This is a genomic window from Scytonema sp. UIC 10036, from assembly GCF_009725235.1.
Map to the genome: position 1 here is coordinate 57,672 of NZ_WJFC01000015.1, position 53,606 is coordinate 111,277.

The 53,606-nt window shown below is 41.0% G+C and carries 57 protein-coding genes and 4 pseudogenes (1 of these 61 only partly in view); 23 read left to right on the forward strand and 38 right to left on the reverse strand.

Annotated features, from left to right (window positions below):
- From F7734_RS09560 to F7734_RS09570, 3 genes are all read left to right on the forward strand, one after another.
- Positions 1–376: the final stretch of a vWA domain-containing protein gene (locus tag F7734_RS09560; protein ID WP_166481821.1), read on the forward strand. The gene continues 521 nt to the left of window position 1, outside the view; only the last 376 of its 897 coding nucleotides appear in the window; its start codon lies off the left edge, out of view; the stop codon is at positions 374–376.
- 15 nt (positions 377–391) lie between these two features.
- Positions 392–3,691, forward strand: coding sequence for a tubulin-like doman-containing protein (locus F7734_RS09565; protein WP_155744444.1), 3,300 nt, complete (start codon positions 392–394; stop codon positions 3,689–3,691).
- 106 nt (positions 3,692–3,797) lie between these two features.
- Positions 3,798–5,735 (forward strand): serine/threonine-protein kinase, encoded by a 1,938-nt coding sequence (locus F7734_RS09570; protein WP_166481822.1) that lies wholly within the window; start codon positions 3,798–3,800, stop codon positions 5,733–5,735.
- A gap of 17 nt (positions 5,736–5,752) precedes the next feature.
- Here the strand turns inward: F7734_RS09570 and F7734_RS61800 are convergent, their stop codons facing one another.
- From F7734_RS61800 to F7734_RS09590, 4 genes are read right to left on the reverse strand one after another with little or no spacing between them, the layout of a single operon-like run.
- The gene (locus F7734_RS61800; RefSeq protein ID WP_207714060.1) at positions 5,753–7,009 is read right to left on the reverse strand and encodes a hypothetical protein; all 1,257 of its coding nucleotides are present in this window, start codon (positions 7,007–7,009) and stop codon (positions 5,753–5,755) included.
- 35 nt (positions 7,010–7,044) lie between these two features.
- Entirely contained in the window at positions 7,045–7,908 is an 864-nt protein-coding gene (locus tag F7734_RS09580) for a serine protease (protein WP_155744446.1), read from the reverse strand.
- A 34-nt stretch (positions 7,909–7,942) separates the two neighbouring features.
- On the reverse strand, positions 7,943–8,938 hold the full coding sequence (locus tag F7734_RS09585; RefSeq protein ID WP_155744447.1) for a serine protease: 996 nt from the start codon (positions 8,936–8,938) through the stop codon (positions 7,943–7,945).
- Between the two features lie 25 nt (positions 8,939–8,963).
- Entirely contained in the window at positions 8,964–9,575 is a 612-nt protein-coding gene (locus tag F7734_RS09590; protein ID WP_155744448.1) for a COP23 domain-containing protein, read from the reverse strand.
- A gap of 895 nt (positions 9,576–10,470) precedes the next feature.
- Here F7734_RS09590 and F7734_RS60605 point away from each other — a divergent pair.
- The 4 genes and pseudogenes from F7734_RS60605 to F7734_RS09605 all read left to right on the forward strand — a co-directional run bounded on the left by F7734_RS60605 (position 10,471) and on the right by F7734_RS09605 (position 13,492).
- On the forward strand, positions 10,471–10,647 hold the full coding sequence (locus tag F7734_RS60605; protein ID WP_166481823.1) for a hypothetical protein: 177 nt from the start codon (positions 10,471–10,473) through the stop codon (positions 10,645–10,647).
- Positions 10,647–10,850, forward strand: a complete 204-nt coding sequence (locus F7734_RS09595) for a hypothetical protein (protein WP_155744449.1) — start codon at positions 10,647–10,649, stop codon at positions 10,848–10,850. The genes F7734_RS60605 and F7734_RS09595 overlap by 1 nt, the downstream gene beginning before the upstream one ends.
- A 1,479-nt stretch (positions 10,851–12,329) precedes the next feature.
- Positions 12,330–12,824 (forward strand): annotated as a pseudogene (locus tag F7734_RS63245) (transposase).
- Positions 12,825–13,312: 488 nt separating this feature from the next.
- Positions 13,313–13,492, forward strand: a complete 180-nt coding sequence (locus F7734_RS09605) for a type II toxin-antitoxin system HicB family antitoxin (protein ID WP_155744450.1) — start codon at positions 13,313–13,315, stop codon at positions 13,490–13,492.
- A gap of 139 nt (positions 13,493–13,631) precedes the next feature.
- Here F7734_RS09605 and groL read toward each other — a convergent pair whose 3' ends face one another.
- Together groL and groES are read right to left on the reverse strand one after the other, a co-directional pair.
- The gene (groL, locus tag F7734_RS09610; protein WP_155744451.1) at positions 13,632–15,272 is read right to left on the reverse strand and encodes a chaperonin GroEL; all 1,641 of its coding nucleotides are present in this window, start codon (positions 15,270–15,272) and stop codon (positions 13,632–13,634) included.
- 121 nt (positions 15,273–15,393) lie between these two features.
- Positions 15,394–15,705 (reverse strand): co-chaperone GroES, encoded by a 312-nt coding sequence (gene groES / locus F7734_RS09615; RefSeq protein WP_155744452.1) that lies wholly within the window; start codon positions 15,703–15,705, stop codon positions 15,394–15,396.
- 245 nt (positions 15,706–15,950) lie between these two features.
- Between groES and F7734_RS09620 the strand changes: the two genes are divergently transcribed.
- Both F7734_RS09620 and F7734_RS09625 read left to right on the forward strand, forming a co-directional pair.
- Positions 15,951–16,154: a hypothetical protein gene (locus tag F7734_RS09620; RefSeq protein ID WP_155744453.1), complete on the forward strand. Its 204-nt coding sequence runs from the start codon at positions 15,951–15,953 to the stop codon at positions 16,152–16,154.
- A gap of 530 nt (positions 16,155–16,684) precedes the next feature.
- On the forward strand, positions 16,685–17,332 hold the full coding sequence (locus tag F7734_RS09625) for a response regulator transcription factor (RefSeq protein WP_017740397.1): 648 nt from the start codon (positions 16,685–16,687) through the stop codon (positions 17,330–17,332).
- A gap of 86 nt (positions 17,333–17,418) precedes the next feature.
- Here F7734_RS09625 and F7734_RS09630 read toward each other — a convergent pair whose 3' ends face one another.
- The 15 genes and pseudogenes from F7734_RS09630 to F7734_RS09700 all read right to left on the reverse strand — a co-directional run bounded on the left by F7734_RS09630 (position 17,419) and on the right by F7734_RS09700 (position 32,826).
- Positions 17,419–17,733 carry an NIL domain-containing protein gene (locus F7734_RS09630; RefSeq protein WP_155744454.1) on the reverse strand — a complete coding sequence of 105 codons (315 nt, stop codon included), beginning with the start codon at positions 17,731–17,733 and terminating at the stop codon, positions 17,419–17,421.
- 488 nt (positions 17,734–18,221) lie between these two features.
- Entirely contained in the window at positions 18,222–19,598 is a 1,377-nt protein-coding gene (locus tag F7734_RS09635) for an ATP-binding protein (protein WP_155744455.1), read from the reverse strand.
- 224 nt (positions 19,599–19,822) lie between these two features.
- Positions 19,823–20,827 (reverse strand): chemotaxis response regulator protein-glutamate methylesterase, encoded by a 1,005-nt coding sequence (locus tag F7734_RS09640; protein WP_166481824.1) that lies wholly within the window; start codon positions 20,825–20,827, stop codon positions 19,823–19,825.
- 3 nt (positions 20,828–20,830) lie between these two features.
- The gene (locus F7734_RS63250) at positions 20,831–22,561 is read right to left on the reverse strand and encodes a hybrid sensor histidine kinase/response regulator (RefSeq protein WP_166481813.1); all 1,731 of its coding nucleotides are present in this window, start codon (positions 22,559–22,561) and stop codon (positions 20,831–20,833) included.
- A 7-nt stretch (positions 22,562–22,568) separates the two neighbouring features.
- Complete coding sequence (locus F7734_RS09650) at positions 22,569–23,108, reverse strand: Hpt domain-containing protein (RefSeq protein WP_155744457.1); 540 nt, start codon at positions 23,106–23,108, stop codon at positions 22,569–22,571.
- The gene (locus F7734_RS09655; RefSeq protein ID WP_155744458.1) at positions 23,105–23,851 is read right to left on the reverse strand and encodes a chemotaxis protein CheW; all 747 of its coding nucleotides are present in this window, start codon (positions 23,849–23,851) and stop codon (positions 23,105–23,107) included. Before F7734_RS09655 ends, F7734_RS09650 begins: the two co-directional genes overlap by 4 nt.
- A complete protein-coding gene (locus F7734_RS09660; RefSeq protein WP_155744459.1) occupies positions 23,844–24,197 on the reverse strand; it encodes a hypothetical protein in 354 nt (117 codons plus the stop codon). Before F7734_RS09660 ends, F7734_RS09655 begins: the two co-directional genes overlap by 8 nt.
- A gap of 107 nt (positions 24,198–24,304) precedes the next feature.
- A complete protein-coding gene (locus tag F7734_RS09665) occupies positions 24,305–25,951 on the reverse strand; it encodes a CHASE3 domain-containing protein (protein ID WP_155744460.1) in 1,647 nt (548 codons plus the stop codon).
- Positions 25,952–26,130: 179 nt separating this feature from the next.
- Positions 26,131–27,550, reverse strand: a pseudogene (locus F7734_RS09670) (methyl-accepting chemotaxis protein).
- 105 nt (positions 27,551–27,655) lie between these two features.
- Positions 27,656–29,281 carry a methyl-accepting chemotaxis protein gene (locus F7734_RS09675; protein ID WP_155744461.1) on the reverse strand — a complete coding sequence of 542 codons (1,626 nt, stop codon included), beginning with the start codon at positions 29,279–29,281 and terminating at the stop codon, positions 27,656–27,658.
- 342 nt (positions 29,282–29,623) lie between these two features.
- The gene (locus F7734_RS09680; RefSeq protein ID WP_155744462.1) at positions 29,624–30,871 is read right to left on the reverse strand and encodes a protein-glutamate O-methyltransferase CheR; all 1,248 of its coding nucleotides are present in this window, start codon (positions 30,869–30,871) and stop codon (positions 29,624–29,626) included.
- A gap of 60 nt (positions 30,872–30,931) precedes the next feature.
- Complete coding sequence (locus F7734_RS09685; protein ID WP_155744463.1) at positions 30,932–31,384, reverse strand: chemotaxis protein CheW; 453 nt, start codon at positions 31,382–31,384, stop codon at positions 30,932–30,934.
- 161 nt (positions 31,385–31,545) lie between these two features.
- Entirely contained in the window at positions 31,546–31,827 is a 282-nt protein-coding gene (locus F7734_RS09690) for a hypothetical protein (protein ID WP_155744464.1), read from the reverse strand.
- A gap of 84 nt (positions 31,828–31,911) precedes the next feature.
- Positions 31,912–32,184: a hypothetical protein gene (locus tag F7734_RS09695; RefSeq protein WP_155744496.1), complete on the reverse strand. Its 273-nt coding sequence runs from the start codon at positions 32,182–32,184 to the stop codon at positions 31,912–31,914.
- 297 nt (positions 32,185–32,481) lie between these two features.
- A complete protein-coding gene (locus F7734_RS09700; RefSeq protein ID WP_155744465.1) occupies positions 32,482–32,826 on the reverse strand; it encodes a hypothetical protein in 345 nt (114 codons plus the stop codon).
- A 448-nt stretch (positions 32,827–33,274) separates the two neighbouring features.
- Between F7734_RS09700 and F7734_RS09705 the strand changes: the two genes are divergently transcribed.
- Together F7734_RS09705 and F7734_RS09710 are read left to right on the forward strand one after the other, a co-directional pair.
- Positions 33,275–33,493: a hypothetical protein gene (locus tag F7734_RS09705; protein WP_155744466.1), complete on the forward strand. Its 219-nt coding sequence runs from the start codon at positions 33,275–33,277 to the stop codon at positions 33,491–33,493.
- A complete protein-coding gene (locus tag F7734_RS09710; protein ID WP_166481825.1) occupies positions 33,486–33,752 on the forward strand; it encodes a type II toxin-antitoxin system RelE/ParE family toxin in 267 nt (88 codons plus the stop codon). Before F7734_RS09705 ends, F7734_RS09710 begins: the two co-directional genes overlap by 8 nt.
- Positions 33,753–33,791: 39 nt before the next feature.
- Here the strand turns inward: F7734_RS09710 and F7734_RS09715 are convergent, their stop codons facing one another.
- The 3 genes from F7734_RS09715 to F7734_RS60610 all read right to left on the reverse strand — a co-directional run bounded on the left by F7734_RS09715 (position 33,792) and on the right by F7734_RS60610 (position 35,035).
- Entirely contained in the window at positions 33,792–34,061 is a 270-nt protein-coding gene (locus F7734_RS09715) for a hypothetical protein (RefSeq protein ID WP_155744467.1), read from the reverse strand.
- Positions 34,009–34,347: a hypothetical protein gene (locus F7734_RS09720; RefSeq protein WP_155744468.1), complete on the reverse strand. Its 339-nt coding sequence runs from the start codon at positions 34,345–34,347 to the stop codon at positions 34,009–34,011. The genes F7734_RS09715 and F7734_RS09720 overlap by 53 nt, the downstream gene beginning before the upstream one ends.
- A 427-nt stretch (positions 34,348–34,774) precedes the next feature.
- Complete coding sequence (locus F7734_RS60610) at positions 34,775–35,035, reverse strand: hypothetical protein (RefSeq protein ID WP_166481814.1); 261 nt, start codon at positions 35,033–35,035, stop codon at positions 34,775–34,777.
- 59 nt (positions 35,036–35,094) lie between these two features.
- Between F7734_RS60610 and F7734_RS66020 the strand changes: the two genes are divergently transcribed.
- Positions 35,095–35,934 (forward strand): DUF1016 N-terminal domain-containing protein, encoded by an 840-nt coding sequence (locus F7734_RS66020; protein ID WP_155744469.1) that lies wholly within the window; start codon positions 35,095–35,097, stop codon positions 35,932–35,934.
- Here F7734_RS66020 and F7734_RS66025 read toward each other — a convergent pair.
- Positions 35,935–36,000: pseudogene (locus F7734_RS66025) on the reverse strand (hypothetical protein); the annotation flags it as partial. It lies immediately after the preceding gene.
- A gap of 275 nt (positions 36,001–36,275) precedes the next feature.
- On the opposite strand from F7734_RS66025, the gene F7734_RS09735 reads away from it, so the two are divergent.
- A complete protein-coding gene (locus tag F7734_RS09735; protein ID WP_155744470.1) occupies positions 36,276–36,518 on the forward strand; it encodes a type II toxin-antitoxin system RelE/ParE family toxin in 243 nt (80 codons plus the stop codon).
- Positions 36,515–36,871 carry a transcriptional regulator gene (locus tag F7734_RS09740; RefSeq protein ID WP_155744471.1) on the forward strand — a complete coding sequence of 119 codons (357 nt, stop codon included), beginning with the start codon at positions 36,515–36,517 and terminating at the stop codon, positions 36,869–36,871. Before F7734_RS09735 ends, F7734_RS09740 begins: the two co-directional genes overlap by 4 nt.
- On the opposite strand, the gene F7734_RS09745 is transcribed toward F7734_RS09740, so the two are convergent.
- From F7734_RS09745 to F7734_RS65170, 4 genes and pseudogenes are all read right to left on the reverse strand, one after another.
- Positions 36,868–37,191, reverse strand: coding sequence for an ATP-binding protein (locus F7734_RS09745; RefSeq protein WP_166481827.1), 324 nt, complete (start codon positions 37,189–37,191; stop codon positions 36,868–36,870). The two genes, F7734_RS09740 and F7734_RS09745, sit on opposite strands and share 4 nt — an antisense overlap.
- Positions 37,184–37,555 (reverse strand): annotated as a pseudogene (locus F7734_RS09750) (XisH family protein). Before F7734_RS09750 ends, F7734_RS09745 begins: the two are co-directional and overlap by 8 nt.
- Positions 37,556–37,872: 317 nt before the next feature.
- A complete protein-coding gene (locus F7734_RS09755; RefSeq protein WP_243146777.1) occupies positions 37,873–38,379 on the reverse strand; it encodes a WD40 repeat domain-containing protein in 507 nt (168 codons plus the stop codon).
- Between the two features lie 17 nt (positions 38,380–38,396).
- Complete coding sequence (locus F7734_RS65170; protein ID WP_279239687.1) at positions 38,397–38,528, reverse strand: hypothetical protein; 132 nt, start codon at positions 38,526–38,528, stop codon at positions 38,397–38,399.
- Positions 38,529–38,765: 237 nt separating this feature from the next.
- On the opposite strand from F7734_RS65170, the gene F7734_RS09760 reads away from it, so the two are divergent.
- Entirely contained in the window at positions 38,766–39,548 is a 783-nt protein-coding gene (locus tag F7734_RS09760) for a Uma2 family endonuclease (RefSeq protein ID WP_155744472.1), read from the forward strand.
- Positions 39,549–39,888: 340 nt separating this feature from the next.
- On the opposite strand, the gene F7734_RS09765 is transcribed toward F7734_RS09760, so the two are convergent.
- The 5 genes from F7734_RS09765 to F7734_RS09785 all read right to left on the reverse strand — a co-directional run bounded on the left by F7734_RS09765 (position 39,889) and on the right by F7734_RS09785 (position 42,438).
- Positions 39,889–40,062 (reverse strand): hypothetical protein, encoded by a 174-nt coding sequence (locus F7734_RS09765; RefSeq protein ID WP_243146778.1) that lies wholly within the window; start codon positions 40,060–40,062, stop codon positions 39,889–39,891.
- Positions 40,059–40,313: a hypothetical protein gene (locus tag F7734_RS09770; protein WP_207714061.1), complete on the reverse strand. Its 255-nt coding sequence runs from the start codon at positions 40,311–40,313 to the stop codon at positions 40,059–40,061. The genes F7734_RS09765 and F7734_RS09770 overlap by 4 nt, the downstream gene beginning before the upstream one ends.
- Before the next feature lie 274 nt (positions 40,314–40,587).
- Entirely contained in the window at positions 40,588–41,019 is a 432-nt protein-coding gene (locus tag F7734_RS09775) for a PIN domain-containing protein (protein ID WP_155744473.1), read from the reverse strand.
- Between the two features lie 2 nt (positions 41,020–41,021).
- Positions 41,022–41,237 carry a hypothetical protein gene (locus tag F7734_RS09780; protein WP_155744474.1) on the reverse strand — a complete coding sequence of 72 codons (216 nt, stop codon included), beginning with the start codon at positions 41,235–41,237 and terminating at the stop codon, positions 41,022–41,024.
- A 295-nt stretch (positions 41,238–41,532) separates the two neighbouring features.
- A complete protein-coding gene (locus tag F7734_RS09785; protein WP_155744475.1) occupies positions 41,533–42,438 on the reverse strand; it encodes a LysR family transcriptional regulator in 906 nt (301 codons plus the stop codon).
- 60 nt (positions 42,439–42,498) lie between these two features.
- Between F7734_RS09785 and F7734_RS09790 the strand changes: the two genes are divergently transcribed.
- Together F7734_RS09790 and F7734_RS09795 are read left to right on the forward strand one after the other, a co-directional pair.
- Complete coding sequence (locus F7734_RS09790; RefSeq protein ID WP_155744476.1) at positions 42,499–43,887, forward strand: Na+/H+ antiporter NhaC family protein; 1,389 nt, start codon at positions 42,499–42,501, stop codon at positions 43,885–43,887.
- 147 nt (positions 43,888–44,034) lie between these two features.
- Positions 44,035–44,547 carry a GNAT family N-acetyltransferase gene (locus F7734_RS09795; protein WP_155744477.1) on the forward strand — a complete coding sequence of 171 codons (513 nt, stop codon included), beginning with the start codon at positions 44,035–44,037 and terminating at the stop codon, positions 44,545–44,547.
- Positions 44,548–44,793: 246 nt separating this feature from the next.
- Here F7734_RS09795 and asnS read toward each other — a convergent pair whose 3' ends face one another.
- Complete coding sequence (gene asnS, locus F7734_RS09800) at positions 44,794–46,185, reverse strand: asparagine--tRNA ligase (RefSeq protein ID WP_155744478.1); 1,392 nt, start codon at positions 46,183–46,185, stop codon at positions 44,794–44,796.
- A gap of 14 nt (positions 46,186–46,199) precedes the next feature.
- Positions 46,200–46,520: a hypothetical protein gene (locus F7734_RS09805; RefSeq protein ID WP_155744479.1), complete on the reverse strand. Its 321-nt coding sequence runs from the start codon at positions 46,518–46,520 to the stop codon at positions 46,200–46,202.
- Between the two features lie 275 nt (positions 46,521–46,795).
- On the opposite strand from F7734_RS09805, the gene F7734_RS09810 reads away from it, so the two are divergent.
- Entirely contained in the window at positions 46,796–47,077 is a 282-nt protein-coding gene (locus tag F7734_RS09810; RefSeq protein ID WP_155744480.1) for a DUF6439 family protein, read from the forward strand.
- A 143-nt stretch (positions 47,078–47,220) separates the two neighbouring features.
- Here the strand turns inward: F7734_RS09810 and F7734_RS09815 are convergent, their stop codons facing one another.
- Together F7734_RS09815 and rlmD are read right to left on the reverse strand one after the other, a co-directional pair.
- Positions 47,221–47,670 (reverse strand): anti-sigma regulatory factor, encoded by a 450-nt coding sequence (locus tag F7734_RS09815; protein ID WP_166481826.1) that lies wholly within the window; start codon positions 47,668–47,670, stop codon positions 47,221–47,223.
- Positions 47,671–48,095: 425 nt separating this feature from the next.
- Positions 48,096–49,457: a 23S rRNA (uracil(1939)-C(5))-methyltransferase RlmD gene (gene rlmD, locus F7734_RS09820; protein WP_155744482.1), complete on the reverse strand. Its 1,362-nt coding sequence runs from the start codon at positions 49,455–49,457 to the stop codon at positions 48,096–48,098.
- Between the two features lie 186 nt (positions 49,458–49,643).
- Between rlmD and apcD the strand changes: the two genes are divergently transcribed.
- The 5 genes from apcD to purL all read left to right on the forward strand — a co-directional run.
- Complete coding sequence (gene apcD / locus F7734_RS09825) at positions 49,644–50,129, forward strand: allophycocyanin subunit alpha-B (RefSeq protein ID WP_155744483.1); 486 nt, start codon at positions 49,644–49,646, stop codon at positions 50,127–50,129.
- 1,151 nt (positions 50,130–51,280) lie between these two features.
- On the forward strand, positions 51,281–51,502 hold the full coding sequence (locus F7734_RS09830) for a HepT-like ribonuclease domain-containing protein (RefSeq protein WP_243146780.1): 222 nt from the start codon (positions 51,281–51,283) through the stop codon (positions 51,500–51,502).
- Positions 51,503–51,657: 155 nt separating this feature from the next.
- Complete coding sequence (locus tag F7734_RS09835; protein WP_155744485.1) at positions 51,658–51,972, forward strand: hypothetical protein; 315 nt, start codon at positions 51,658–51,660, stop codon at positions 51,970–51,972.
- Complete coding sequence (locus tag F7734_RS09840) at positions 51,959–52,117, forward strand: hypothetical protein (RefSeq protein ID WP_155744486.1); 159 nt, start codon at positions 51,959–51,961, stop codon at positions 52,115–52,117. Before F7734_RS09835 ends, F7734_RS09840 begins: the two co-directional genes overlap by 14 nt.
- Before the next feature lie 40 nt (positions 52,118–52,157).
- A partial coding sequence (purL, locus tag F7734_RS09845; protein WP_155744487.1) for a phosphoribosylformylglycinamidine synthase subunit PurL occupies positions 52,158–53,606 on the forward strand: 1,449 nt, incomplete at its 3' end.

Genomic DNA, 53,606 nt, shown 5'->3' on the forward strand with positions numbered 1-53,606 from the left:
AGCAAGACAACGGCGAGTGAAAATAAATGCTGTCGTTATAGGAGCAGAAGCACCTGAAATTAGATTGGCAGCATTTAGCACTCGTGGCATTTATCTTTCTAGTGAAGCCAGTCATTTAGAATCGCTGTTTACTAATAGGTTTTTTCTCCAATTCAATAGTAACTGGAAATGGATTTTTTTCTGGTTAGGCAGTGCATGGATTGCTTTGATGTGGACATTAATTTTGCCATTAGAACGCTGGATTTTTAAGGGTTTGATGAAATTTGAAATGAGTCTTGCTGGTAAGTTGGCAATTGGCAATGCCTTATTTTGGACAGTAGCAACACTAGGAATCATTTGGCGTTTGTCCGGCTTACCGTTCTTGTCCTATTGTTAAAAAAAGGAAAATTACATGGTTGCACAGTTCGCACAAATAGAAGAAAAAAGCATGGTGCCCACTATCTTGGTAGGAGTTGGTGGTACAGGAGCAGAAGTGCTATCTCGAGTCCGCCGCCTAGTAGAAGAAACTTACGGCAGTTTAAAGAATTTTCCTATTCTTAGTTTTCTGATTGTTGATACAGATAAAGACTACAAAGTTACCAATCCTTTAGCTGCTGGTTCGCCCTTTAAAGATAACGAAAAATACTGGGCGAGTGTCAGCGGTGCTCAAGTGCGGGATATGGTAGCAAATATGAGCAATTACCCATGGATTGACTCTTGGTTTCCTAGAGAATTAGATCGCAATATTACTGCTTTGGAACAAGGTGCAGGACAAATTCGTGCTTGCGGTAGATTTGCCTTTTTTTGTAACTATCATGGTATCCAAAAGAAGTTTAGAGAAGCCTGTAGTCGCATCAAAGGCAGAGAAAATTTCATGCTAGATAAGCATGGTGTCAAGGTAAACACCAACGGTATCAACGTGTTTGTCACTGGTTCGCTTTCCGGGGGAACTGGTAGCGGTATGTTGGTGGACATCGGTTATGCTATTCGCCAGTGGTTAAGGGGTGAAGCTAGCCCGCAAATCACTGCAATTGTACCTATGCCCAATGCCTTTGCTGGAATTAATGTAGGCGATCGCATCTTAGCAAACGGCTACGCAGCGCTCATGGAATTGAGCTATTTTTCCGACTACAGAACGGAATATGTCGCTAACTACAGTGCTGGAACAACCGACGAAATTCGCAGCACTTTACCACCTTTTGATTTTACCTACTTAGTAGGAACTAAAAATGGTGAAAGCGATTTTAAACTAGATCAAGTCCGGGAAATGATTGCCCAAAATATCTTTCTAGATTTGACAAGTGATTTTGCACCACATAAACGCTCGATTAGAGATAATATTAAAGGCGCTTGGGCAGCTCAAGATCCAGGTGGTAGAGGTTATCCTAAAAACTTCATGAGTTTTGGCTTATCCACCATAGAAATTCCCATCTCTCAGATTCGGACTTCCCTGGCAAATCGATTGGCAACTCACTTAGTCAGTTGGTGGTTAAATGAAGCTGTGATGTTACCGCCACAAATGCGAGATTTTGTGACTGGCATTCTTAAAGGAATGCGCTTGACAGAAGTAGAATTAATAATTGACTTGTCGGCGGCGAATGACCGTTCCCATATTGCAGTTATTTCTGAATGGGTGAATAGTATTCGTAATGAAATTAGTACAGAAAACAAATTACAATGTACCCAGCAGGGATTGAATATAGTTGGCTCCGAGCGCGGGAAAATTTTACAATTTGTAGATAATTATCTTAAGCCTAAAGTTGATGAGTATCGAGCCAATCACCTACGAGAAATGGGGACTGATGAGCGAGTTCATGGCGACTTTTTTCAAAGAATGTATGACAACCGCAATCGCATTATTTTATCTGGGAGGAAAGCGTTAGAAAATGAATTATACCGGATTTTGACAGACCGCACTCAGGGACCAAAATTCGCTGATGCCTTTATTGTGATATCGCGTCAGATTTTTGACGATACAACAGAAAAATTCCGCAATCAAGTGGAAAAAATTTGGCAGCACAATGAAACCATCCGTCAAACACAGTATGAAAAAGCTTTGCAGGATATTACTCACTTCAAAGACCAATTTGGGATTTCTAAACAAGCTCAAATGGAGGAGTATTGCGAATCAGCTTTGACTGGTTTGGAGGGGAGTTTAGTCGCTACAATTCAACGAAAAGCAAGAACTTTGGGGTTAGAAGTTATAGCCCGTTTGCAAGAACATTTAAGCGAATTAGAGCGGCGGTTAGCTAGTTTGAATCAAAGACTCATTCAAACCCGCGATTATTTCAAAGATAAAGCTGATGCTCAAGCCAACAGTGCTGATGCTTTGGAAATTAATGGCATTAAATTATACGATCGCCAAGAGCTAAATGACTTGTATAAAGATTTAATTGAACAGCAAGCTGGTGCTAGCGAAGGTAGCAAAACTCGTTATGAAATTGGCATGGATGGAATTTGTAGCACCATGTCGGCAGATATTTTGCAACAAGCTAGTCCTTTGTGGAAAGAAGTTCGTGCTGCTGATGAAATAATGCTGTTATTTGATTTGCCCAACTTGCCCGATGTGTTGGAGGAAGATTTTAGAGGTATCATTGTAGAAATTACGCAGAAAGTTGTAGAAAAAGCTCCTGAGAGTAGTAAATTAAAACGCGAGTTGGCGGCGTGCGATCGACTTTTCAAAATTTTCAACGATGAAGGCGAAATTATCAACAACATTCGGATCGCATATCAAAAGTCTAAGCCACTCATTGTGCTATCTAATGCTGTTCTTAGAAGCAATACGGCTAACTTTACTCCCGCACTTAACACCAAAGTTGCTCTCTTAGGAGGACGCAACACTAGCAACCCCGCTGCTAGAAAATTCCTACCCTATTTACAAGAATTTGTAGGGAGTGATGATTCAATTACACCGTTAGGAGAACCAGAACGTCATCGCATAGTATTTGTTCAAGAAACAGGAGGGTTTTCTCTCCGGTGTATTGAGGGAATGTCAGAATTGCGGAAATCTTATCAAGACTGGAAAGGGGAAATAATTATTGCAAAACGAGCGCAATTGCGGGGAGAAAGCCGCGATTTACCGATACCCGTACACACTGAAAAAGAAACGTCATTTTGGGATGTGTTTCCCGAAGATCCTAATGTGTTTAAGTTGATTGTACAGGCTAGGGCGCTAGATGTTTTGCGTCTAGAAGAAAATCGCGCCATCAGAGAAAAAGCAATTCGTTACACCCGTCGTACTGCTATCGGTTTAGAAAACGTTGATATTGCTTCGAGTTGGGAAGAAGCTTCTCAAGTACTAGAAGTTTTAGCCTGTCGCGGCGATCGCGAAGAAATCCAGCGCCAAGTGACAGAAAAAATCAGTGCTGCTGAAACAGAAAAAGGTAAGGAGTTGTTATTTAACAAACTGACAACCTATCTGGAACACCGCGCTATTGAATTAGAAAAACAAGGAGGTAAAGATAGCCTCAATTACAAGCGTGAAGCAGCGATCGTTCTGGACATTATTAACACTTATAAACTCAAAACAGAGATTGAAGAAACTCCTCAACCAATAGTAGCCGCTCCCTCTGTTCCGTTAGTACCTCCACCTGTGAAAACAGTTAATACTTCGCCGCAAAATCACGTTTTCTGCATTAACTGCGGTACCAAAAATCCCACTCACTCCAAGTTTTGTTTTAACTGCGGCACACAACTTGTGCAACTTGGCTAAATTTGTCACATATGATAAAATACTCAAAAAATTCCCTCATTCCCTCCCTACTCCCCACTCCCTACTCCCTACTCCCTACTCCCTTCTTCAAAATAGGTTGCCGATTGTGATATTAGAAGAGATACCCCTTGGAACTTTGGTGAATGGCTGCTACCGCATTCAAAAAGTTCTTGGCAATGGCGGATTTGGACGTACTTATCAGGCAGCTAACGTACATCAGCATAACAAACTTTGCGTACTCAAAGAGTTTCTACCCAATGGCAGCAACCAAGGGGTTTTGGTAAAGTGCAAGGAATTATTCCAGCGTGAGGCAGAAACTTTATACAAATTGAACCATCCTCAAATTCCTAAATTCCTAGCTACGTTTGAGGAAGATGGACGCCAGTTTATTGTACAGGAATATGTGGATGGAAAAAACTACTGGACTTTGCTTCAAGAACGGCAAAGGTTTACAGAAACAGAAGTGACTCAATTTCTGTACGCGATATTACCAGTTATTGACTACATACACCAGCAGCAGATATTTCACCGCGATATTTCGCCAGATAACATCATATTGCTCAAAGACAAAGATTTACCAGTACTCATCGACTTTGGTGTCGCCAAGCAAACAATCACTCTGATTCATTCCACTAGTGTTTATGGTTTGAGTTCCTCCGGAGGTGCTACTCTTGTTGGGAAAGTAGGGTATGCGCCACAAGAACAAATCCGAGGCGGTCAGTGTTCCCCCAGCAGTGACCTCTATGCATTGGGTGTCACTGCTATTGTTCTTTTGACAGGCAAAGACCCTAACTCTTTGTATGATAACGATAATCTAGAGTGGCAGTGGCAATCTTATGTGAATGTGAGTGAGCAATTGGCTTGGGTCATTAACAAAATGCTGGCTCACAAACCCAGAGAACGCTATCAATCAGCAAGTGCAGTCTTAGCAGATCTGCAATCTTCGTCTACTACAACTCTCTTAACAGCATCTCAGCTAGAAGGGACTCCAGCAACAACAGAAATTTCATCAAGCAATAATGTTGTCACAGAAATTTCAATAGGCGTGTTAAAGAACTCTCAACCAGTTAATCCCCCACCTATCAAACGTTTACCAATATATTCTCTGGTTGGAATCGCAATCTTGCTCCTAGGAGGTGTAGGTGTTGCAGTTCAGTCACCCCAAATCGCAGGTGTTTGTGGAGTGCTAAATAACTGTGCCAAAGATAAGGAATATGAGACTGTTTATAATACAGCAGTTCAACAAGCAGCAACGGCGCAAAATTTTTCCGTAATTGCTAAAAGTGTTTCGGAGTTAGAGGATAGCCGCGTTCGTCTGCAAAACGCAATAAATCAACTCCAGACAATTCCACAAAATGCGAAAATTTACCCGAAAATACAGCAAGCCTTGACAAACAATAAATTACAACTAGCTGGAATTGACAAACGCTTGCAGGAGGAAACCAAAGCGCAGCAATTGTTGGATGAGGGAGAGAAAATTGCTACTGATGCAACAACGAAAACGAAAGAAGCTGGTTATAGTGTGGCTTTATTAGAGGAAGCTAAAGCTTTATGGGAGAACGCGCAAAAGAAAATGGATGCGGTACCAGGAAATTCTGTTGTTGCACAAAAAGCAGCGACGCGATCGCAAGAATATAAAGGAAAAGCAAACAATATTAGCGCTCGCATTGATGAAATAGCTGCGGCTCAACAACGGGAAGCACAACGTCAAGCAAAACAACGCCGCCAGGAGCAAGTCTTACAAGTCACTGAAAATTATCCCACCAGTAACAATTCTCAACCGAGTTACGTACCAAAGCGGCGGCGCATACAGCAGCCAGTGTCTCAAGTGACTGAAAATACTAGCAATAATTCTCAACAAATATATAAACTAAGGCGGCGCATTAGACCCCAGCCAGCTTCACAGGTGACTGACAGAGCCACGAGGAACAATTCTCAAAGAACGTATAAACCAGAGCGGCGACGCGGTAGTGATTCCTCTGCGCCACTCTGGGGAAAACCTAATTCTGGAAGCGACGGTGGTTCGTCAGACCCTTTGTTTTAAAATATGCAACAAAAATTTTAAAATGGGATACGGAAGGCGCGACCGCCTGTTGTGGCTTCCCGAATAACGAGAATAAGATTTTGTGGACCGGGGTCTTTCCAACGCTGTCCTATGACTAATAATTGTCCTTTCAGTGTACCTTGAGGTGAAATGACACCTTTTTCTGCTGATTTCAACACCAGGCGTGCTTTTACAGGCTTTCCGTTGCTATCTTCCACTTTGACAGAGACTGGTACGAACCCAAAACTGCGATCGCTATTGTTTTGAATCATCAAATTTGCTGTATAGGAACCGCTGTTTTGGACAGTAGCTCCGTCAATCTGAATCACCACATTATTTAAAGTCTGTGTAGCAGCTAAAGCGACATTACCAACTGTGCGTCGATTATTGGTAGTGGGTTTTTGAACTGGCGCTCCAGAATCTCGTTGACTGCTTGAAGTTCCTGAGGCTGGTTGACTGGGTGCTGATGCAATTGGCTGTTGAGGTTGCTCAGCCACAGGTTGAGTTTGCCTCAAATTGGTGCAACTAGGATTAAAGCTATAAGCGTCTTTCCACCGTTTGACTGTCTTTTCTCCAATCGGAAATATGAAACTCTCACCATTGGCAAAGGTTATTCGAGCACGAATTTCCTTCCCAGATGCATTACTGAGAATATTAGCAATATTAGAATCAATGCGGAATAAATTGCGTGCCATGTACCAAGTACTGGAGCGTTCAATCTTGTTTTCCGTGTAAGTATAATTTTGGCTAAAAGATCTTTCCTTAGTTGTTGGTTGGGGAACCAATTCTATAATCTGATTGTTCACTCCAAGTTCTAAAACTTTAGGCACTAGGGCTGGAGCGATCGCCTCTGAAGTCGTGTTACCACTGGGTGCAATTTGAAAAATCAGTTCTGAAAAGCACCCATCTATCTTGCTTCCCCATAAAGAGACAACGACCCATCTTCCTGGTAGTGGACTGGCAAAAGGTCGTTTGATGAAATTTAAGGGAATATCGAGAACATTGTTAACTTCGCCGACAGACACCTTCTCATCCCCGTGACGATCTAGCACCACTTTTCCTACAACTGTACCGACAAGACCATCTTTGATTTCAACAACTTTGCTGTAAGACCACCCCTTAACGCCGCCCCACTTAAACCCGCTCACAGTATTCAGTAGATCTTCTTCTATTGAAGCCTCAGCTTGTTGAGCGATCGCACTGCTTGTCGCTGTATTAAGCAGTGCTGGAAGTAACGCTATAGCCCAAAGACTTGATTGTAAAAATTTTAACATAAAATATGAAATTTTGATATATACTTATTAGTGATTTAGCAACTTCTACCAGCACAAATTGGTGCATCGTTGGAAGTCGAAGGGCGAATCACTGGGGGAGCAGATGGAATTGTCCCAGGGGAAGCCGGATAACTCGGTGTTGGCGTTTGTACTGTTGGAGGAGCGCTTTCAGCTTTCAACCCCAAGTCAACTCCTGCTTGAGGTGCCAGTTTGAAGAAACTGTTAATGGGAATCCCCAGATTAAAGCCAATTTTAGGACCACCAGAAGGTCCCGATTGATTCACATTCGTCACATCAGCCTCAGCTTCCGCTCGTCCGTGAATTCCAACGACCAGTCCATTTTCATCCAGAACGGGACCGCCACTCATACCAGCACGAGTGATATTGGTGTAGATTAAAGCATAACCATCCCTTAAAGGGGGTTCCGGACGACCGGAAATTCGTCCGTCGGTGATTTGATAAATACGGTTTTTGATTTCTTGTCCGGGATTAGGCCATCCAGCAATATAGACTGCACTCCCCTCAGTTGCGCGGTCGGAATTTGCAAGGCGAGCAGTATTATAGCTGGAGTTGCTATTGAATTCTAAAACCGCCAAGTCCACATTAGGTAGTTTCTTGATAGTTTTATAATTGAGTTGGTATCGCTTACCATCCGCAGTGACAACTTCATATTCATCAGGTATTTCTACCACGTGCTTAGCCGTTAAGACATAGTACGTATTACCTTTGTTAGCAATAATCACTCCGGAACCCGGATTTGAACCGTCAATCAAAACAGTTATTTCTTTGGCTATCTTGTTGATTTCAGGTGGACTGAGAGCCGTTGAAACTTGTAGCTGCACCATCATGACTGCCACAGTACCAATTAACGTTGCAGGCAGTTTATAGTTAAATGTCATGATGCAAATCTCCCATCAACAAAGAGCGGATTTCTCATTTAACACAACTTTTTGCCGCAGTTGCTTGTTGCTGCATCTGCAAAGTCGGATAGAGAACGTAGTGAGGCAAAGTTGCCGAGGTTTGGGTACTACTATTAGTACCTGTACTGGACAATCGAGTCAAGAGAGAGCGAGAGGATACGTTTTGTGAAGTATGATTATAAACGTTTGTATCCTTAACCAAGCGCTTAAAAGTCTCGATTGGAATCGCAAAAGCCGAACGCTCCATCAATTGTCGCATCGGTTGACAAGGTTTAGAGCCATCCTTGTAAGTATAAGGATCGCCCCATAGAGGATAGGCATGCATTCCGTTAACTGCTATGACTTCACCTTTACTATTTAGCACCGGTCCACCGCTCATGCCTTTTTGAATGTTGTTGGTGTAACCCAACTGATAGCCATCTTGTAAAGCTTTATCAGTTGTAATGGTCACCTGTCCTACCGTGAAGATAAATTCCTCTAATTGTTGAGGAAATCCAGCAGTAAAGACTTGCTCTCCAATCTGTACGCTTGATGTGCTTCCCAAAGCTGCTACTGTATACACAGCACTGTCACTGCTAAATTGCAACAAGGCTAAATCGTTACCATCAAACTTGGTTGCTGGATAAACCGATGCCAAGTGAACCCGTCCATCAGGTGTTACAACCCGGTATTTGTCTCCACGCTCTAAAACGTGTTCGTTTGTCAGTACTGTATATTTCTGTCCTTGGTGATGAATTAAAATCCCTGAACCGGAGCCTTGATTAGCTAGTACTTTGACAGTAATTGCTCGCGCTATTACTTGCAATTTTTGAGCCTTTGGAACGGTGTTTGGCGAAGGTTGGACTTGAGGTAAGGGTGGAGAAACGCTGTCGTGACTGGGAGTTATTGCCTTGGGATTATCTACGCGCATAAAGGTAGTTTTAGAAGAACCCAATGTTTGCACTTGTATAACAAGTCCGACAACCGCACCTGTTATACAGGCAAAACAAGCCGTCAAGCGCCAATTCATATCACAAAAATCTGTAACTTATCCTTTACCATACACCAATCTGTGTTTTAGGTGGATTGACTCTTGGAGGCACCGCTGCTGGTTTAATAGACGAATCAATAGAAGCTTCTGTATCAACAGGTGTTGTCCGTACAAATTCTTCCATATTAATATAGACGGGGCGAGCGCTCTCATTCAACGGTCCGGATGCTTTCACACGTACCTGCATCAATTGTCTTAAGGTTTGACCGGGATTAGTACCCGGTTTGAGTGTGAACAATAAGCCTTCCTCTGGAAGATCGCGAGCACAACCCCCATTTTCAACCTGCGCTACACAGACGACGTTTTGTCCGTTAATTTTTCCAGTCGTTAGGTATGTCAATTGCTGGTTCTGGAAATAGTTCTGAAATCGGCTAGATACCATTTTGCACCGAGTTTGTGCATCGTATCCAGCTTCTTGAAAGACATTTGAAGTCCAACGGATGACTGGAACGTTACCACCTGGCGTTTGTGCCAAGGTTGCAGGTACACCTTTGCTCTGACCGCAGACAAAGGCAGTTGCTTTGGGTTTAGCATGAGCAGGTTGAAGAACCGAAACGGTACTGAAAACTACCAGTACCGCCGTCACCAGAATTGGCACCTCGGACTGAAATTTCATCTAAAAACCTCCGGGAGCGTGGAAACCTTGCGTCTTTAGACCAAGGAGGAAACGCGACACGGGCTAATTTATTAGCCGTCCCCTTGCGGGGTTGGACAAGCAGAGGAACAGTACTTATCCACTTCCCTGTATGCCGGGAAACGCCTTTCTGCTCAAGTCATGTGAGCCTCGCCAAGGTTATTGGTCGGTACTTTCCAAGCAACACTCACTTCCCCCTCGTAAGTCTGTTTAATCACTCGGTTTCAGAGCTACAGACTGGCTACGCATCTGTAGGTGAGACTTTAACACTTCGCAATAACGTAGTACTCAAGGTACTTAGGCTGGTCAACTAACTAAAATTTAGAAGCAGTAAGCTTCCGTCACTTTAGTGCGGGGTGCTGACACTAAATTACACTTATCAATATTTGCTCTTAGAATAGCAGAATTACTGAGAATTTTGTCTACTTACATTTCTTCTTAATGATTCTTTGCTTTATTCTCAGACCTCAACGCAAGATTGGGTGTACAGTGTCCTAAGTTACATGAAGCACAGACTAAAGCTCGTGAAAAAATTAATGGTGTTAAAAAATCTTAACCGAGCAGTAGTTAGGGCTAAAGCCCACCACTAAATCCTACTAGCCTTCGATATTCGTAATCGCACAGTAGGAGATCGCCTGCGAAGCACGCGAATGTTGATAACTAGCAACTTGGGTTACTAGGCGCTGAGGACGCTGAGGAAGAAGAAGAGTGCGATCGCAATTGATTGTTTAATAATAAGAAACAATCATCTAGCACAACTCTGATAAATACGGTATTCCGCTCTACACCGAACTACTTAATTGTAGTCATTCATCTTTGTTCAATTTTGCTAATTTTTCCAAATATGCTATAATAATACGAAATTTTTATCTTGCAAATGCCTACCCGTGCTCAGTTAGAAAGTCTATATCGGCTTGGCTATTACCTGACCTATTTTACATTACAGCCTATTTACTTAATTTGTATTGATAAGAGAACTGGTAATCTTTTCATTTTGGCAGGACACAATGAAGAAATTGAAATTGAAATTACTCAAGAAGGAGAGGTGTTTTAATGAGCCAAGTTAATTATGCTGCTATGTCGGATCGCGAACTGAAACGGTACTTCCTTGAGCACCGTGAGGATGAAGCTGCATTCCAAGCATATTTAGAGCGGCGTAGAAGGGATGCTAGGGTTATTGCGAAACTAGGAGATCCTGATTTCGATGCAAAAATTGAGGCTGCTATTCGTCAGAAGCTACAAAAAAAGCAAGATTAAAGCGGTTTTGGGGATTTAGGGGGATATCTAAGTACATAATGTATTCTACTCAAACTTAGCATTTCTTACACAGATGAAGTACAAATTATCTACGTTCATCTGCATTTATAAAAAAACAAATATCAAAATAGTGGGCTTTCGCTCTACCTACAAAAATCTTTTAGTACTAAATTCTCGCGTATTAAAGCTACATATTATGCGCTAAAGCCCAACTACGAACCTTTCTTAATCTATTAATTTAACGTGAGTTCGACGAACAAAAAAGCTCAGAAATCCTGCTGTACAGGAATTTGAGAAATAGGATGAGGAAAGAGATGGCTCAGATTTATTGAGAATAAGGTCAATACTGTACGTTCGCTCAATTTGAAAGGGTGAGAGGAATAAATGCCAGACTGGGTAAGGTTTCAATGCGATCGTGGAGCGGCTAAAATCTGACCCGAATTGTGGGAAAGGGTGATTGAGAGCAATGGTGTAATACATGGTAAACTCAGTCCAGAAAATCCGTGTATTACATGGAAAAGGAATTAAGGAAAGAGCGGATCTTGGCAATAAATCCTTACCCCAGACAATAAAGTCCTACACACAGAACCATCCATAGTTTGGTACGTTTGCAACTGAGTTTTGTCTGATGGGCTTTTATTCTCAAGCATTTTCAAAAACTTGGTGTAAAACTTTATTGTCACGCTCACTCCTCAAAAAAAGGAATGGGTAAACGTCTCAGAGTAAAACTTTATTGTCAATCCAGTTTTTTTGGCTAACGTAAGATTAAGGCTTGGGGGCGAAGCCAGTGTAAGACTTTATTGTCTCAATACATCTGATTCCGTGTATGACACCGTAATTTTAACCCTTGTTTCGGAGCTTTCAAATATAATATGAAGAATTACATCAAGAACATAATGAGCGATCGCCTCTAATTCCTTCCATGTATTACACGGAAAGACCAACCTCCCCTCTTTCCGTGTAATACCCCGTTCAGAGGACAACCCCTTTTCCAAGTATTACACGGTATCACCACCATTAGATCCACAATCAGGTTGAAACCTTACACAGTTAGGTCTAAAGACTACCCCTGTTAAGGTGTACTAACAAAGTACTAGCTCAAAGCCTTATTCTTACGTCGCACCCCTAATACTAAAATCTAAAATTGAGCGCAAATTTTAGTTTCTTGCTTCCAAATTTTAATGGGTGCGAAGCTGAAACCCTTATAAATCGTTAGTACAAATGCTCAACTTAACCGGGGTAGTCTAAAGACTTGAAAAAGTGACAAAAAAACACGCCCGACTAAAAATATCTCAATAATTTAGCAAAAATGAGGTCTCGGCTATGTCTACCATCATATCTCGCCTTGATATTACACAAATCTTCTGTGATGTGGATGATTTCTACAAGCAATGGGATTCCTTGTGGCAGCAAGTACCACAACTACCATCAGCTTCCTCTGAACGTCGTAGTCAGTCAAAAATGCATTTATCAGAAGTCATGACAATAGCGATTGCTTTTCATGGTAGTGGATACAAGACTTTCAAAGAATTTTACACACTCCATGTACTCCCTGGTTGGCGTGGAGCATTTCCTCGGCTGGTAGGCTACACAAGATTTGTGGAACTTATGCCTTGGTGCTTAATGCTCTTATGTTGTTTTTTGCATACACGTACAGGAGAAATTACAGGGATTAGTTTTATTGATTCGACTCCAATAAGCGTTTGTCATAACTGTCGGGCACACTCTCATAAAGTTTTTAAAGGATTAGTCAATTGGGGGAAAAATTCTGTGGGGAATGCATTTTGGATTTAAACTACATTTGATTATTAACGACTGTGCGAATCTGTAGCATTTCAACTGACTCCAGGTAATGTAGATGACCGAAAACCAGTGCCAGATATGACTCAAGACTTAATTGGTAAACTGTTTGGAGACCGAGGATATATCTCACAACAGTTATTTGAGGAGTTATATGAGCGAGGTTTACAGTGAGTCCAGCGCTGCAGGCGGGTTTCCCGCCGTAGGCGACTGGCGAACCCGAAGGGTTAGTGACTAAATCGAAGAAGAAGATGAAGAATCGCTTGGTCAAATTGATTGATAAGATTCTCTTACGCAAGCGAGCAGTCCCAACCGTCGGTCAATGACCATCTAAAAAATATATGTCAAATAGAACACTCCCGGCATCGGAGTGAGCAGTGCGGTGCGGGGGTTCCCCCCGTTGAAGCAACTGCGAACCCGAAGGGTCCATTCAACTTTTTGGTCAATTTGTTAGCTGGTTTGGCAGCTTATACCTATTTGCCCAAAAAACCTTCTATTGACATTTACCCAAAAGATTTACCTGCATTGCCTCCTGCTGTTTTTTAGTTCCGTCGAACTCACGTTAACTACAATCTCCTCCCCTATTTCCATATTCTCTGCTTGAGTGTATTACAGAAGATGTTGTTTTACGATCGTAAAAGATTTTTGTATATTCCCTAAGAATGGAAAAAATAATTAATTTGCAAATAGAAAAATTACCAGAAGGCGTTTATTTGGCAACATCTGATGATTTGCAAGGTTTAGTAGCCCAAGGACGAACAGTTGCTGAAACTTTGGATATTGCTCGTGATGTAGCCCGTAAGCTACTGGAAGCACAGACGAAAGAAAATGGAAAAATGTAACTAACTTCGCAAAGCTTCTCTCTTCTCCCTCTGTGTCCTCTGCGCCTCTGCGGTTTATAAAAAACAAAAAAATGGTGGGCTTTAGCCCACCCTACAAAAATCTTTACTGGCGAAGACAGCGCAACTACGAACCTTTTTCTTAGTAATCGAAGTCGCCACCGCCCATACCAGCACCAGCGCCAGCAGGAGCACCATCTTTAGGTTCAGGCTTATCAACTACGATACATTCGGTGGTTAACACCATACCAGCAATGGATGCAGCGTTTTGCAGTGCAGAACGAGTTACCTTAGCTGGGTCAACGATACCAGCATCTAACAAGTTAACAAACTCGTTTTTAGCAGCATCGTAACCGATGTTGAAATCTTTCTCTTTCACGCGCTCAGCAATCACAGCACCATTCTGACCTGCGTTTTCAGCAATCCGCTTCAGAGGAGCTGTCAAAGCACGAGAAACAATTAACGCACCAGTCAACTCTTCACCCTTAAGGTTACCATTTGCCCATTCTTCAAGTTGGGGAGCAAGGTGAGCGAGTGTTGTACCACCGCCAGGAACGATACCTTCTTCAACAGCCGCTTTGGTCGCGTTGATAGCATCTTCCAAGCGCAGTTTCTTGTCTTTCATTTCGGTTTCGGTAGCAGCGCCTACTTTCACAACAGCAACGCCACCTGCTAACTTAGCTAAACGCTCTTGCAGTTTCTCTTTGTCGTAGGAAGATTCGGTTTCTTCGATTTGACGGCGAATCTGATCGATACGAGCTTTAACTGCTGCTTCGTTACCTTCAGCAACAATGGTGGTGTTGTCTTTGGTGATGGTGATGCGGCGTGCTTTACCTAAAGAATCTAGTTTGGTGTTGTCTAGCTTCAAACCAGCATCTTCGGTAACCACTTGACCACCAGTGAGGATGGCAATATCTTCTAACATGGATTTACGGCGATCGCCAAATCCAGGTGCTTTCACTGCTGCTACGTTGAGTACACCACGCAGGCGGTTAACAACCAAGGTTGCTAGTGCTTCTTTCTCAATGTCTTCTGCGATGATGACCAAAGGACGACCTGCACGCGCAACTTGTTCGAGAACGGGTACGAGGTCTTGTACTAAAGCAATCTTCTTGTCGGTTAACAAGATGAAAGGCTCATCGAATACTGCTTCCATCCGTTCGGGATCGGTTGCAAAGTAAGGAGAGATGTAACCTTTGTCAAAGCGCATCCCTTCGGTGATTTCCAATTCGGTGGTCATGGATTTTCCTTCTTCCAAGGAAATCACGCCTTCTTTACCGACTTTATCCATTGCTTCAGCAATCATCTGACCGACTTCTTCGTCGTTACCAGCAGAGATTGAACCGACTTGAGCAATAGCTTTGGAATCTTCTACGGGACGAGCGTGTTCTTTGATTCTGTCTACTAGGAAGCTAGTTGCTTTATCAATACCACGCTTGAGCAGAATGGCGTTTGCACCTGCAGCAACGTTACGCAAGCCTTCTTTAACAATTGCGTGAGCCAGAACGGTCGCAGTAGTGGTACCGTCACCTGCAGCATCGTTAGTTTTGGATGCTGCTTGGCGAATTAGAGACACGCCAGTGTTTTCTACGTGGTCTTCTAATTCAATTTCTTTAGCAATGGTCACACCATCATTGATGATTTGTGGTGCGCCAAATTTCTTTTCTAACACTACGTTGCGACCTTTAGGACCGAGGGTAACAGCTACCGCCTCAGCCAAAATGTCCATGCCTCTTTCTAATGCACGACGAGCGTTTTCGTTGTATATAATGCGCTTTGCCATAGTTGTCAACGATTCTCTACTTTAGTTATTAGCGATTGATAATTGCTAAAAAGCTAGTTGCTAATTGCTAAAAAGCTAATTGTCCTCTTACCATTAGCTATTAGCCATTAGCTATTAGCAGTTAGCTCACGATTGCTAGAATGTCTTTCTCAGAAAGCAGTACATACTCATCAGTACCCAATTTGATGTCGGTACCAGCGTACTTGGAGTAGAGGACTTTGTCTCCTACTTTTACATCCAACGCCTGACGGCTTCCGTCATCTTTGAGTTTGCCATCACCAACTGCAACGACTTCCCCTACTTGGGGCTTTTCTTTTGCAGTGTCAGGTAAGTACAGACCACCTGCGGTCTTTTCTTCCGATGCGCTGACTTTGATGAATACGCGCTCGCCTAGAGGTTTTACTGTAGAAACGCTAAGAGATACTGCTGCCATACCGTGTTCTCAACTTATTAGCACTCTCGACTCCTGAGTGCTAATGTACCGAAAGATGGCATGATATGGCAACATTTTTTGTTGTACGGGTTTCCGAACTTTGCTTTTTGAGGTTTGTTTAAGTATTTATACTCAATTATTCAGAACTTTCAGGTTTTTTTCCGTAGAGAGCGAATATTGGTATATAGGCAAATTGGTTTGCAAAGCTGGGAAATTGATATAGAACAGTAGTCAGGAGCCACGAATTGAGTAACAATACAGTGATTGAATCCGCGATCGAATACCACAAACCAACAAGCCACCACCAGCTACAAAAACCTCTAGGTAATTCTGTAGAAACATTAAGACTGTTAAAAATCACAGCGATACATTTTAAGATTGGCGATCGAACAGTTACTAAATGCCCATACAGAGCAAAAAGCAAGCTTCTTGCAAGTTTTTTGGTTTAGACTGATAATAGAGGATTACTCGGATAAGTTGTGGTATAACACAGCGAACCCTGATGTAATTATGCGGACTATACAAGAAAGCAAAATACAGTAAAAGAATATGCTTTTTTGACCTATTCCTTTGCCCAATACTTCTCTAAATAGTTATGGTGAACTGAATCGTAAGAGCTGAATGTCCTTAAGGATATGACAAAGTAGTACATCTATGAAAGTGCGGTTGCTTATTTTCAAAGGAGCATCTTAGGAGTAACACTTACTTGGTTATTCTGAATAATTATTATTTATTAGGTGTTTTTTAGCCCGCACCATTCAAAGCGATATATAATAACGCATTATGATTACTACTGCTCTCAGTATCCTCACTACACTTTGCCATTGGTACAGTAGTTCGTCAAAAGTCATTTTCCACTTTTGAGACTTTCACTAAACAAAGGCAAGTTAAGTAGGAAAAAGTACAACACCAACCTATTACACTGGAGAGGATTATTATTCAAGACCTTGATGGATCAAGCGCGACAAGTGCCACTGCTATGAAAGAACCCAGCATGAAAGATCACAAACGACTTCTATTAATTGATGATGACCCCAACCTCATTTTGCTGGTGAAGGATTATTTGGAATTCCGGGGTTATGAAGTCATCACCGCCGAAAATGGTCGCGAAGCACTGGAAATTTTGGAGCAGGATATTCCAGACATGATCATTTGTGACGTGATGATGCCGGAAATGGACGGGTACACTTTTGTAGAACAAGTCCGGCAAAACGAACGCACCAGTTGGATTCCCGTTCTCTTCCTTTCAGCTAAGGGACAAAGCGCAGACCGAGTAAAAGGTCTGAATAAAGGTGCTGATGTATACATGGTCAAGCCTTTTGAGCCAGAGGAACTCGTAGCACAGGTAGAATCTTCTCTGAAGCAGACCATTCGCTGGAAAGAACACCAAGCAAAAGGAGGGGAAAATGGTTCTCGCATCCAAGTCCCCTTCGATGTACAGCTGACGCCAACCGAACTGAAAGTTGTTCAATTTGTGGCGCGAGGCTTAGCTAACCGCGAAATCGCTGAAGAATTAAACGTCAGTCAGCGCACAGTTGAAAGCCACGTGTCCAATATGTTGGGCAAAACCAATCTCCACAATCGCACCGAATTAGCGCGGTGGGCGATCGAAAACCAAATGGCGTAAAGGTATTTTAAATTTTAGATTTTAGATTTTGGATTTTGGATTCTTAATCTAAAATCCAAAATCCAGAATCCACGCATTCCATCAAGTTACCAACCGTCTTGACCGACCAATGGTTGATGCTTAATTTCTAAATTCAGCTCTTCCAGATAGGTCAAGGCACTAGCAATTTGGAAAACTGTTCCTCGTAGTTCCAAATCAAAACAGCCTTTTTGCGGTACATCCCCAAGGAGTTGTGCGGTAGCGATATTGACCGTAACTCCGCTGTGAGAAATCAGCTTGGAAATAACGGGCTGTTCGTGCATATCTTTGGGCATATAAACCGTAATACGAGTTTCTGTGCGTCTGTTGTCTCGGAAAGTATTGGTAGTGGTAGATTTACCCTGTTTGACCAAAAGAGCCATAGTAGATTCCCTTGAAGATAGTAGATTTCCCTTGAAAACGATTTGATAGGAGTTGGGCGGTAATAAGCCTTGTACTCCTATTAAATACAGCAATATTACTCTTTCTAACACAATCCAAGGTTTTCTTGAGCGATTGTTTCAAAAAGTATTATTTATTTGTCAGGATAAAATTTTTTATAAAAATTAATTGAACAGAGAAAATACTCTAAGTTGTGTTATCTTAGCGATTTTTAGAAAAGCAATTTTCTCTTTTGGTTTTATTAAGAAAGGCTTCGGATAGGAGCCAGCTATGCTGAAGGGAGTACTGCCTCCTACCTTATTCAATTTTTTAGTGGTTTAGATTCTTAACTTCTTAAAAGATATAGCTGGTCAATGAGGGGTAATACCCCTTATTTAATACTCTGTAGTTTCTCGTTCCTAGCTAAAGGCTGAGAACGAGGTGGGAGGTCAGACACCAATACTTGTCGGTATTGTTTACTGGTCATCGGTCATTGGTCTTGTAAAATAGGAATTTCAATTATAAATTCTGTACCATTACCCAATTCAGATATCAGCTCTAAATTTCCATGATGCTTTTGAATAATTTGATAGCTGATTGCTAACCCCAAACCAGTTCCCTGATTGACGGGCTTAGTTGTGAAAAAAGGTTCAAAAATTTTATTTTGTATATTAGAGTCTATTCCCGGCCCATTATCTTTAATCGTGACTCGAATTGAATTATCATTTACTATTTTTGTTTGAATTGTGATTTGTTTTTGTGCTTGCTCTTTTCTCTCTTGTAATGCATCAATAGCATTGCTAATAATATTCATAAATACTTGATTGAGTTGTGCTGGATAGCACTCAATTAAAGGTAATTTATCAAGATTTTTAACAATTTCGATTCCTTGTTTAATGCGATGATTTAAAATTAATAAAGTACTTTCAATACCTTCATGAATATTGACTAGTTTCTTCTCAGCTTGGTCAAGCCGGGAAAAGTTTCTCAAGGAAAGAACAATTTCACGTATCCGTTCAGTTCCAAATTTCATTGAAGAAATTAGTTTACACAAATCTTCTATCATAAAATCAAGATTAGTAGCTGTGAGTTCCTCTTGAATTTTAGAAGATGGATTGGGATATTCTTCTTGATAAAGTTTAATTAAATTTAACAAAGATTGAACGTAGTTTTCTAAATAATCAAAATTGCCATAGATAAAATTAACAGGATTATTAATTTCGTGCGCTACCCCTGCAACCATTCGACCCAAGCTAGACATTTTTTCTGTTTGAATGAGTTGTACTTGGGTTTTTTGTAATTCCTTTAAGGTATGCTCTAGTTGCTGTGCTTGAAGTTGAGCGGTTACGGTGGCATCAGTGAGTGCCTTAAGATTATTATAGGCTTTTGAATGGTAGCGGATACGGGCTATAAACTCTACTGCATCAGGCAATTTAATAAGGTAATCATTTGCTCCCCGAGCAAAGGCTTCCGCTTTTAGTTCCGGTTCTTCTTTGCTAGAGAGCATAATGATGGGAATATCGCGAGTGACCTGGTGAGACCGAAACCAACGTAGCAACATCAATCCGTCCATTTCTGGCATGACTAGATCGAGGAGAATCACTGTTGGAGAGATTTCCATTGCCGTTTGGATGGCTTGAGTTGGATCGCTAATGTAGTTAAAGGAAATATCTGTTTCTTCTGTCAGAATTCTATGGACTGCTTCACTCACTATCAACTGATCGTCAATCAGTAGAAGTTTGACCGCAGGTGTGTTGGAAGGTAGAACAGATGCAACCTCTTGTGTGCTTTGTCCCTTACTTCTCCTCGTAGTTAAAGGTAAGATTTTGGCAGACACTTGGGGGAGTGCTTGTGCTGGCAAACTCATATCGCCTCTCCTGTTTTTTATCTGTGATTTTTATCACTATAAATATGTGACAATTTACTGATATACTGATTATATTTCAGGAATAAGACAAGCCCTAAATTGTTGCAATTATTGATAAATTATCAGATCTCAACTCATGTTAGAGGTAAATTTTTATAAACAAATTAATACTAAGTATTTTCAGGGCGAAACGAAATTTAAATGTATAATTTTTTACTTAAATTTTATTTTTCATCCTTTCTTTGTAAATGCCTTTTACAAGCATTCGCGATCGCATCCACAGGTAAAATTTCCACTGCGGCTCCCAATTCCACGGCAGCTTTGGGCATACCATAGACAACTGAGGTTTGTTGATTTTGGGCAATAGTATGCCAACCTTTATCTCGCAAGAGTTTTAAGCCTTGAGCGCCATCCCGCCCCATACCCGTTAACAGCACCCCTATTCCATAACCAGTCCAATAATGGGTGACACTTTTAAAGAAAACATCAACGGATGGATGATAAAAACTATCCAGTGGTTGCCTGTCATAAGCAAGAGTCATGTCAGGACGCATGATAAGATGATGATTTTTACCAGCTATGAGAACTATACCCATCTGTGGTAAGGAACCGGGGACGGCAAGCTGTACGGGCATGGGAATTTGCTCGTCTAACCAAGCCGCTAAACCTGGAGCAAACTCGGCATCAATATGCTGAACAACAATAAACGCCGCCTGAAAACCTTTGGGGAATTGAGACAGAATCGTCGCTAATGCTTGAGGACCTCCCGTAGAAGACCCCACAACAATTAAGGGCTTGTTTTGTTGGCTGGTTTGTAGATGATGGTGCGAACTTTTACCAATCAATCTGGAGATGGTCGCAATTTTTTTAAGTAGCCCAGTCCCATCAATTGTTTGCTGACCGTAACTTATAGTAGGGGTATTGATGGCATCTAATGCTCCGTAGCCCATTGCTTCAAAAACCTTGGTAGCGTAACGATTGACACTGGCGGTTACCATGAGAATGGCACAAGGAGATTGATTCATGATGAGCTGCGTGGCTTCCACTCCATCCATATTTGGCATGAGTACATCCATCAAAATTAAGTCTGGAGTATCTACGCTACATTTTGTAACAGCTTCAACACCATCAAAAGCAACCCATGCTACCTCATAATCCGGATGCATGGCGATCGCTTGTCGCAGTGCCTCTACTGCAATAAGCGCATCGTTAACAATGGCAATTCTCACGGGTTAAGCCTCTCCAATCAAGTCAATCACAGACTGTATCAAGGTATCATCATGAAAACTACTTTTGGTAAGGTAGTAATCTGCCCCTGCTTCCAATCCTTGAAGTCGGTCTTCTTCTCTATCTTTATAAGAAACAATAATCACGGGTGTATGCTTTAACTTGGCGTGACTTTTAATTTGGCTTGTCAGTTCAAAGCCATTCATTCGGGGCATATCAATATCTGTAACGACCAAATCGTAATTTCCTCCGCGTATAGCGTTCCAACCATCTACTCCATTGACTGCCACTTCTACTTTGTAACCATTATTTTCTAAGAGTTTGCGCTCCATTTCGCGCACGGTAATGGAATCATCTACTACTAAAATGTGCTTGTATGTTTTGCTGGTTGTTTGATGAGTAGACTGGTTCACTTGGCTAGTTTGCCCGCTAGCGAAGACTTTCGCAATAGAACGTACCAAGTCTTCAACATCAACAATCAACACGGGACAACCATTATCCATCAAAGCAGCTGCACTGACATTAGGGACTTTACCCAAGCGGGAATCTAACGGTCTGACAACCAAACTGCGTTCTCCCAAATATCGATCTATAACCAGTCCGTAGCAATTTGCGCGATCGCCTACCACAATAGCACTGAGTATTTCTGAATTGGCACTAGGCGGTGGTAACTCTAGGATTTGATGTGCTGAGATCAATTCAATTGGGCGATCGTTCATCATAAAAAATGGACGATTTTCTGAAACTGCAATTTCAGACTTAAAAAGGCTGACAACGCGTTCGATACGTGATAGTGGAAAAGCATAGGGTTCGCCTGCAATTTCCACAAGTAGGGCGCGAATGACTGATAGTGTTAATGGTAATTGCATATAAAAAGACATTCCCTGCCCCGGTTGAGAAACAGCCCGCACAGTTCCGCCCACTTCCCGCACCATATTATGAACTACGTTTAGCCCAACTCCCCGTCCCGAAATTTCCGTGACAGTTTTGGCTGTGGAGAATCCAGGTAAAAATAGGAATTCCATTAACTCAACTTCGCTCAGTCGAGCAGCCATTTCTGTATTTGTCAGTTGCTTTCTAATGACTTCTTGCCGCAAAAACTCTACATCTATTCCCCGACCATCATCTGATACGGAGATAAAGAGCATTCCAGCACGATGAGCAACTTCAATCCGAATGGTTGCTTCTTCAGGCTTAAGGGCGGCTAAACGTTCTTCAGGTAACTCAATGCCATGATCGAGTGCGTTCCTGAGCATGTGGGTGAGGGGTGCTTCCAAGCGTTCGAGAATGTCTCGATCGACTAAGGTGGATTTACCAACTATTTCAAGCTTGACTTTTTTACTTAATTGCTTGGCTATATCGCGGATCATTCGGGGAAAGCCTTGCCCACCTTCAGAAAACGGACACATTCGAGTGGCAATGACTTCTCGATAGAGCCGATCTGCAAGGTTGGTCGAACGTTGAGAAAATAACTCTAGTTCGCTGTAGCGATCGCTCAATAGCTGTTGGTATTCGCTGGCTTTTTGACGAACTGCTGTCAATTGCTCGTCAATCTGCCGCTCTAAATGACGGTTTGCTAATAATTCTTGTAACTTCTCCAACGAGTCCGATAGCTCTGTATGACCTGCTTTTAGCTGTAGAAAAGAATCAGCAAATGGTTCCAACCACTTTGCCTCAACCAAGGATTCTCCTGCTAGCCCCATTAAGCGATTGAGATTGTCTGGACCAACTCGCACTCCTTGGTTAGAGGTGGGAGGAGGAGAGGAGGGGGAGATGGGGGGCTTTGGGGTCCCCTCTGGGTTGGGGGGCTTTGGGGGGCTTTGGGGTCCCCTCTGGGGTTGGGGGGCAATGGGGGAGAGGGAGATGGGGTGTAGGAGAGGTTTGGATGTTGGCGATCGCTGTGACGAGCGATCGCATTTTGGTATCTTCTGCTGGTTGCTCGTTGGGATTTGCTGCACAAACATCCGCTATATGCAAGAGTATATCTACTCCTTGCAGTAAAATATCAACGTCAGCCGTTGTGAGGGTAATTTTTTCTGCTTGAGCTGCGGCAAAGCAGTCTTCCATAATATGAGCAAGGGTTACGGCTGCATCAACATGAACAATTCTGGCAGCGCCCTTAATGGAATGAGCAGCCCGCATTAAGGCTGTGAGTTCTTCTTTGGGCTTTGGTTTACCCTCAAGTGCCAACAAGCAATTATTCATGACGGCAACTTGAGCCTTAACTTCCATGCAAAATAAATCTAGCAAGGAAAGATTATTAACATCAGATTCCTCTTTCATGGCATCACCCTTTTGCTGAGAGTATGGAACAGCAATTCGTCATCCAAATAGCTGACACTGCGATCGCGCCACTTTAACAATCCTTTGGTATAGGTATGAGTTGCTTGCGTACCTTTAGGAGTACCGAGCAATTCATCTTGATGACATCGATGTAGCCCATACAATTCATCAACAGCAAATACCCAAACACCACTGCCTGCTTTTTCCACCACAACCATACGCGAATAAACCACAGGGCTTAAAGCTTGAGGAGGGGTATCAGCCATCTCCAGATTCAACAAATGGGTTAAAGAAATACACAATTGCAATTCACCTCGAATACTCACCAAGCCCCGCAAAATTTGGTTGCTACGATAGGGTATTGTATGAATCACGCTAGGTGGAGTTGTTTCTTTAAAGACTTGAGATGGGAGTGCCAACCATTCGCGTTGCAAGCGAAAGATAACAACTGTGAGAGTTTCTGTAGCTAATAAAGCATAAGAAGGAAGATAACTTTGTTCTGAGAATATCTCTGGTTTGTTCTCAGTCTCTGTTCTCGATTCAGCCAATAACTGAGTTCGTTCGCTCCGATAGTTTTCAGGAATCGAACGTTCTAATAAATGACGCCCGGTAGCAGAGTAAACAGGACAATTCCGACAGTGGCTAAAAGCAGTGAGCTTTGGACAGGTACAATCTCCTGCAACACCGATAATGTTCCAACAAAAATCAATATCTGAATCTGATAGGGCAGTAGAATTACTCATAGAGGAGGAACTGGAGACTAGGGATTGGGGAGTAGAGACGCTTCAAACAGCGCGTCTGTACAGAGTACGTAGTACGTAGGGTGAGCAATGCCAAAATATCTTGCCTTTGTTTTAAGGTCAGTTCTGAATTGAATAAAATTCGCTGTGCGGATTCAATTTGAGTTTGTCCTTCTTTAATTTTCCACAAACTATCGAGACTTAATAGATTGTTAGTTGCTAAAGTGTTGATATGGTTTGACAATCGAGAATTTCCGTTCCATCCCGTTAGAGCAACGATTAATACCAGGAAACCCATAAATGAAAAAGAACTCATGAGTCGCCATTGAAAGCTCATGTTTTTTAGCATTGGATTTATGACACCTCCTAGAAAATTAAGTCAAAAAACTGAATGGGTGATGCTGATAAGTTATGGTTCCCAGTTCAAGCAAGAATATTAACTAGTTACAGAAAAAACTACACGGAAACATTTTCGGTCTTGACTTTGAAGTTGCTCATCTCCTGATGCAATCCAAAGGCAACTTGGTTGAGTTGGCTGATAACGTTATTAATTTCGCGCAAAGAATCGCTTGTTTGGATTGAGGTGCTGCTCAACTGTACCATGGCATCGCTGATTTGTTGCGCTCCTTGACATTGGGCTTCCATTCCAGAGTTAACCACTTCAAATCTCGGTGTCAATTCTTGCACTTGCTCAATAATTTGTGCCATTTGTCCGCTAATATTGGCAACATCTTCTACTCCCTGACCGACTTCTTTTGCAAATTTATCCATCTCCATCACACCAGATGAGACAGAGGATTGCATTTGCTTAACCATTTTTTCAATTTCTAAGGTGGCGACAGCTGTTTGGTCTGCCAAACGTCGAATCTCTCTCGCGACTACCGCAAACCCCAAACCATACTCTCCTGCCTTTTCAGCCTCAATGGCAGCATTTAACGATAGCAGATTCGTTTGGTCTGCTACTTTGGTAATCGTCACCACAATATTGTTGATATTATTTGCCTTTTCACTAATAACTCCAAGGCGAGAGGCAATGATATGAGTTGCTTCTCCCAATTGGCGCATGGTTGTTTCCATACGGAGTAAATCTTTTTGACTGGTATTGGCTGCTGTTGTAGTCCCTTGTGACATGAGTGCCACTTCTTCCATAGTTTTAACTAGTTCCTTGGAAGTGACAGCTATTTCTTTAGCAGTGGCTGCCACTTCGTTAGTAGAAGCAACTTGTTCGGTCATGGTAGCTTCTAATTGTTTACCTGAAGCAGCAATTTGAGTGGCTGAGGTTGTGACTTGAACAGCCGAGCGCTGTACTTGACAAACTAAAGAGTTCAAGTTTTGTGTCATATTTTTAAGTACAACCATTAATTTACCAATTACATCGTTAGAAGATACTTCAACCTGACTTGTTAAATCTCCGTTAGAAACCTTTTCTGCTAAAGTAAACGCATTCTGTAAGGAAAGACTTAACGCTCGACTGGGAATCAAAATTGTGGCTAGTGACACAACCAATACAGTGCTTACAATACAAATAAAAGTTAACCAAGTTACAAAATTCACAAAGGATTGTGCTTGGTTTGCTTTTTTTTGTTGCTTTTCTATTTCCTGGTTTTCTAATTGAGTCAACTCATCTAGCTTTTGTCTGATGGCATCCATAATCTTTTTGCCGCGATCTGAAAGAATCAAATTTAAAGCTTCTTGTTCTCGATTGGCTTTTTTTAAATTGATTGTCTCTTCTAATTCACTTAACTTTTGCTGTGATAAAGCTTCAATTTCATCAATGTTTTTTTGTTGTAAAGTGCGATCGCTCAGTTTAGATTTTAATTCTAAATAAGAGTTGCGCAATTGATTTTTAGCTTTTTTATAAGGCTCTAAATACTCTTCTTTGTTTGTAATAATAAAACCGCGCTGTCCTGTTTCTGCATCAACTAAATTTTTTTCAATCTCTTTTAATTGAGTTTTCAGAGAATGAGTTAACAGTAACGAACTGGATGATGCGATTAAGGAATCATTTGTGGCTTTTGAAACAGAACTAGCAATAGCTGTTAAAATAACGATGATTCCGCAGCCACCTATAACAAATTGATTAATTTTAATACCCTGTCGCATATATTTGTTCTGTTTGACTATTGTTTGTATATTAAGTAAGTGGTTGCCAATAATGATTACAAGTTTGTAGTTACGATGCATGCGCTAAAGCGCTACTACAAACAAATACAAAGATTTTACTTTTCGTTACATAGTTTGGTTTTTTCTTACCAACTTACTTACATATAGTCTTCCCAATATCAAGTCAAATTTTCAATTCGTTCATAAGAGGTTGGAAGACCAGATTCCGTCTTATCTGTGTTAACTTTGAAGCGCGTTATCTCCTGACGCAATCCTTGGGCAACTTGATTGAGTTGAGTAATGGCATTATTGATTTCGCGCAAAGAATCTGTTGTTTGGATTGAGGTACTACTTAACTGCACCATAGCATCGCTGATTTGTTGCGCCCCTTGAGATTGTGCTTCCATTCCAGAGTTAACCACTTCAAATCTCGGTGTCAGTTCTTGCAGTTGCTCAATAATGTGTGCCATTTGCCCGCTAATATTGGCAACATCTTCCACTCCCTGACCGACTTATTTTGCAAATTTATCCATCTCCATCACACCAGATGATACAGAGGATTGCATTTGCTTGACCATTTTTTCAATTTCCAAGTTAGCGACAGCTATTTGGTCTGCCAAACGTCGAATCTCTCTCGCAACTACTGCAAATCCCAAACCGTACTCTCCGGCTTTTTCTGCTTCAATGGCTGCATTTAAGGACAGCAGATTAGTTTGGTCTGCTACTTTCGTAATTGTTACCACAATATTGTTAATATTATTTGCCTTTTCACTAATAACTCCAAGGCGAGAGGCAATGATATGAGTTGCTTCTCCTAACTGACGCATGGTGGTTTCCATGCGGAGCAAATCTTTTTGGCTGCTGCTGGTTGCTGCGGTTGTAGCTTGCGACATGAGTGCTAATTCTTCCATGGTTTTAACCAATTCCCTAAGAAAAAGCGTTTTCTAAAGAACGGCTTAATGCACGACTGGGAATAAAAATAATGGCTAGTGAAACAACTATAACGGTAATGATAATACACAGAAAACCGCTCCAAGTGACTAAGTTACTAAAAGCTCTTAAGTTTTCTACGTTCTCCTGCTGCTTTCTTAAAGCTTTATCTTCTAATGAAATCATTTCACCTAACTTATTTCTGATTTCATCCATGATTCTTTTGCCTCGAGCGTAAAGAACTGTATCAGAGGCTTCTTTATCTTTACCAGCTTTCTTAAGAGCGATCGTATTTTCTAAGCTATTTAATCTTCGTTGAGATAAATTTTCAACATCTACCAGCAATTTAACTTTTTCTGGATATTGAAGAATTTCATTTTTTAACCGTAAAAACTCATCGTCTAATTTTTGTTTGGCATTATTGTAAGGTTGGAAATGTGCTTCTTCATTTGTGATGATAAATCCCCTTTGTCCTGTTTCAGCATCCACTAAAGGTTTTTCTAAATCTCTTAATTGTGATTTAATCGAATAAGTATGAATAACTACGTTGGTAGATTCGACTAAAGAATTATCCGTTGATTTAGACACAAAACTAGCGATCGCCGTTAAAACAACTATGACTCCACAGCCACCCAATAAAAATTGATTAATTCCCATTCCTTGTCGCATATTTTATACCATATTATTTTGAATAAATCGCCAGTCTGCATTCCTAGCCATAAGCTAGGAACGAGAGAGGAAAAAAGGGCATTTATCTTCTGCCTTCTACCTACTTCAAACCGTGACTTTAAAACGAGACATTTCATGGCGAAGCCCTTGGGCAACTTGATTGAGTTGATTGATGGCATTGTTAATTTCGCGCAAAGAATCCGTTGTTTGGGTTGAGGTATTGCTCAACTGCACCATGGCATCGCTGATTTGTTGCGCCCCTTGAGATTGTGCTTCCATTCCAGAGTTAACCACTTCAAATCTCGGTGTCAGTTCCTGCACTTGATCGATAATTTGTGTCATCTGTCTGCTGATACTAGCAACATCCTCTACGCTTTGTTCCACTTCTTTAGTAAATTTGTCCATCTCCATCACACCAGATGATACAGAAGACTGCATTTGCTTGACCATTTTTTCAATTTCTAAGGTGGCGACAGCTGTTTGGTCTGCCAAACGTCTAATCTCTCTCGCAACCACCGCAAACCCCAAACCATACTCTCCGGCTTTTTCTGCTTCAATGGCTGCATTTAAGGACAGCAAATTGGTTTGGTCTGCTACTTTAGTAATCGTCACCACAATATTATTAATATTGTTTGCTTTTTCACTAATCGTACCCAGTCTTGAAGCAATGGTATTGGTGGCTTCTCCTAACTGACGCATGGTGGTTTCCATACGGAGTAAATCTTTTTGACTGCTACTGGTTGACGTTGTTGTGGCTTGTGACATGACTGCCAATTCTTCCATAGTTTTGACCAGTTCCCTGGAAGTGGCAGATATTTCTTTAGCAGTGGCTGCCACTTCGTTAGTGGAAGCAACTTGTTCGGTCATGGTAGCTTCTAATTGTTTACCTGAAGCAGCAATTTGAGTGGCTGAAGTTGTGACCCCAATACCAGATTGTTGTACTTGACGAATTAGGGCATTCAGGTTTTGAGTCATAATTTGGAAAGATTTTAATAGTATTCCAATCTCGTTATTACTGTTTGATTCAACATCAACGACAGAGTAGGTTAAATCTCCAACAGAAATTTGCTCTGCTGCTTTTACTGCCTTGGCAATTCTGATTCCTAAAAATTGGGCAATAAAAAAACTTGCTAAAATGGCTACTATTAAACATAATACGGAAGAGATGATAGCCGATAAACTCATGAAGTTTATCGATTGATTGGTCAAGGAAATACTTTTGTTTAAAATATCTTTTTCTCGCGTATCAAAATCCTTACTAATCTGAATAAAGTTTTCTATATGTTCTTTACCACCGCTAAAAAAGACAACAAGTTCTTTTTTGTTTTTTGTTTCATTTAATTTGATATTTTCTTGAATAAATATATCATATTTTTTATAAATTTTATACATTTCATCTAGTCTAGCTCGTTGTTCTAGATCTTGAACTGTATTATATATAAGAGAAAAATTTTCCTGAAAAATCTTTTGCTCACTTGTATATAGCTCTAAAGCATCTTGATTGATTTTTGTGTCAATAAAGTACCGTCGTATTCGTCTATCCATATTTAAAATAGCTTGAGTCATAAGTTGTTTTCCATCAATGATAGTTTGCGATCTGTTGACCTTTTTAAAGGTGTCTGCTGATTGATTGGCGGTGAAGTAGACTATTATGCTGAATCCCAAAATTAAAATTGTAGGGATGGAAAAACCAAGTATCACTAAGTCTTTGATTTTCCAGTTGGTAAACATTTATCTTGTCCTCAGATTTTAGATTTTTTGAAAGCGGTAGCCTATAGCAGATGGTTTGGAGATGGTTTAGATAGAAGTTTCAACTTATAAAAGATAAAATATTTGCAGTCGGAATGCATGCGCTAAAACGCAACTACGAACCTACAAGTATCTTACGTTTAATTTATTTGAGCTACTTACAACCTATTTTCTATAGGTAATATAAGCTACAATTTTTGATGTTGGAAGGTGGCGTAATACCCTCATTTGCTAGAATTCCCCAATAGCAAATGTGATTAACAGTTTGCATATTAAAATTTATATGGATTGGGAACTGGAAACTGGGAAAACAATCTCTAATCTCTATTTCTTCTTCCGCAATCTCTGGATTCGTTGCAATAAAAGATTGGCGCTGGTTCCATCTCCTTGGTGTTCCCTCAGTAATGCCAAATGAATTAATGCTTCTTCACAATCTGGTTGCAGGTATATTGCTTTTTTAAACTGTTGTGCGGCTTGTTCTTCTTGTCCTGTTGCTTGCTGTATTTGTCCTAGTAGAACATAGGCTTTGGCACTACTAGGGTTTTGTTTGAGGTAGTTGTTGCACTGTTGAGTGGCTTCTTGAAAGCAGCCTCGATCTGCTAAAGTTCTTGCTGTTTCTAGTAAATCTTCTTTTGGCTGGTTGAAGAGTTTTAATTTTTCTACGTCGGCAACTAATTGTTTGTTGTGGGTTATGGATGATTTGAGAGAAGTTTTGTAGCTAGGACGGTGTTTTTTGACAACGGTTTTAGAATGGTTGGATTTTAATGAAGTATGAGGATTCCCAGACTTTCGGTAAGCAAATACCATTGGTTGGCAAATAGGAATGAATTTAGTATTGAGTAACCATCCTGCTTCGCCATGCCCTACAAATAGCAAGCCTTTCTGGGTTAGCAATCTTTCTAGAACTCCAATGGTTTGCTCTTTTGTGGCTCGATCGAAGTAAATTAAGAGATTGCGGCAAAAGACAATATCGTAGGCGGGCGTAGCAGTTAAAAAATGAGCATCTGCAAGGTTGCCTTGCATAAAATTGACCGTAGATATCACCTGTTGGCACAGTTGATATCCAGTTTCTGTGAGTTGGAAATACTGCTCTTGAAAAAAAGTGTTTGTACCGCGAAATGAGTATTGACTGTAAATTGCTTGTTGGGCAACTTGTAAGCTTTTTTTGCTGATGTCTATAGCGTCAATACGAAAGTTGGCAGCTGTTAACCCGGCTTCTAGTAATGCGATCGCAATAGAATAAGGTTCTTCCCCTGTTGAGCATGGAACGCTCAGAATTCGCAATACACGATTGGGGTTATTTGTCAACCACTCAGACAATATGTAATTCTTAAGATAATTAAATGATTCTCGTTCTCTAAAAAACCAAGTTTCAGGGATAATGATGGACTCAACCAAAGCTTCCCATTCTTGAGGTGATTCCTGCAAAAGCCCCAAGTAACCAGCCATAGTAGATATTTCGCAATCTGCCATTCTTTGATAAATGGCTCTAGCGATCGTGCTTGAACCAATTGAGTTTGCGTCTAAACCAATTTTTTGTTTCAGTAAACTTTCGATGACAGATTGTGGCATTAGGTTAGTGGTTAGTGGTTAGTTGTTAGTGGTTAGTTGTTAGTTGTTAGTTGTTAGTGGTCACTGATTACCGGTCACTGTTAGGTATTCTGGACGGATGCACTGAATCATGCGTTGTGCGTTTAGGATTATTTTGCCCAAGTACGGGGCTGCATCTACCTCAATGTTTGGATCGACCATCTCGGTTTCAGAGGTTTGCAACGTTTCTACAACTCTTTCTGCTATTAAACCCACTAGATGAGGCATTTCTGATTTTGAAGTTTCATTGCGATCGCATCCACAGTGGTTAATCAGTACGATGCGAGTACTAAAATGCTCGCAGCATGGGCGATCGTGCATTAACTGGCATAGGTCAAGTACTGGTACAACACTACCTCGGTAATTAAAAACACCAGCAACGTATTTGGGTGTATGGGGTAGAGTTTTGAGAATAACCAGGGAGAGGACTTCTACAACCTGTTGACTTGCGATCGCATAAAGTTGATTATCAATATTAAGTAATAGAAATAACATCTATAGACCTTGTAATATGGATTGAGTGAACGCAGTTTAACTCAATCCTGTAAGGTTGATAAATAGAGAAAATACTTGAAAATGGGGTTGGGTGCAAATCACCAGACAATTTTTCTAATTGTTTAAATGTTCGCTGAACGGCGTAGTATCAGAAACGACAATTATTGGTAAGTGTTCTTCTCCAATAGAAGAAACATAGTTGATCGAGCGATCGCCTTGGAAGCCCTAAAAAGTACATTTAACTGCGATGGACTCATCGCCAGCACCACAACATCACGCTCAACACCGTTCCATAGAATTCTTATGGCATAAGCATTTGTCGCCACCTTGGAGTTATCGGCAAGATTTGCTTGAATCTTAGCAATGTAGGGCAAGCTAAGTTCTGCAACCATATTGGGTGGTAAGTGGTAAGGTGAGGAAACCTTCAAAACCTGTATCGACAACGAACTCGATTTCTACATATGAATTTCCTTCTGAAAAAACAAGAACACTCATTCTTGTCTGCAGTCCGATCGCCATTCCGTGTATCATTTTATAGTCCTAACTAATGAACCACCAACCGCATACACGGCATCATAGCCAATTCTTTCTGCCCAAATTGCTGCATCAGCCTGTTTAGCTTGCAAACGACGGCTTGTCACTAGCAGATCGTCGCCTATCTCATATTCACCCGTTTCAACATTGATGGAGATGAGTTTACCAATATTCTCTGTTGTCTCAACTTGGGGACGAATCTGCTTCTCGTATAGTTCTTTACCGCGTTGGATAATTTCTTCGTCACTTAGTTGAGGGTAAGACATATACACAAGTTCCAACATTTCTTCTACCGCCTGCTTGATTTTAACACGGAGGTGTTTGAGTGGTATTGCAGCAGCCTGCTGGTTCTCTACCCATTCTATCTCTAGAGAGTGGCCTGTAATTGTCACTTTTTGAGAGTCAAAAAAAGCTCACCTAGAAAAGCAAATAATGCGGTTTGGTATGTTTTCTGGCAACACACCATCAACAGAAGAGGATTTTAAAATCACAGAATTTCAAGCAGATATAGAAGATAATTTAGACCGCTCGTAAGTAATCAGGAATAATAGTATGTACCATTATCATGCATTCTTTAAAATTAACGCATTAATTTGTTCGTTATCAATACTTATGCCATGACGTTGTAAATAAGGACGTAAATTAATTTGAATAAACAAATCTTTTAATTCTTCGGCTATTTCAGTCGGTGGGTTTCCAGATAAAGCTGTAGCGATTAAACGTTCTGCTGCTTGCAACTCACCACAATTAACAGCAAGAGTTGCGGCACTTCGATGCAAAACTGAGCGTGTTGGTTCGGCGTCTAACTGATTGGCAATTAACGCTGCTGCTGCCTGCTCGTTCTCAAATGCTTGCCGAGTCAGTTGTAACGATTGTTCCGAATCACCACATTCGGTTCCTAAATACATTTTTTAGTTGGAGCAAATGTTCAAATGATTGCCAATTCGCTCAAAGGTTCATCACAGAACATTCCATAGCGCTCATATTCCCACTTCTGGTGATAGGTTTAAATCAAGCGATGTCTAGCGAAAAGATGCAGAGCGTCTACGCAAGTTGGGCATTTATTAAGTTAAAATCCTACAGGATAGGCTGGTACAGTAAAATTTATGGTGCTAGCCTATAGTAAGTAAGTGGACAGGAATAAATAGAACTATATGTTATAATTTCTTGCTGCTAGTGTATCATTTTTCTAAAAATCCTACTTTAAGACATCCATAAAATGTTAAACTTAGAACGTAATATCTCTAAAATTTTTGCTGGCAACAACAAAAAATCGAGATGCAGCATCAATAACTACATAACACGGTCAAACAACGGCGTAAAGAAAGTAACTTCTAATAATTAATAGAGGTAAAAATGGAAACTCCAACGAGAAAACAAGCTTTAATAAAAGCTATCTATGAGCGTTTAGAACAAGCTTATGAAGATACTTTAGAGGATGTCATAGAACTTTTAGACATTCGTAAAGCAGAAGACCTAGAGGATATTAAAGCTTTACACGAAGGACGGGAAGATATTAAGAAAAATGGCACTATTCCCTGGGAAGAAATTAAACGAGAATTAGCCAGTGAATAAATATAAAATTGAATTTTCTAACGCTGCATCTAAACAACTTAAAAAACTACCTATAAAAGTACGAACAAGGATACAAACAAAAATTGATGAGCTAGCTGATAATCCCCGTCCTAACGGGGTTGTTAAGCTAGAAGATTCGGACAATGGTTATCGAATTCGAGTTGGTAGTTACCGAGTTTTATACGATATTTTTGATGATGTGTTACTAATCAATGTTGTGAGAGTAGGGCATCATAAAGAGGTTTACCGCGACGAGTAAGACGGCAACACTGACAGCAGAAGCTTGGCAGTCATTTAGTCAAGCTAATTCTGATGCTAATAGCCGACCTTGTATTGGTTCATACTCATCTTCTAGTAACCAAAGCTGTGCTTCATCATAACTATTGCTTGAAAACACAATTTTATAACCTTGAGCCGGGTCGTAAATCCTATAGTTCCCGTTAATGTTACTTAGTAGTAGAAGAATGTAAGGAGGTGACAGCATAGGATCTACCCATACTTCTGCAAACTCCCAGTCATTCTTCACTGGGTCTTGTGCGGGGGATGACGTGGTATTGGTCGTGTGCATTGACTTTTATCTCACCATAGTAAAGCGGGATACGGCTACCGTCTGGACTAATTCTATAACCAACTGGTTCATCAAAGAACATTCCATAGCGCTCATATTCCCGAATAATTCCAGTAAATTCTCCATTTTCTATTATGGCTTGGGCAACTCGATTCATGGTAGCCTCATCTTTAAATACATGAGCGGCAATTCCTCTGTTTAAGAGTCTTTGCATTTGCGGTGTATCTTGAAGATGTTTGGCAACATGCCTATAGTCTAAGGTAATTTGACGACTAATTCCGCTCATGAATTCATAACTTGGAATGGTAATTAGTCAGTCTACTATAAATCGCCGGAATCGCTCTTAAGCAATCTCCCACATTTAGTGTTTGCATTATCGAGTTATAAGTTCTATTCTGTCAGAGCATCAAGTTTAGCCAGTATTCTTAAGCCTAGAACTATATGTTAGAATTTATTGCTGCTTGTGTGTCATTTTTCTAAAAATCCTATTTTAAGACATCCATAAAATGTTAAATTTAGACCGCAATATCTCTGAAATTTTTGCTCGCAGCAACAAAATTTGCGTGCCATTGTGCCGCCTTTAAATCGTAATCAAAAACTGGTAAATTTAAGACCGATTCATGAATATAATTCCAAAGAGACTCTCTCCGCTTAGATTCTGGCAATCGCAAACAGCCATGTAAAGTTGCACTAACGGCATGTCTAGTACAAAACTAGCAAAAAATGCTAACAATGGTTCTAACTGCTGTACGTTGCTCATCAGCTCGCAGTTGCTGTAACGCTTGTTGTACGACTGATGCTTCTGCTCCTCCTCGCAAAATCGGCACAAATGGTAATAATGCCAGCACATCAGGAATGAACCGATTTAGCGCTTGCAATGCTTCCAAACCAGAAGCAGTTAAACTAGAGAAGGAACAATTACGAGAACCAAGGGAAAAAAGGGAAATTTTAAATGTTCTGGAAGTTATACCCATGTTTCGGTGACTAAATATTAGAATTTATTGTCTGTTGTTGTGGCTGTGAAGGAATTAGGGTGAAATACGAAGAACTCATCAACGATATCAGTAATATTAATAATTCAACTTTAACTACGGTTGAACGAGCAATTAACAAAACTCTGACTATTCGTAACTGGTTTATAGGTGCCTATATTATTGAGTACGAGCAAAACGGGGTGGATAGAGCAGCTTACGGCACGCAACTCATTAAAAATATGGCTGAGGATTTAAAAAGTAGAAAAATTGAAGGATTATCTGAACGTAACTTGAAAAATTTTCGCCAATTTGCGCTGGCTTACCCGGCTTTAGCAAAAGATGAAAATATATCCGCTTTTTTACCCGTTCTTAGTATATCATTGAGTATGCTTAAAATTCGGCAGCCACTGGCTGCCGAATTTGAATTAGTTCCGCAGAACTTATTTCCAGCCCTTCAAAATCGTGAATTACAAAACCCCTCACTGAGTTGGCAAGATAGCAATTATTATCAGCGTTTATTTTCTACTCTATCATGGACGCACATACTCGAATTAACTCGTATTAACAATACTACTAAACGAGCTTTTTATGAATTAGAATGCATCAAAAGTAACTGGTCTAAACGAGAATTAAAGCGCCAAATGAACAGTATGCTTTACGAAAGGGTCGGGTTATCTAAAGATAAACAAGCTGTTTTGGCACTTGCAAATGAAGGACAAATTATAGAAAGTCCTAAAAATATTTTACGCGACCCTTATGTTTTGGAATTTTTAAGGTTAGAAGAACGAGTTACTTATTCAGAATCTGACCTCGAAGAAGCTTTAATTAATCATCTGCAAGAATTTCTGCAGTGCTTTGCCATTGATGAGCAAACTGATATGTTTGGTAGTGTAGCCTAAACGCTCTGCTAATTGTGCTTGCGTCCAATCACGCTCTTCTAAGGCGTCAGCAATGGTATATATCACCGGGAGAAAATACCCAATCGGGAGTGAATGTTCGGGTTGTCTCAATCATAGTAGTCTTCAATTGAATTCAATACAAACAATTGTGATGCAGGATTCTCGACTTTTGGGAAAACTTGGGAATCTGAACCCTCGCAAACTTTGATGGAGTTGATAAAGGCGATTCGCTAGGGGTAATTGACGCCCAGAAGCAGATGTCACTATATCCTTAGCTAACTCGGCATAGGAATTATCGGACACCAGACGAAAAAGAACCTTTCGCCGAATGGCTAGATTCCCTGCGAGATCTCAAAACCAGAGTCAAAATAGAGAAGAGGCTTGAGCAGGTTGCAGTCGGGAATTTGGGTAACTATCGCTCTGTTGGAGAGGGAGTTTGTGAATTTAAAATTAACTACGGTTCTGGATATCGCCTCTATTTTGGTCAAATAGGTTCAGCAATCGTACTCTTGCTATGTGGTGGCGATAAAAGTACTCAAGAACAAGACATTCTTAAAGCTAAGCACGCCCTGGAGAAATTATGAAAGAAGTGAAAGCAGCAACAAGTAGTAGTTACAGAGAATACTTGATTTCATCTCTCAAAGACACAGAACACGCTGCTGCTTATATTGCAGTGATGCTGGAATTAGATGAAGAAGGCTACGACCCAAAATTGCTGCGTGCCGCTCTCAACAATGTGATGGAGGCGCGTCTACAAGCAAATAATCTTTCAGAAACTGCAAAACAGCATTATGAAAAACTTGATAAAATTCTTGCAGAAACTGGTGGAGCACAAATTTACACTTTAATCGAATTTCTTGATGCACTAGGTTATCAAATTGCTCTTGCTTCAAAAGATGACAATAGTTTTCCAGAAAATGAACCGCAGCATAGCTAGAACTTGATAGGGAGTAGAATAATAAACTCAGTTCCTTTGCCAATGGTGGAGAAGCACTCTAGTTTGCCACCATGTTTTTCAATAATTGGATAGCTGATTGCCATACCCAAACCTGTTCCTTTACCCACGGGCTTAGTGGTAAAAAAGGGATAGAAAATACGGTTTTTTACCTGTTGGGTCATTCCCAAACCGTTGTCTATAATCGCAATAGAGATCCACTGTGAATCTTTGATTTCCGTGCGAATGGTAATCTGACTGGGATTTTCCTTAATAGCTTCAGATGTGCGACTAACATTAACTTCATCAAGTGCATTAATAATTTATTTGATGTTCTTCAATCGCTCTTTGAATAAACCTACACCTAAAAAACTCATCGTAAACATCTTCCGGAACTGCTAAATACAGAGTCCGATCTGGTTCTATCAATCTCAATGCTGAACGGTAGTTTAGAAATTAACCGAGTGCAAGGTGAAACTCAGTCACATCCGAAGCTCCTAAAAAAGATTTTATCTCTACTGCTATTTTTTGACCAGTTTTTTCAGCAGCTAAAATTCTCTCGGCTGCTAAGTCTATGTAAAAATCAATATCTTCAACTTGAATAAATAGTTGTTCATCAGTAATTGTCCACCCATCTTTATCAAGGGCTGTTCTAACTGTATTATGAAATAAGTCTTTAGCTGACATGAATAAATTTTAATTCCAATCTGATTATAGCCAGTCTATATTGATTCGCGATCGCACTAGTGTACATTGGCATTCCCCGTAGTGGATAATTTTGTCGCTAGCGATCGCAATACCCGTTGGCGTGTCAAATTTAGCCAGAGCATCCTTTCTATTCCATAGCTCACTGATTGGTCTAGTTTCTCCAGGTTCTAACCTCCTTGCTTTAATTTAACATTTATGTCAAGTCTGTCGCTGGCGAGACACAACGCCAACCCAAAAGCAGCAAAAGCAAATTGCAACGAACTTTTATCTATTAAAAAGCTCTTGGGTTCCAGATGCTACTTAAATATCAACAAGTTTTTCCCATCTACTACTTGCCACAAGCGAATTTGCCCATCAATATCACCTGTAGCCAATAGTTTTCCATCTGGACTCAAGGCAACTGAGAGAACACTCTTAAAAGTTGCAGCAAAGGCAGACTTATCAAAAGCAGATGTCACTATATCCTTAGCTAACTCGACGAGAGATACTAGCTCTCGATTCATTGCCAGCCAATACATGACTTCCTCTTCCACCACTGACAAACGGTTGAACTGGCATTCTAACAAGTCGCCAATGTCTTCAAAAATCGATATCCCCTGTTCTACATACTCCACAACCGAGGCAATCTTACCGTTAAAAAGCTCTTGGGTTCCAGCCGCCACCATCTTCAGTGCTAAGGGATTGCCCCCATAATGCTCGATAAGTACCTGCCATTCTCGTTCTGTACCTGCAAATTGTCCTTTTTGCTGGAATAACTGTTGTCCCTCGGTAGGATTTAATCCCCTCAGTTGCAGACTTCGCACTCCTGTTTGCTCTCCAACTAATGGTGCGATCGCGAAGCGCAAGCTGTACCCAGCTTATCGCTCACGACGGCTTTAGTTTTAGCTCCTTGAAGTTTATCCCAGCCTTTGAGAGTGAGGATAACACCTCGGCTTCGTCTGTTTTGTTTCATCAACTTCACCTAGAACGGAGTAGATGCATCTTAGAGGATGTTTAAAAAGTCGGCAATTGGGTAAAAAAAGCTCTCACGGCTAATCGCTGTTAATAAGTAAAGACAACAGCACCACTGAGAGACATGAGTAAATTATATAGAAGCTCCGCTTTACTTAGGCTAAATTATACATTATCTACAGCAAATCAAGTCTTTAGCTACACTAGATTTGCGCCCTCATAGCAGTGAGGTAATCAGATGGTTATCGAAGCCAAAAACCTAACCCTACCAGATCACACCCAGTTACCAGATTCAGATGGTACGTTTGTGAAAAATTTCCAAGAGCATCCCCAGAGTATTTTACTCACCGACTCGATCCTTCCGCGTTTGCAAGAGCTGCATTCAGATGGACAATACTGCATTGGGCAAGACAGCGGGATCTACTGGCGGTTAACCGAACCACCAGAAAGGGGTGCAGAAGCACCAGACTGGTTTTATGTGCCAAATGTCCCACCGACTCTTAACGGTGAACTGCGACGTTCTTATGTTCTGTGGAAAGAACTGATTGCACCGAGAATTGTTCTAGAATTCGTCAGTGGTGATGGCGAAGAAGAACGGGACAAAACCCCCTATGAGGGTAAGTTTTGGATCTATGAAAATGTCATCCATGCATCTTACTACGGGATTTATGAAGTCAAAAAAGCGTCAGTAGAAGTTTATCAATTAGTTGGTGGACGATATGAAAAGATGAGTCCCAATAGTAGAGGACATTACCCAATTGCGCCAATGGGTGTAGAGTTAGGTATTTGGCAAGGGAGTTTTATTACCAAAGAAGAGATACCTTGGCTACGGTGGTGGGATTCAGTTGGTAATTTATTGCCCACAGGCGATGAACGCGCCGAAGTTGAACGTCAACGCGCTGAAGTTGAACGTCAACGCGCCGAAGTTGAACGTCAACGTACACAAACAGTAGAACAAGAAAATGCTCGTTTGCGGGAACAATTACGTGCCTTAGGTGTAGATCCAGATGCACTGTTGTAGTGAAAAATTCAGTCTTTCACCAAATAAAAACCGTTTTTTTGGTAAAAGGTAACTAGTATACCTTATACAGCATCTACTTTCAGCAATTATTGAGGATTCCTACCTAAATCGAGAAAATAAAATTTGAGATTAAAATGCCTTGCAACGCACCAAAAGATTCACGCTGTCCGCTCTCTTCGAGTTACAAAAAATGGGGTTAGATAATATATAGTTGTTGCACCATAATAGAGGTACAAAGCCAATCCACAATCAATAAAAATTATGAACATCCAACTTAAGCTTGTTAAATCTTGCCAAGCAATATTCAAAACTTGATAGCGATCGCGTTCCGTATCAAATATCAGTTGTACTTCTGTTTGACTGGTCTAGTTTCTCCAGGTTCCCATACCGAAATCGCCGATACTAATAAACCATTTTGTAGTTCTTCTGCATTAATTATAGTTTGTGCTTGACTAGATAATTGGTTGGGTTCGTGCAGTAACCAAAGCCACACGTGGGTATCTAATAAAATCATTGAGACAGTGCATCCCACAGTTCTGGCATGGCTTCGTCAAAATCTTCAGAGATTGTTATTGGCATTCCGCGCAGTGGATAATTGTGTGGTACATCAGAATCAGAATTTATCGTCAAGGAAACTATACGGGCAATAGGCATCCCATTTCGGGTAATAAGAATTTCGTTGTGAGTTGGGTTCTTTCGTACATAGCGTGCTAAATTTTCATTAAAATCTACAAGTATGCTTGTATTTACAAGGCTTACAGGCACTTATAATTTCAATTTTAACAAGGAGTAACATTTTGAAACTAATAATAGCTGTAAGCTAAGCCCAGCAATAGTTTTAAGCTTATTTTTCTACAATTTTAGCACGCTAAGTACGCAAGAGCCGGGTTTTTGGAGGGATATACGTCATGAAAATATCCTCAGTAATGCGATCGCTTTAAGACAGAGCTTTTGCAAAGTCTTTAGTATTGTGTGTACCCAAAATACTATTGATACTAAAGTTGAGAGGAGTTCTGATATGAGGCTAATGTCTCTACTTTCATTTGAATGGATTCACGATCTTTAATTTACCAGCTACTACTAACCCATCTTGCATATCTTCTGAATAGAGAATACTAGCATCTGCCCCCAGGGCACAAGCAACAATTAAACTATCCCAAAAAGAAAAATTATATTGACTGCGGATATCCGATGCATATTCAAAAGTATTCATGCTGAACTCTACCACAGTGCAGCGACTATACAGTGACTGAATGACAGATTTAATTTGCTCTTCGTTAAAGGCTGCTTTTTTCAGTAGATTAGCACACACCTCATTGACAACTTGTGTACTAATTATTATTCCTTGAACTGAGGTAATTGAAATAGCAATATAACGCTTTCTGTTTCTTTCTGCTGCTTCTATTTTTTGGTCTTCAAACAAACGATAGAGCCAAACATTTGTATCGATGAAAGACGCAACAGCAATCATAATTAGCGATTATAGATTTCTTCACGGCTAAGTATACCAGTTACTTGAACAGGTTTCTCAGTCAATTCATCAATTATATCCTTTTTGAGTAGTGTTTTTTTCTTCACCAAAACAATTACTTTAATCTCATCTTCTTCACCAAGTTCTTGTTTATACCGATCGGGGATCTGAATTAAACCGTTTTGAATTTTTGCTTGAAACTCTACCGCATTTAACATCTTTAAACTCTCTTGTGTACCAATACAACTCAATATTAGCCCATCTTAGTCTTCAGTAAAAGGATTGTCGCGTTAGCAAAGCTTACGGAAGGTATGACTGATTTGAGCGATGTAAGCATGACAAGCTGATGCAGCGTCTACAGACTCTTAACAATTGTTTCATCTGGGCAATGGATCGGTCGGTACTACGTGAACACACTCCTGATACTTACTCAATATTACTCATCAGTCATTTGTAAAACCTCCTCTTTCTTCCCTCTGTGTTCTCTGCGCCTCTGCGGTTCATTAAAAAAATTTACAATTTCGTTACCCATACTTGTTTGAGAACATCCAAAAAAGCAAAGACTCCCTTTGGTAATATGGCATCAGCCAGAATAATAACTCCAATAATACGCTCTAAAGGAACTGGCAAACTCCTAACCTGTATCTCTTCTGGTATAGGTTCAGCGGTGAGTCGAGCCATGACAGTCGCCCCCAATCCCTGCTTCACCATACTCAAAACAGTTGAATCTTCCCTGACTTTGCGATCGACTTTCAGCGTTTGACCAAATCGTAAAAAATGCTCTTGGATGACTTTGTTGTGTTGTGGACTCCGCAGATTGACAATCATTGGATACTCTGCTAACTGTTCCCAACTGAGCGGTACATCAGAAGCAAGCAATCCTGGTGACAGCAGCGCAACAAACTCATCTCGAAATAATTCCCAAGCATCAAACTCTTTTCCTGTTGGAAGCAAAGTAAAACCAACTTCTGCTGTACCTTCTTGTAATGCTTGTTCTACTTCCGCATACCTGTCATATTCGGTGATGACAACACCCAACGCGGGATACTTCTCGCGAAAACGAGCAATCACTTTTGGGAGCACATGAGTTGCAATACTCCGAACGCAAGCCACTCGCACTTGTCCGCTTTGCAATCCTTTTTCTCGTTCGGCTTTTTCTAAAACGTTCCCCAACAAACGCAAAATTTGTCGTGCTTCCTCAAAAATTTCCTTTCCTATCGGCGTTAACGTCGCACCGTGACGCCCTCGCAACACGAGGACAACTCCTAATTCTTCTTCTAAAGTCGCGATCGCATAACTCACCGTTGATTGAGATAAACCCAACTCCAAAGCCGCTTCGCTAAAACTCTTGCGATCGCCAACAGCCACCAGAGCACGCAGCTGAGAGATTTTTAGATTACAGCCGTTGATTTTGTCCATCAAAGTCAAAAAAACTTTCTATCTATCGATTTTATCGATAGAAGGTATCGACGGGATCGTTTGTTTTACAATTCAGTCATAAATAAACTGTTTCTTATAGGTAAAGAAATTCAAACAATGTCTTCATTATTTTCTCTCACGCTTTGCTTTGTGATTTTATTGTTTAGCGTGACTAAAGGATACTTTGTTGCTTATTCTCTCGGTCTATCTTTAGTCATACTGCTGGTTACTTTTACTTACCAAGGCTTTCCTTTCGCCAGCCTGTTACAAATGGGTTATGTCAGCAGTCAAAAAGCTTTTTCTATCATCACAATTTTATTACTTATAGGAGTTATCACATCAATTTGGATGGCATCTGGAACAATTCCAGCATTGGTTTATTATGGGACTCAATTCATCAATCCTCAATACTTTATTCTTTCAGCCTTTCTTCTCACCTGCATTATTTCCGTACTTCTAGGTACCTCCTTTGGAACTGTCAGCACTGTCGGTGTCGCACTAATGATTATGGCAAAAGGAGGAAACATCGATCCTCACATAATTGCTGGAGCTATTATTGCAGGAGGCTATTTTGGAGACAGATGTTCCCCCATGTCTTCTAGCGCTCATTTAATTGCTAGTCTTACCAAAACCAATCTATATAGAAACCTCGCATATCTTATGACGACTGCTTGGTTTCCATTCATCGCTTCTACCATAGTTTACTTTTTTCTTTCGCTTGGCAATCCCATTCAAGCTACAAGTCATAATTTACTGGCAGAAATTCCTCAAATCTTTGATATCAACTTGCTAGTCTTATGTCCCGCTCTTGCTGTTTTCTTCCTTTGTCTGTTGAAGATAGATGTGAAAGTTACGCTGGGAATTAGTATTGCGATCGCATTCTTTCTAGGAATCTTTGTTCAAAATTATTCTTGGCTGCAAATGTTGCAATTTGTTGTCGTTGGATTTCATTTAGATTCGCAAAGTCAGCTTGCTGAAGCTTTAACTGGTGGAGGCATTTTATCAATGCTGAGAGTTTCAGTAGTCGTTGTTATTTCCACATTTCTTGTAGGAATTATCGTTTGGACAAAGACTCTAGCATCTGTAGAAAAAATCTTCAGAAGAATTTCTTCCAAAAGTGGCTTATTTCTCAGCACCATTACAGTTGGGTTGATATCTGCTGCTTTTGGTTGTACTCAAACACTTGCTATTCTCATGACTTATCAACTTATGAAAGATAAGTACGAGCAGGAAAAAGTGAGTCATTATCAACTCGCGATCGACATTGAGAATACTGCTGTTGTGCTTGCGCCTCTTGTTCCTTGGAATATTGCTGGTTTAGTTCCGGCGACTGTTTTAATGACTGATTCGGGATTTATTCCTTATGCGGTTTATTTGTATTTGATTCCAGTTTTTAATTGGATTGGGTTTAAGTTGGTTGAGTTGAGGATGTTAAGCAAGTTTGAATAGATTTTTTGCAGAAGTCAAAAAAATGAATATTTAACCGCAGCCTGTAGGAGATAGACGCAGATATATAGCAATTTTAACTGTTTCTTTTTTTGGTGCTTTTGGCGTTTTGGCGGTTGATACTGTTTACCACTGGAATAGGACTGATATATGAACGAGCAACAGATTTTAATTAGACAGGCTACGAAAGATGATATCTCGACGATTATGGAGCTTATTTTGCTGAAGGCTGAGTTTGATGGCTGTCTCGATTCTTTGGAAGCAACGCCTCAGAAACTAGAAGATACAATCTTTTGTCAGAATCCTCTGGCTTTTATTTTGTTGGCTGAGATTGATGAAAGTACAATTGGATTTGCAAGCTATCACCGAATCTATTCTACTTTTCTTGCTAAGCCGGGAATTTGGTTGGACGATCTATATATTAAAGCTCAGTACCGCCATTGTGGAGTTGGGACAGCTTTGATAAATCATTTGTGTGGAATAAATGAAAATATAGGAGGTGCAAGAATTGATTGGATAGTTAGAGTCAATAATGCGCCAGCAGTCAAGTTTTACGAAAAAATGGGAGCAAAAATTATTCCACAAGTCAGGTTGTGTCGTCTGGAAAGAGAGGCGATCTCTTGTAGAGCACAGGAAAACGACAAATTCTTGCTTGAGACATAAGTAAACCCGTTCGTGCAAGCGATATCCATACCTGGAGTTATTAATTATAGCGATTTTCATCCGAATAAAGTACGGCTTCATCCGCGTGCTTTGCTGTGCATCTGCGGTTCCATAACTTTTTTGTGTATTGCACCCAAGTGGGAACCGCTATAGATCATCTTCAAGCGGGATAGGAGTAGTACAGGAGGCAGAGCCTCCAAAGAAGGCATTCCCAGCCTGAGGCTGGGAACGAGGTGGGGAACTTGGCTAAAACTCAGCGCTTTCTGGTGTACGTGGGAAGGGAATGACATCTCTGATATTGCCCATACCTGTCATAAATTGCACGAGTCTTTCAAAACCAAGCCCAAAACCTGCGTGGGGAACGGTACCGAAGCGGCGCAAATCTAGATACCACCACAAATCCTCTGGCTTCATCCCTTGAGCAAGTATGCGACGTTCTAAAATTTCTAAACGTTCTTCCCTTTGGGAACCACCAATGATTTCACCAATTTTGGGTGCAAGAATGTCCATTGCGGCTACGGTTTTTTCATCATCGTCCAAGCGCATGTAGAAAGCTTTGATTTGCACTGGGTAATTTGTGACGATGGTGGGCTTTTTGAACAGCTGTTCGGCTAAGTAACGCTCGTGTTCGGATTGTAAATCCAGTCCCCAACTGACTGGATATTCAAATTTAACGTCAGCTTTCTCTAATAGTTTGATGGCTTCTGTATAAGTTACACGCTCAAATTCATTATTAATAATGTTCTCTGCCGTTGCTATAACAGTGTTATCAATGCGCTGGTTAAAAAATTCCATGTCTTCAGCGCAGGTTTCCATCACGTATTTAAATATGTGCTTGAGAAATGCTTCTGCTAAATCCATATCTCCTTTAAGATCGCAGAATGCCATCTCTGGTTCTACCATCCAAAATTCTGCAAGGTGACGGGAGGTGTTGGAATTTTCTGCACGGAAGGTTGGTCCAAAGGTATAGACGTTGGTAAACGCTGTCGCCATAACTTCGGCTTCTAGTTGTCCGCTGACTGTTAAGTATGTTGGTTTACTGAAGAAGTCTTTACCATAATCTACAGCTTTGTTTTCCTTGCGAGGTACATCTTTTAAATCTAAACTGGTGACGCTGAACAGTTCCCCTGCACCTTCACAATCGTTAGCGGTGATGATGGGTGTGTGTACCCACAAAAAACCGCGTTGTTGGAAGAATTGATGAATGGCTGTAGAGCATGCATTCCTAACTCGGAAAACTGCACCAAAGGAATTGGTTCGCGATCGCAAGTGTCCGATGGTTCTGAGAAACTCAAAGGAATGACGTTTCTTTTGCAGGGGATATGTATCGGGATCGGCTTCTCCGTATACTGTTACCTTATTAGCTTTTAATTCTACACGCTGCCCTTTTCCTTGAGAAGTCACCAACACGCCTGCAACTTCTACTGATGCACCTGTGTTTAGCTTTTTCAATACACTATCGTACTCTGGCAAATCTTCATTGATTACAACTTGCAAACTAGCCAAGGATGAGCCGTCATTAACTTCTATAAAAGCAAAACCTTTTAATTCCCGTTTTGTACGAACCCAGCCTTGAACTACCAGAGACTCATCAGGTTGACCATTTCGCAATACTTCTGCAATCCGTAGATTTACCATATCATCCAACAAATTTACTTTAATAACCAGCCTATGATAACGCCCAATCCCCCAAAGCGAACTGCCATCCAGAAAGGTTCTTTTAAACTTTTCCAAGAGAATAATTTACTTTCTAATCTGAGTTCTAATTCTTCTAGTTGCTGTTGAATGTGCCTTAACTCTGTTTTCCTTCCAGGTTCTTTGCTGTGATGCAATTCCTCACGGCGCTGTTGCAACTCTTGTTGATGCGATCGATCTGCTTGCACTTGATTGTAACGTTCTTTGAATGCAGCAAGCGCTTGCTCTACTTCCAAGAGTTGCTCTTCCAATTCTTGCTCTGGGTTTTCTCCGTCCATTGGTTGTTAGTAGTTAGTTGTTAGTTGTTGGTGGCTGGTCGAATTTACCCCCCTTAATCCCCCCTTATAAAGGGGGGAAACTGAAAATCAAGTTCCCTCCCCTTTACAAGGGGAGGGTTAGGGTTGGGTAACAACACTCAATTTGTAAGCTATTACAGATTTGTGTGTACACCGAAGCATTAAAAAGGGGGGCTATGCGTAAGTCCTAATTAAATACAATTCTGCCAACAGCTGGGCTAAATTTGTCTATATTAACTCACTCAAGCACTCATACTATGTCTCAATCAACCCAGATCCCCAAAACCAATGAACTGAGTCAATTTAGTACATTAGAATTAGCCCAGGCTCTCATGGAGAGACTGAGTATTTCGCCTAATGATTGGCATCGCCTTAAATCTAACCGCAAAGTTCGCGCTAGCGAACAAGCCGCAGCCGCTCTTGTTTTTCTCCTAAAAGACAACCCTGAAGAAGCTTTACAAAAGCTCCAACAAGCAAGCGGTTGGTTGGATAAATCTATTTCTGCTCCACCTTGTCCAACTCATGGAAGAGAGGGTTAGTTGTTGGTTGTTGGTTGTTAGTTGTTGGTTGTTAGTTGTTGGTTGTTAGTTGTTGGTTGTTCACTATCACCACTAACCACTAACCACTAACCACTAACCACTAACCACTAACCACTAACCACTAACCACTAACCACTAACCCATTAACGTCTTAAAGATAATTTAGCTTTATGTTCTAATTGTTTGCATAACCTTAACTCTGTCCCTTTCCTGTTCCACTCCACTTGATCGAACACCTGATACAGAATACACATGCCACGACCATTCTCTGATTCGTCGGGTGGTAGATATTCTGTGGGATCTTCATAACAAGGATCTGTAGGCATGAAGCCGTCACCTTGGTCTGATATAATCCACCAGTATTGATTGTCAATTAAGGAGAATCTAACTATAACTGTTTTTCCAGGATCTAGGTTGTTACCATGCTTGGCTGCGTTCACTAGAGCTTCTTGAAGCCCAAGGCGCAATTCTGCTTGTAACATTGATGGAATCTCTGCCAATAGTAAGTCTAATATTGGACATAGATAGAGAGTTGAGGCGAAACTAATTGTACCCCAATTACGTCCTGTTGGACGGAGCGAGATATTAATCACAATGAAGAACCCCGTAGCTTTCAGAGTTAGCTAGACATCAGTTTGCTGTCACAGGCACCCTGATCTTGTGTGAGGTGGTCGTGTTGCCTTCAAACTTGCGTCTGTTGAACTAAATTTTGAAAATGCTAGGGCGCATAGAATCTCTTAAAAGGCATGAGTTGATTAAGTACTATACAGCTAGAGAGCACCGATCGTAAAATAAGGCAATTATTGCGAATAAAAGAGTATATTTTCACTCTTTTCGTTGCTGAACATAACTTAGACAACTCGATTCATAACTCCAAGAGATACTTTGCTTTTTGCTGATTTATGCAAAATGAATTGCACAGAAGGAATCATATTTTTAGCTTAATTCTATAATAGCATCTCTTGTCCATAACGATCCATAAATTTTGCTTTTGAGTTTTTGTTAAAAACCGGGAAATTCAGAGCAAGGTTGATAACGTGAGGAACGCTGCTGCTTCTACGTGGGCTGTCTGTGGAAAGAAATCCGCCGGTTGCACTCGTGTCAGCGTATACAATCCATCCTCACAAAGTAATTTGAGGTCACGAGCCAGGGTGGCTATCTTACAACTGACGTATACAATGCGAGGAGGTTTCGATTTCCTTAAGGTTTCGATAACAGAGCGATCGCATCCTTTACGTGGAGGGTCAAGCAAAACTATATCTAGTGAGATATCTATGTTGGGCAGTAATTCTTCTACTGCACCAGTATGAAAGATGGCATTCTCAATACCGTTAAGCTTTGCATTTAAATTTGCCTGTTCTACTGCTTCTGCTTGAAGTTCCAACCCCACAGCTTGCCGTGTTTTTTTGGCTAAAGGTAGAGTTAATGTCCCAATACCACAATAAGCATCCAATAACACTTCCTTTCCTTGTAAATTGAGTTCTGACTCAATAAAGAGCAACAATGCTTCTGCTGTTTCCGTATAAATTTGGAAAAACGTATCAGCTCGCACATGAAATTCGAGTCCGGCAAATTGTTCTTTTAAGTAAGAAACACCAGCAATACAACGGGTTTCCTCGCCAAAAATAGCATTGGTACGTTCCCGATTGCGGTTTACACAAACTCCTACAAGCTGAGGATAGCGATCCAACCACTCTTGCGCTTGGTCGTAAATTCCAGGTATACTCCAATCTTTAACGACTAAAGTCAGTAACATTTCTCCGGTATGGCGACCAATACGCAAACCGAGATGGCGTACTAAACCTGTATGATTGTGCTCGTTGTAAATTTGCCAACCATGCTTTTGAATGTCTTGTTTAACTTCCAACAGCAGGGGGTTAAGTCGCGGATCTTGAACCGGGCATTGATTTAAGTTAATTAATTGATGGCTGCTTTTTTGGTAATAACCAGCTTGGACAAGTCCTGTCCGAGATAATCCTACAGGGTATGTCACTTTGTTACGATAACCCAGGCATTGCGAACCAGACAGCATTGGACCTACTGGTGGTTGAGCAAAACCGCCAATACGTTGCAAACCTTGAATAACCTGATGGCGTTTTGCTTCAAGCTGATATTGATAATCAATGTGCAGCCACTGACAGCCACCGCACTTATCAGCGACGATACAACTCGGTCGAACGCGATGGGGTGATTTTTCTAGCAGTTGTTCAATTTGTCCGCGAGCATAACTGGGTTTGACATAAACCAGACGGACAACAGCGCGATCGCCAGGTACGGTATCTGGTACAAAAACGACGCGATCGTTCCAGCGTCCGACACCATCGCCGATATCACTTAAGTCAGCAATCTCTAATTCAATAAATTCGCCTTGTTTCCACATAGTAGTTAGTAGTTAGTGGTTAGTGGTTGGTGGTTAGTGGTTGGTGGTTAGGGGCTAGGGGTTAATTATTCCCCCTTGTCTCCCTTGTCTACCTTGTCTGCCTTGTCCCCTATCCCCTTTATTTATGTCCTCAAGACTCGTTAAACTAGCAAATAATAAAATAAAATCACGTCAATCGCGATCGTTATGACTGTAGTAAGCCAAGTTATTCTCAAAGCTGATGACGAACTGCGTTACCCTAGCAGTGGTGAACTTAAGAATATCAAAGACTATTTGCAAACTGGCGCACAACGGATTCGCATTGTCGGTATCCTAGCCGAAAATGAGAAAAAGATAGTTCAGGAAGCTACCAAACAGCTTTGGCAAAAGCGCCCCGACTTTATTGCTCCAGGTGGTAATGCTTACGGAGAGCGCCAGCGTGCTCTATGTATCCGTGACTTTGGTTGGTACCTGCGCCTAATTACTTATGGTGTACTTGCTGGTGACAAAGAACCAATTGAAAAAATTGGTTTAATTGGTGTCAGAGAAATGTACAACTCCCTTGGCGTACCCGTACCGGGAATGGTAGAAGCTATCAACTGTCTGAAGAAAGCTTCTCTTGACTTACTGAGCGCAGATGATGTTGCAGAAGCAGCTCCTTACTTTGATTACATCATCCAAGCAATGTCCTAGTACTTAGCGATCTACATCGCTAATACATCTATATTAGCTGGATTTTCCCCACACCGGGTGGTGGCTATGGCAGATTTTCTGTCAGGTTAGTACCGGGTTGTGGGGAAATTTTATTGGGGATTGGGGATTGGGGACAAGGTAGACACGGTAGACAAGGTAGACACGGTAGACAAGGTAGACACGGTAGACAAGGTAGACAAGGGGGAATAATTAACCACTGACTACTGTACGGGCGCAATGCCTTGCGCCCCTACCAACCACTAACCACTCACCCAGTCTAAAACAAAAAGCCAACAGTCCCTCTGTTGGGCTGTCGGCAATTAGTGTGTTCCCTATTAATGACTCGGCTAGAGTTCAGTTGTACGTATTTTCTCAATCTGACCATCTGGAGAATAGGATCTGAATCATGAGCACTAGTGATTGTTATCACCACAATTATTAGCAGTAAACTATATCTACAAGTTTGAGTTTATAACTCTACGGTAAGCGATCGCAGCTTTTGGTTAAAAAATGTAATATTGATTACAATTATGTAAATTACTTTCTAAGTAACGCAGTTATCAAGAACTAGATACACCAGAATGGATGAAAAATATTATTTCTTCTGCCGTCCATCTTCTGCCCTCTGCTTTTTTGAAGTCAAAGTTTCTGAAAGCTGCTTCATGCGGGTAAATAAGTAAGTTCGTTCTACTGTTAAGATATTGGAGTTGTCAAGCTAAAATTGATTCCCTAGCATTTCTAAAATTTTTGTTGTGCGATAAACCACCAATCCAATCTTTAGGTTTTCTGTAACAATTCTGTTAAGTACTACTGTAGTAACACTCAAAAAAAATTAGAATTTTATTAACTAGAGCAAGCATGACTCTTGGCTGCAATGGTTGGATACGGAAGCTAGCGCATTCCGAACCCCATTGTAGGTAAAATTGCTGTACCAACAATTACTTAAAATTTCATGCTTTACTCAAGCTAATTTCTATTTTATGAAATAGTCTTTATAGTTGAAATGTTGGAAATACTTAAATGCACCCCATGACGTTGGGCTTTGCCCAGGAAATTACGTATTTCCCTAGTAGATTCAAATGAAGCATCATTAGCATCAGCAGACTCTGGCAGTTATGTCACCAACGCTTGTAAGTACATTGGTCTGCCTGATGCGTCTATCTTATCCCAGTCATACTGTAAATTCTTCAATAATATTAGGTGATATCAGGGAACAACACCCCCAAGTCCCTTGGTCGCAGATTATAGGAATGCGAAACATTTTGACTCACAATTATTTTGAAATTGACTTAGAAATAGTGTGGTCTGTTGTGGAGCGTGATTTGCCAAATCTCAAGTATCAAATTGAAATAATTTTACAAGCATTATCCTGATTATTGAGATTGATATTTTTTCAGTTTCTAATTCTTTTAAAAAAACTCCGGCACTATTGATGGCTGGACATACTTACTTACAGAAGCGAGATAAGCTAGAATTAGAAACCAAATTGATTTACAACTTCTTGCAATAGACTAAGCAGAGAGTAAATATGGCAGCAGAACAAAAGCATACTACCTTACTTCAAGAGGCTGAAAACCGATTACGTCAGCTTCCTCCTGAAAGTATGGAAGTGGTGCTCGCTTTTTTAGCTTACTTGCATAAGACTGAAGAAAGCAAGGCTATTGAGGAATTGTTAAGTATTCCTGGTTTTGCAGCATCCTTCCGGGAAGGCATAAAAAACAATAATAGTGATGTTCTTGAAAATAATAGCTTAAACCTTGCTCAAGATGCAGAAGTATGGGAAGCTTACTTAACTTCTAAAAAGAAATGGAAGGAGGTATACTGTCGCCTTGCAAACTCCTAAGTTTCTGTCTGTTTCTCAGGTTATAGCCATACACCAAGATCAGGTAAAAAGCTTTGGTGGTACTGATGGTGTTAGAGACATCGGCTTACTAGATTCAGCAGAAGAACTAGCTGCATTTTTAGAACTGCATCTAGAGTGCAAGTAAATCGCTAAAATAAACCTCTGTCCCCTTGGTGCGTACTGCTATGACCAGCATCTCCTCTGCTCCTTTTTCTCCTGAAGAAATTGCTGATGAAGGTTTGAAGCCAGAAGAATATGAAGAAATTGTGCGACGATTGGGACGCCATCCCAATAAAGCCGAACTGGGAATGTTTGGGGTGATGTGGTCCGAACATTGTTGCTACAAAAACTCTCGCCCTTTACTCAAACAATTTCCCACCACAGGACAGCGCATTCTTGTTGGTCCTGGTGAAAACGCAGGTGTTGTCGATCTCGATAATGGTTTGCAGCTTGCATTTAAGATTGAATCTCACAACCACCCCTCAGCTATTGAACCCTTTCAAGGAGCAGCAACAGGTGTCGGCGGTATTCTTCGCGATATATTCACAATGGGTGCGCGTCCCATTGCTGTGTTAAATTCCTTGCGCTTTGGTTCCCTAGAGGATGCTAAAACACAACGGCTTTTTAGTGGCGTGGTCGCTGGGATCGCTCACTATGGTAATAGTGTTGGCGTTCCTACAGTTGGCGGTGAAGTTTACTTTGACCCTGCTTACTCTGATAATCCCCTTGTGAACGTCATGGCACTGGGGTTGATGGAAACACCAGAGATTGTGAAATCTGGTGCATCTGGTATAGGCAACCCGGTATTATACGTAGGTTCTACTACCGGACGTGATGGTATGGGAGGTGCAAGTTTCGCTAGTGCAGAACTGAGTGAAGAATCCATGGATGACCGTCCTGCAGTGCAAGTGGGCGATCCTTTTCTGGAAAAATCGCTGATTGAGGCTTGTTTGGAGGCGTTTAAGACAGGGGCTGTTGTGGCTGCACAGGATATGGGCGCTGCTGGTATCACCTGTTCTACCTCAGAAATGGCAGCCAAAGGAGGGGTAGGTATTGAATTCGATCTAGATAAAATTCCTGTTAGGGAAACCGGAATGGTTCCTTATGAGTACTTGCTTTCTGAATCGCAAGAACGGATGCTGTTTGTTGCTCATAAGGGACGCGAACAAGAGTTAATTGATATTTTCCACCGTTGGGGGTTGCAGGCAGTTGTTGCAGGAACTGTGATTGCGGAACCTACCGTCAGAATTTTATTTCAGGGAGAAGTTGCTGCAGAAATTCCTGCCCGAGCTTTGGCAGAAAATACGCCTCTGTATCATCGAGAATTGTTGGCAGAACCACCGGAATACGCGCAAAAAGCTTGGGAGTGGACACAAACGTCTTTGCCGACTTGTACTGCTGCGGGTATTGAGATTCAGGGACAGTTCTACACTTGGAGCGATATTTTGCTCACTTTACTGGATACACCAACTGTTGCTTCCAAACATTGGGTCTATCGTCAATACGATCATCAAGTGCAGAATAACACTGTTCTGTTACCTGGTGGTGCTGATGCTGCTGTTGTACGGTTGCGCCCTCAGGAGGAGGGGGAGAGGGGGAACTCGGTGCCCCCTCTGGGGATAAGGGGGCAAGGG

Coding starts and splice junctions, on each gene's coding strand:
- F7734_RS09565 (WP_155744444.1), top strand. CDS start 392: ATGGTTGCACAGTTCGCACAAATAGAAGAAAAAAGCATGGTGCCCACT.
- F7734_RS61800 (WP_207714060.1), bottom strand. CDS start 7,009: ATGTTAAAATTTTTACAATCAAGTCTTTGGGCTATAGCGTTACTTCCA.
- F7734_RS09580 (WP_155744446.1), bottom strand. CDS start 7,908: ATGACATTTAACTATAAACTGCCTGCAACGTTAATTGGTACTGTGGCA.
- F7734_RS09585 (WP_155744447.1), bottom strand. CDS start 8,938: ATGAATTGGCGCTTGACGGCTTGTTTTGCCTGTATAACAGGTGCGGTT.
- F7734_RS09590 (WP_155744448.1), bottom strand. CDS start 9,575: ATGAAATTTCAGTCCGAGGTGCCAATTCTGGTGACGGCGGTACTGGTA.
- F7734_RS60605 (WP_166481823.1), top strand. CDS start 10,471: ATGCCTACCCGTGCTCAGTTAGAAAGTCTATATCGGCTTGGCTATTAC.
- F7734_RS09595 (WP_155744449.1), top strand. CDS start 10,647: ATGAGCCAAGTTAATTATGCTGCTATGTCGGATCGCGAACTGAAACGG.
- F7734_RS09605 (WP_155744450.1), top strand. CDS start 13,313: ATGGAAAAAATAATTAATTTGCAAATAGAAAAATTACCAGAAGGCGTT.
- groL (WP_155744451.1), bottom strand. CDS start 15,272: ATGGCAAAGCGCATTATATACAACGAAAACGCTCGTCGTGCATTAGAA.
- groES (WP_155744452.1), bottom strand. CDS start 15,705: ATGGCAGCAGTATCTCTTAGCGTTTCTACAGTAAAACCTCTAGGCGAG.
- F7734_RS09625 (WP_017740397.1), top strand. CDS start 16,685: ATGAAAGAACCCAGCATGAAAGATCACAAACGACTTCTATTAATTGAT.
- F7734_RS09630 (WP_155744454.1), bottom strand. CDS start 17,733: ATGGCTCTTTTGGTCAAACAGGGTAAATCTACCACTACCAATACTTTC.
- F7734_RS09635 (WP_155744455.1), bottom strand. CDS start 19,598: ATGAGTTTGCCAGCACAAGCACTCCCCCAAGTGTCTGCCAAAATCTTA.
- F7734_RS09650 (WP_155744457.1), bottom strand. CDS start 23,108: ATGAAAGAGGAATCTGATGTTAATAATCTTTCCTTGCTAGATTTATTT.
- F7734_RS09655 (WP_155744458.1), bottom strand. CDS start 23,851: ATGAGTAATTCTACTGCCCTATCAGATTCAGATATTGATTTTTGTTGG.
- F7734_RS09660 (WP_155744459.1), bottom strand. CDS start 24,197: ATGCTAAAAAACATGAGCTTTCAATGGCGACTCATGAGTTCTTTTTCA.
- F7734_RS09665 (WP_155744460.1), bottom strand. CDS start 25,951: ATGCGACAGGGTATTAAAATTAATCAATTTGTTATAGGTGGCTGCGGA.
- F7734_RS09675 (WP_155744461.1), bottom strand. CDS start 29,281: ATGTTTACCAACTGGAAAATCAAAGACTTAGTGATACTTGGTTTTTCC.
- F7734_RS09680 (WP_155744462.1), bottom strand. CDS start 30,871: ATGCCACAATCTGTCATCGAAAGTTTACTGAAACAAAAAATTGGTTTA.
- F7734_RS09685 (WP_155744463.1), bottom strand. CDS start 31,384: ATGTTATTTCTATTACTTAATATTGATAATCAACTTTATGCGATCGCA.
- F7734_RS09695 (WP_155744496.1), bottom strand. CDS start 32,184: ATGTCTTACCCTCAACTAAGTGACGAAGAAATTATCCAACGCGGTAAA.
- F7734_RS09700 (WP_155744465.1), bottom strand. CDS start 32,826: ATGTATTTAGGAACCGAATGTGGTGATTCGGAACAATCGTTACAACTG.
- F7734_RS09705 (WP_155744466.1), top strand. CDS start 33,275: ATGGAAACTCCAACGAGAAAACAAGCTTTAATAAAAGCTATCTATGAG.
- F7734_RS09715 (WP_155744467.1), bottom strand. CDS start 34,061: ATGCACACGACCAATACCACGTCATCCCCCGCACAAGACCCAGTGAAG.
- F7734_RS09720 (WP_155744468.1), bottom strand. CDS start 34,347: ATGAGCGGAATTAGTCGTCAAATTACCTTAGACTATAGGCATGTTGCC.
- F7734_RS60610 (WP_166481814.1), bottom strand. CDS start 35,035: ATGGGTATAACTTCCAGAACATTTAAAATTTCCCTTTTTTCCCTTGGT.
- F7734_RS09740 (WP_155744471.1), top strand. CDS start 36,515: ATGAAAGAAGTGAAAGCAGCAACAAGTAGTAGTTACAGAGAATACTTG.
- F7734_RS65170 (WP_279239687.1), bottom strand. CDS start 38,528: ATGAAACAAAACAGACGAAGCCGAGGTGTTATCCTCACTCTCAAAGGC.
- F7734_RS09760 (WP_155744472.1), top strand. CDS start 38,766: ATGGTTATCGAAGCCAAAAACCTAACCCTACCAGATCACACCCAGTTA.
- F7734_RS09765 (WP_243146778.1), bottom strand. CDS start 40,062: ATGATTTTATTAGATACCCACGTGTGGCTTTGGTTACTGCACGAACCC.
- F7734_RS09775 (WP_155744473.1), bottom strand. CDS start 41,019: ATGATTGCTGTTGCGTCTTTCATCGATACAAATGTTTGGCTCTATCGT.
- F7734_RS09780 (WP_155744474.1), bottom strand. CDS start 41,237: ATGTTAAATGCGGTAGAGTTTCAAGCAAAAATTCAAAACGGTTTAATT.
- F7734_RS09785 (WP_155744475.1), bottom strand. CDS start 42,438: ATGGACAAAATCAACGGCTGTAATCTAAAAATCTCTCAGCTGCGTGCT.
- F7734_RS09795 (WP_155744477.1), top strand. CDS start 44,035: ATGAACGAGCAACAGATTTTAATTAGACAGGCTACGAAAGATGATATC.
- asnS (WP_155744478.1), bottom strand. CDS start 46,185: ATGGTAAATCTACGGATTGCAGAAGTATTGCGAAATGGTCAACCTGAT.
- F7734_RS09805 (WP_155744479.1), bottom strand. CDS start 46,520: ATGGACGGAGAAAACCCAGAGCAAGAATTGGAAGAGCAACTCTTGGAA.
- F7734_RS09810 (WP_155744480.1), top strand. CDS start 46,796: ATGTCTCAATCAACCCAGATCCCCAAAACCAATGAACTGAGTCAATTT.
- rlmD (WP_155744482.1), bottom strand. CDS start 49,457: ATGTGGAAACAAGGCGAATTTATTGAATTAGAGATTGCTGACTTAAGT.
- apcD (WP_155744483.1), top strand. CDS start 49,644: ATGACTGTAGTAAGCCAAGTTATTCTCAAAGCTGATGACGAACTGCGT.
- F7734_RS09830 (WP_243146780.1), top strand. CDS start 51,281: ATGCGTCTATCTTATCCCAGTCATACTGTAAATTCTTCAATAATATTA.
- F7734_RS09835 (WP_155744485.1), top strand. CDS start 51,658: ATGGCAGCAGAACAAAAGCATACTACCTTACTTCAAGAGGCTGAAAAC.